The organism is Klebsiella grimontii (genome assembly GCF_042137965.1).
GTDB lineage: Bacteria > Pseudomonadota > Gammaproteobacteria > Enterobacterales > Enterobacteriaceae > Klebsiella > Klebsiella grimontii.
On record NZ_CP169721.1, the window covers coordinates 3,073,333 to 3,129,249 of the forward strand.

The 55,917-nt window shown below is 54.6% G+C and carries 57 protein-coding genes and 2 pseudogenes (2 of these 59 cut by a window edge); 26 read left to right on the top strand and 33 right to left on the bottom strand.

Translation table 11 applies throughout. The annotated features are described in order from the left end of the window. From ACE3MN_RS14490 to ACE3MN_RS14515, 6 genes are all read right to left on the bottom strand, one after another. On the bottom strand, positions 1 to 34 hold the start of the coding sequence (locus ACE3MN_RS14490) for a phytanoyl-CoA dioxygenase family protein (protein ID WP_102650183.1). 782 nt of this gene lie to the left of the window's left edge; 34 of the gene's 816 nt are visible here — the first part of the coding sequence; it begins with the start codon at positions 32 to 34; its stop codon lies off the left edge, out of view. A gap of 23 nt (positions 35 to 57) precedes the next feature. Next, positions 58 to 1,227, bottom strand: a complete 1,170-nt coding sequence (gene argE / locus ACE3MN_RS14495; RefSeq protein ID WP_049090309.1) for an acetylornithine deacetylase — start codon at positions 1,225 to 1,227, stop codon at positions 58 to 60. After that, positions 1,220 to 1,894, bottom strand: a complete 675-nt coding sequence (locus ACE3MN_RS14500) for a DUF1028 domain-containing protein (protein ID WP_049090308.1) — start codon at positions 1,892 to 1,894, stop codon at positions 1,220 to 1,222. The genes argE and ACE3MN_RS14500 overlap by 8 nt, the downstream gene beginning before the upstream one ends. Next, the gene (locus ACE3MN_RS14505; protein ID WP_004139129.1) at positions 1,891 to 2,325 is read right to left on the bottom strand and encodes a RidA family protein; all 435 of its coding nucleotides are present in this window, start codon (positions 2,323 to 2,325) and stop codon (positions 1,891 to 1,893) included. Before ACE3MN_RS14505 ends, ACE3MN_RS14500 begins: the two co-directional genes overlap by 4 nt. Before the next feature lie 23 nt (positions 2,326 to 2,348). After that, positions 2,349 to 3,608 (bottom strand): flavin-containing monooxygenase, encoded by a 1,260-nt coding sequence (locus ACE3MN_RS14510; RefSeq protein ID WP_064410621.1) that lies wholly within the window; start codon positions 3,606 to 3,608, stop codon positions 2,349 to 2,351. Positions 3,609 to 3,777: 169 nt separating this feature from the next. Continuing rightward, positions 3,778 to 4,695, bottom strand: coding sequence for a LysR family transcriptional regulator (locus tag ACE3MN_RS14515; protein WP_004139133.1), 918 nt, complete (start codon positions 4,693 to 4,695; stop codon positions 3,778 to 3,780). Between the two features lie 486 nt (positions 4,696 to 5,181). Between ACE3MN_RS14515 and ACE3MN_RS14520 the strand changes: the two genes are divergently transcribed. Genes ACE3MN_RS14520 through ACE3MN_RS14535 form a run of 4 tightly spaced genes read left to right on the top strand, consistent with a single transcriptional unit; the run spans position 5,182 to position 9,192 of the window. After that, a complete protein-coding gene (locus tag ACE3MN_RS14520) occupies positions 5,182 to 6,702 on the top strand; it encodes an amino acid ABC transporter permease/ATP-binding protein (RefSeq protein WP_024358339.1) in 1,521 nt (506 codons plus the stop codon). A gap of 27 nt (positions 6,703 to 6,729) precedes the next feature. After that, positions 6,730 to 7,602, top strand: coding sequence for a phytanoyl-CoA dioxygenase family protein (locus tag ACE3MN_RS14525; protein WP_049086819.1), 873 nt, complete (start codon positions 6,730 to 6,732; stop codon positions 7,600 to 7,602). A 23-nt stretch (positions 7,603 to 7,625) separates the two neighbouring features. Continuing rightward, a complete protein-coding gene (locus ACE3MN_RS14530; RefSeq protein ID WP_024358341.1) occupies positions 7,626 to 8,456 on the top strand; it encodes an ABC transporter substrate-binding protein in 831 nt (276 codons plus the stop codon). 4 nt (positions 8,457 to 8,460) lie between these two features. Continuing rightward, the gene (locus tag ACE3MN_RS14535; protein WP_024358342.1) at positions 8,461 to 9,192 is read left to right on the top strand and encodes a class II aldolase and adducin N-terminal domain-containing protein; all 732 of its coding nucleotides are present in this window, start codon (positions 8,461 to 8,463) and stop codon (positions 9,190 to 9,192) included. Between the two features lie 131 nt (positions 9,193 to 9,323). Here the strand turns inward: ACE3MN_RS14535 and ACE3MN_RS14540 are convergent, their stop codons facing one another. Continuing rightward, positions 9,324 to 10,823, bottom strand: a complete 1,500-nt coding sequence (locus ACE3MN_RS14540; RefSeq protein ID WP_102650182.1) for an aldehyde dehydrogenase family protein — start codon at positions 10,821 to 10,823, stop codon at positions 9,324 to 9,326. A gap of 235 nt (positions 10,824 to 11,058) precedes the next feature. Between ACE3MN_RS14540 and feaR the strand changes: the two genes are divergently transcribed. After that, entirely contained in the window at positions 11,059 to 11,967 is a 909-nt protein-coding gene (gene feaR, locus ACE3MN_RS14545; protein WP_024358350.1) for a transcriptional regulator FeaR, read from the top strand. On the opposite strand, the gene ACE3MN_RS14550 is transcribed toward feaR, so the two are convergent. From ACE3MN_RS14550 to ACE3MN_RS14560, 3 genes are read right to left on the bottom strand one after another with little or no spacing between them, the layout of a single operon-like run. Further along, a complete protein-coding gene (locus ACE3MN_RS14550) occupies positions 11,968 to 12,291 on the bottom strand; it encodes a YdbL family protein (RefSeq protein ID WP_004121062.1) in 324 nt (107 codons plus the stop codon). Positions 12,292 to 12,298: 7 nt separating this feature from the next. Continuing rightward, positions 12,299 to 12,484 carry a YnbE family lipoprotein gene (locus ACE3MN_RS14555; protein WP_004121063.1) on the bottom strand — a complete coding sequence of 62 codons (186 nt, stop codon included), beginning with the start codon at positions 12,482 to 12,484 and terminating at the stop codon, positions 12,299 to 12,301. Further along, a complete protein-coding gene (locus ACE3MN_RS14560; protein ID WP_102650181.1) occupies positions 12,484 to 15,123 on the bottom strand; it encodes a YdbH family protein in 2,640 nt (879 codons plus the stop codon). The genes ACE3MN_RS14555 and ACE3MN_RS14560 overlap by 1 nt, the downstream gene beginning before the upstream one ends. Before the next feature lie 195 nt (positions 15,124 to 15,318). Here ACE3MN_RS14560 and ACE3MN_RS14565 point away from each other — a divergent pair, with 195 nt between their 5' ends. From ACE3MN_RS14565 to hslJ, 3 genes are all read left to right on the top strand, one after another. Next, positions 15,319 to 15,816 carry a DedA family protein gene (locus ACE3MN_RS14565; RefSeq protein ID WP_024358352.1) on the top strand — a complete coding sequence of 166 codons (498 nt, stop codon included), beginning with the start codon at positions 15,319 to 15,321 and terminating at the stop codon, positions 15,814 to 15,816. Between the two features lie 149 nt (positions 15,817 to 15,965). Then, a complete protein-coding gene (locus ACE3MN_RS14570; protein WP_004139156.1) occupies positions 15,966 to 16,955 on the top strand; it encodes a 2-hydroxyacid dehydrogenase in 990 nt (329 codons plus the stop codon). Between the two features lie 125 nt (positions 16,956 to 17,080). Continuing rightward, positions 17,081 to 17,521: a heat shock protein HslJ gene (gene hslJ, locus ACE3MN_RS14575; protein ID WP_004139159.1), complete on the top strand. Its 441-nt coding sequence runs from the start codon at positions 17,081 to 17,083 to the stop codon at positions 17,519 to 17,521. Here the strand turns inward: hslJ and ACE3MN_RS14580 are convergent. From ACE3MN_RS14580 to ACE3MN_RS14620, 9 genes are all read right to left on the bottom strand, one after another. Further along, positions 17,518 to 17,790, bottom strand: coding sequence for a DUF333 domain-containing protein (locus ACE3MN_RS14580; RefSeq protein ID WP_024358353.1), 273 nt, complete (start codon positions 17,788 to 17,790; stop codon positions 17,518 to 17,520). The two genes, hslJ and ACE3MN_RS14580, sit on opposite strands and share 4 nt — an antisense overlap. Positions 17,791 to 18,603: 813 nt before the next feature. Then, complete coding sequence (locus ACE3MN_RS14585) at positions 18,604 to 18,903, bottom strand: hypothetical protein (protein WP_004139169.1); 300 nt, start codon at positions 18,901 to 18,903, stop codon at positions 18,604 to 18,606. Next, positions 18,900 to 20,759 (bottom strand): S-type pyocin domain-containing protein, encoded by a 1,860-nt coding sequence (locus ACE3MN_RS14590; RefSeq protein WP_053086483.1) that lies wholly within the window; start codon positions 20,757 to 20,759, stop codon positions 18,900 to 18,902. The genes ACE3MN_RS14585 and ACE3MN_RS14590 overlap by 4 nt, the downstream gene beginning before the upstream one ends. Then, positions 20,756 to 21,934, bottom strand: coding sequence for a tail fiber domain-containing protein (locus ACE3MN_RS14595; protein ID WP_004139172.1), 1,179 nt, complete (start codon positions 21,932 to 21,934; stop codon positions 20,756 to 20,758). Before ACE3MN_RS14595 ends, ACE3MN_RS14590 begins: the two co-directional genes overlap by 4 nt. A 229-nt stretch (positions 21,935 to 22,163) precedes the next feature. Further along, the gene (locus ACE3MN_RS14600) at positions 22,164 to 22,706 is read right to left on the bottom strand and encodes a glycoside hydrolase family 108 protein (RefSeq protein WP_004139174.1); all 543 of its coding nucleotides are present in this window, start codon (positions 22,704 to 22,706) and stop codon (positions 22,164 to 22,166) included. A gap of 7 nt (positions 22,707 to 22,713) precedes the next feature. Then, on the bottom strand, positions 22,714 to 22,986 hold the full coding sequence (locus tag ACE3MN_RS14605) for a phage holin family protein (RefSeq protein ID WP_004139176.1): 273 nt from the start codon (positions 22,984 to 22,986) through the stop codon (positions 22,714 to 22,716). Continuing rightward, entirely contained in the window at positions 22,976 to 23,368 is a 393-nt protein-coding gene (locus ACE3MN_RS14610) for a phage holin family protein (protein ID WP_004139178.1), read from the bottom strand. The genes ACE3MN_RS14605 and ACE3MN_RS14610 overlap by 11 nt, the downstream gene beginning before the upstream one ends. Before the next feature lie 76 nt (positions 23,369 to 23,444). Next, entirely contained in the window at positions 23,445 to 23,807 is a 363-nt protein-coding gene (locus ACE3MN_RS14615; RefSeq protein ID WP_004139179.1) for a hypothetical protein, read from the bottom strand. Between the two features lie 427 nt (positions 23,808 to 24,234). Then, on the bottom strand, positions 24,235 to 24,936 hold the full coding sequence (locus ACE3MN_RS14620) for a helix-turn-helix transcriptional regulator (protein WP_049090298.1): 702 nt from the start codon (positions 24,934 to 24,936) through the stop codon (positions 24,235 to 24,237). A 458-nt stretch (positions 24,937 to 25,394) separates the two neighbouring features. On the opposite strand from ACE3MN_RS14620, the gene nifJ reads away from it, so the two are divergent. From nifJ to ACE3MN_RS14645, 5 genes are all read left to right on the top strand, one after another. Next, a complete protein-coding gene (gene nifJ, locus ACE3MN_RS14625; protein WP_102650180.1) occupies positions 25,395 to 28,922 on the top strand; it encodes a pyruvate:ferredoxin (flavodoxin) oxidoreductase in 3,528 nt (1,175 codons plus the stop codon). A 355-nt stretch (positions 28,923 to 29,277) separates the two neighbouring features. After that, a complete protein-coding gene (gene ompC, locus ACE3MN_RS14630; RefSeq protein ID WP_004139187.1) occupies positions 29,278 to 30,426 on the top strand; it encodes a porin OmpC in 1,149 nt (382 codons plus the stop codon). A gap of 154 nt (positions 30,427 to 30,580) precedes the next feature. Next, entirely contained in the window at positions 30,581 to 30,793 is a 213-nt protein-coding gene (locus ACE3MN_RS14635) for a KTSC domain-containing protein (protein WP_004139189.1), read from the top strand. A gap of 82 nt (positions 30,794 to 30,875) precedes the next feature. After that, on the top strand, positions 30,876 to 31,310 hold the full coding sequence (uspF, locus tag ACE3MN_RS14640; RefSeq protein ID WP_004121089.1) for a universal stress protein UspF: 435 nt from the start codon (positions 30,876 to 30,878) through the stop codon (positions 31,308 to 31,310). Positions 31,311 to 31,487: 177 nt separating this feature from the next. Beyond that, positions 31,488 to 31,778, top strand: coding sequence for a Bor family protein (locus ACE3MN_RS14645; protein WP_024358363.1), 291 nt, complete (start codon positions 31,488 to 31,490; stop codon positions 31,776 to 31,778). A 333-nt stretch (positions 31,779 to 32,111) separates the two neighbouring features. Here the strand turns inward: ACE3MN_RS14645 and ACE3MN_RS14650 are convergent, their stop codons facing one another. Continuing rightward, positions 32,112 to 33,050, bottom strand: a complete 939-nt coding sequence (locus tag ACE3MN_RS14650) for an omptin family outer membrane protease (protein ID WP_024358364.1) — start codon at positions 33,048 to 33,050, stop codon at positions 32,112 to 32,114. A 484-nt stretch (positions 33,051 to 33,534) separates the two neighbouring features. Here ACE3MN_RS14650 and ACE3MN_RS14655 point away from each other — a divergent pair. Continuing rightward, positions 33,535 to 33,791, top strand: a pseudogene (locus tag ACE3MN_RS14655) (site-specific integrase); the annotation flags it as partial. Beyond that, complete coding sequence (ttcA, locus tag ACE3MN_RS14660) at positions 33,781 to 34,716, top strand: tRNA 2-thiocytidine(32) synthetase TtcA (RefSeq protein WP_024358365.1); 936 nt, start codon at positions 33,781 to 33,783, stop codon at positions 34,714 to 34,716. The pseudogene ACE3MN_RS14655 and the gene ttcA, both read left to right, overlap by 11 nt. Positions 34,717 to 34,759: 43 nt before the next feature. On the opposite strand, the gene dbpA is transcribed toward ttcA, so the two are convergent. The 4 genes and pseudogenes from dbpA to ACE3MN_RS14680 all read right to left on the bottom strand — a co-directional run bounded on the left by dbpA (position 34,760) and on the right by ACE3MN_RS14680 (position 38,551). Continuing rightward, entirely contained in the window at positions 34,760 to 36,133 is a 1,374-nt protein-coding gene (gene dbpA, locus ACE3MN_RS14665; RefSeq protein WP_004139192.1) for an ATP-dependent RNA helicase DbpA, read from the bottom strand. A gap of 40 nt (positions 36,134 to 36,173) precedes the next feature. Beyond that, positions 36,174 to 36,338: pseudogene (locus ACE3MN_RS14670) on the bottom strand (hypothetical protein); the annotation flags it as partial. 278 nt (positions 36,339 to 36,616) lie between these two features. Next, positions 36,617 to 37,600, bottom strand: coding sequence for a zinc transporter ZntB (gene zntB / locus ACE3MN_RS14675; RefSeq protein WP_004139195.1), 984 nt, complete (start codon positions 37,598 to 37,600; stop codon positions 36,617 to 36,619). Between the two features lie 342 nt (positions 37,601 to 37,942). Next, complete coding sequence (locus tag ACE3MN_RS14680; protein ID WP_064342565.1) at positions 37,943 to 38,551, bottom strand: LuxR C-terminal-related transcriptional regulator; 609 nt, start codon at positions 38,549 to 38,551, stop codon at positions 37,943 to 37,945. Between the two features lie 619 nt (positions 38,552 to 39,170). Between ACE3MN_RS14680 and ACE3MN_RS14685 the strand changes: the two genes are divergently transcribed. Together ACE3MN_RS14685 and ACE3MN_RS14690 are read left to right on the top strand one after the other, a co-directional pair. Then, positions 39,171 to 39,914 (top strand): DeoR/GlpR family DNA-binding transcription regulator, encoded by a 744-nt coding sequence (locus tag ACE3MN_RS14685; RefSeq protein WP_004139198.1) that lies wholly within the window; start codon positions 39,171 to 39,173, stop codon positions 39,912 to 39,914. Beyond that, positions 39,880 to 40,998: an oxidoreductase gene (locus ACE3MN_RS14690; RefSeq protein WP_162685324.1), complete on the top strand. Its 1,119-nt coding sequence runs from the start codon at positions 39,880 to 39,882 to the stop codon at positions 40,996 to 40,998. The genes ACE3MN_RS14685 and ACE3MN_RS14690 overlap by 35 nt, the downstream gene beginning before the upstream one ends. A gap of 47 nt (positions 40,999 to 41,045) precedes the next feature. Here the strand turns inward: ACE3MN_RS14690 and umuC are convergent, their stop codons facing one another. Continuing rightward, a complete protein-coding gene (gene umuC / locus ACE3MN_RS14695) occupies positions 41,046 to 42,311 on the bottom strand; it encodes a translesion error-prone DNA polymerase V subunit UmuC (protein WP_102650179.1) in 1,266 nt (421 codons plus the stop codon). Then, on the bottom strand, positions 42,311 to 42,733 hold the full coding sequence (umuD, locus tag ACE3MN_RS14700) for a translesion error-prone DNA polymerase V autoproteolytic subunit (RefSeq protein ID WP_004139203.1): 423 nt from the start codon (positions 42,731 to 42,733) through the stop codon (positions 42,311 to 42,313). Before umuD ends, umuC begins: the two co-directional genes overlap by 1 nt. 275 nt (positions 42,734 to 43,008) lie before the next feature. Between umuD and ACE3MN_RS14705 the strand changes: the two genes are divergently transcribed. The 3 genes from ACE3MN_RS14705 to ACE3MN_RS14715 all read left to right on the top strand — a co-directional run bounded on the left by ACE3MN_RS14705 (position 43,009) and on the right by ACE3MN_RS14715 (position 44,029). Continuing rightward, on the top strand, positions 43,009 to 43,203 hold the full coding sequence (locus tag ACE3MN_RS14705) for a hypothetical protein (RefSeq protein ID WP_014229113.1): 195 nt from the start codon (positions 43,009 to 43,011) through the stop codon (positions 43,201 to 43,203). 154 nt (positions 43,204 to 43,357) lie between these two features. Further along, positions 43,358 to 43,549: a hypothetical protein gene (locus ACE3MN_RS14710; protein ID WP_004139207.1), complete on the top strand. Its 192-nt coding sequence runs from the start codon at positions 43,358 to 43,360 to the stop codon at positions 43,547 to 43,549. A gap of 177 nt (positions 43,550 to 43,726) precedes the next feature. Then, complete coding sequence (locus ACE3MN_RS14715; RefSeq protein ID WP_049090295.1) at positions 43,727 to 44,029, top strand: PTS sugar transporter subunit IIB; 303 nt, start codon at positions 43,727 to 43,729, stop codon at positions 44,027 to 44,029. Positions 44,030 to 44,085: 56 nt separating this feature from the next. Here the strand turns inward: ACE3MN_RS14715 and ACE3MN_RS14720 are convergent, their stop codons facing one another. From ACE3MN_RS14720 to ACE3MN_RS14740, 5 genes are all read right to left on the bottom strand, one after another. Further along, positions 44,086 to 44,649, bottom strand: coding sequence for a DUF1440 domain-containing protein (locus ACE3MN_RS14720; RefSeq protein WP_024358370.1), 564 nt, complete (start codon positions 44,647 to 44,649; stop codon positions 44,086 to 44,088). 199 nt (positions 44,650 to 44,848) lie between these two features. After that, positions 44,849 to 45,430 carry an outer membrane beta-barrel protein gene (locus ACE3MN_RS14725; RefSeq protein ID WP_024358371.1) on the bottom strand — a complete coding sequence of 194 codons (582 nt, stop codon included), beginning with the start codon at positions 45,428 to 45,430 and terminating at the stop codon, positions 44,849 to 44,851. Between the two features lie 125 nt (positions 45,431 to 45,555). After that, the gene (locus ACE3MN_RS14730; RefSeq protein WP_004139219.1) at positions 45,556 to 46,185 is read right to left on the bottom strand and encodes a winged helix-turn-helix transcriptional regulator; all 630 of its coding nucleotides are present in this window, start codon (positions 46,183 to 46,185) and stop codon (positions 45,556 to 45,558) included. Between the two features lie 216 nt (positions 46,186 to 46,401). Next, positions 46,402 to 46,590 carry a cold-shock protein gene (locus tag ACE3MN_RS14735; protein ID WP_071830654.1) on the bottom strand — a complete coding sequence of 63 codons (189 nt, stop codon included), beginning with the start codon at positions 46,588 to 46,590 and terminating at the stop codon, positions 46,402 to 46,404. Between the two features lie 690 nt (positions 46,591 to 47,280). Beyond that, positions 47,281 to 48,186 (bottom strand): LysR family transcriptional regulator, encoded by a 906-nt coding sequence (locus ACE3MN_RS14740; protein ID WP_101867896.1) that lies wholly within the window; start codon positions 48,184 to 48,186, stop codon positions 47,281 to 47,283. Between the two features lie 140 nt (positions 48,187 to 48,326). Between ACE3MN_RS14740 and ACE3MN_RS14745 the strand changes: the two genes are divergently transcribed. Beyond that, positions 48,327 to 49,256 carry an aromatic alcohol reductase gene (locus tag ACE3MN_RS14745; protein WP_098363359.1) on the top strand — a complete coding sequence of 310 codons (930 nt, stop codon included), beginning with the start codon at positions 48,327 to 48,329 and terminating at the stop codon, positions 49,254 to 49,256. A gap of 103 nt (positions 49,257 to 49,359) precedes the next feature. On the opposite strand, the gene ACE3MN_RS14750 is transcribed toward ACE3MN_RS14745, so the two are convergent. Then, positions 49,360 to 50,340 carry an NAD(P)H-dependent flavin oxidoreductase gene (locus tag ACE3MN_RS14750; RefSeq protein ID WP_004139226.1) on the bottom strand — a complete coding sequence of 327 codons (981 nt, stop codon included), beginning with the start codon at positions 50,338 to 50,340 and terminating at the stop codon, positions 49,360 to 49,362. A 158-nt stretch (positions 50,341 to 50,498) separates the two neighbouring features. Here ACE3MN_RS14750 and ACE3MN_RS14755 point away from each other — a divergent pair, with 158 nt between their 5' ends. Continuing rightward, positions 50,499 to 51,410, top strand: coding sequence for a LysR family transcriptional regulator (locus ACE3MN_RS14755; RefSeq protein WP_004139229.1), 912 nt, complete (start codon positions 50,499 to 50,501; stop codon positions 51,408 to 51,410). A gap of 65 nt (positions 51,411 to 51,475) precedes the next feature. Here the strand turns inward: ACE3MN_RS14755 and ACE3MN_RS14760 are convergent, their stop codons facing one another. Further along, on the bottom strand, positions 51,476 to 52,360 hold the full coding sequence (locus ACE3MN_RS14760; protein ID WP_004139230.1) for a LysR family transcriptional regulator: 885 nt from the start codon (positions 52,358 to 52,360) through the stop codon (positions 51,476 to 51,478). Between the two features lie 162 nt (positions 52,361 to 52,522). Between ACE3MN_RS14760 and ACE3MN_RS14765 the strand changes: the two genes are divergently transcribed. From ACE3MN_RS14765 to ACE3MN_RS14780, 4 genes are all read left to right on the top strand, one after another. Beyond that, positions 52,523 to 53,659 (top strand): alpha/beta hydrolase, encoded by a 1,137-nt coding sequence (locus ACE3MN_RS14765; RefSeq protein WP_074192157.1) that lies wholly within the window; start codon positions 52,523 to 52,525, stop codon positions 53,657 to 53,659. 132 nt (positions 53,660 to 53,791) lie between these two features. Then, entirely contained in the window at positions 53,792 to 54,979 is a 1,188-nt protein-coding gene (locus ACE3MN_RS14770; protein WP_165775009.1) for an MFS transporter, read from the top strand. Positions 54,980 to 55,060: 81 nt separating this feature from the next. Continuing rightward, positions 55,061 to 55,405 (top strand): DUF1294 domain-containing protein, encoded by a 345-nt coding sequence (locus ACE3MN_RS14775; protein ID WP_004139238.1) that lies wholly within the window; start codon positions 55,061 to 55,063, stop codon positions 55,403 to 55,405. A 99-nt stretch (positions 55,406 to 55,504) separates the two neighbouring features. Next, positions 55,505 to 55,917, top strand: the 5' portion of a protein-coding gene (locus tag ACE3MN_RS14780; RefSeq protein ID WP_375364085.1) for a MerR family transcriptional regulator. Its footprint extends 316 nt past the window's final position; 413 of the gene's 729 nt are visible here — the first part of the coding sequence; it begins with the start codon at positions 55,505 to 55,507; the stop codon falls past the right edge of the window.

Genomic DNA, 55,917 nt, shown 5'->3' on the forward strand with positions numbered 1-55,917 from the left:
GTTGATCAATAAGCGGGGAGTACGGGTTTTGCATAGTCGCCATCCTGTGTTGATAAATCAGCGAAGTGAATCGGAGGGATCGGCGCGCATCCAGGCGCAAAGGTTATCCAGCATGGCCAGACAGCGTTCCGTCTGGGGGATGCTGATATATTCGTCCGCCCTATGGCCCTGCGCCATGCTGCCCGGCCCGCAGATAAGCGTCGCGACGCCCGCCTCGTCAAACAGGCCGCCTTCGGTGCCGTAGGCGACGGTGGTGAAATCATCGCTGCCGCACCACTGCGCCAGCCAGCGGGCGAACGCTGACTGCGGGTCGCTCAGCAGACCTGGATAGTGGCTCAGCGTCTGGAAATGAATGTCGCTGCACTGCGCCACCTTGCGCATCGCCGGAAGCAGCTGCTCGCGGGCATAATCGCCCAGGGCGTCGGTGACCACCTGCGGACGGGTACCGGGTAAATAGCGAATTTCAAAGTCGAACCAGCAGGATTGCGGAACGATATTCAGCGCCTCGCCGCCGCGGATCGTCCCCACCTGCAGCGTGCCTGACGGCGGCGAGAACCGGCGGTCCAGGTGCTGCGAAAAGCTTTCGCCCAGCGCATCCAGCCGGTAAATCAGCTTCGCCGCGTAGCTAATCGCGTTAACCCCTTGCGGGGCGTAGGCCGAATGGCAGGCGTGGCCTTCCACGCGACAGCGCACCGCGAGCTTGCCTTTATGCCCATAGACTGGGCGCATGTCGGTCGGCTCGCCGATAATACACAGCGCCGGTTTCTCGGCGGAGGCGCGGAGAAAATCCACCAGGCTGCGCACGCCCAGACAGCCAACTTCCTCATCATAAGAGAATGCCAGATGCAGCGGCATCCGCAGCGGCGCAGCCAGAAACGCCTCCAGCGACGCCAGCACGCAGGCGATAAATCCTTTCATATCCGCGCTGCCGCGACCGTAGTAGCGCCCGTCGCGTTCGGTAAGGGCGAACGGCGGCACCGTCCACGCCTGGCCATCCACCGGCACCACGTCAGTATGACCGGAGAGCATCACCCCGCCGGGGCCGGATGGCCCAAGGCGGGCATAGAGGTTCGCCTTGCGACCTTCGTCGTCATAAAACAGCTGCGACGTCACGCCGCGCGCGCGCAGAAAGTCGCCGATCCAGGCAATCAGCGCCAGATTCGACTCGCGGCTGGTGGTATCAAACGCCAGCAGCTGCCCGAGGATCTCACGCAGGCGGTTACTCATCGCCCGGCACTCCGTAGGTCGGCGCTTCGCGCGGGTCCAGCGCGCGGGTGATGTACGCTTCCATCTGCGGTTCATAGGCCAGCCACAGCGCTTCCAGCGCCGCTACCGGGCGATCCTCAGCCCAGTCGACGCGTAAATCCACCACCGGCCAGGCGTAATCCTCCACCACTTTCAGCGCCGCCGAGTGCTCCGGCCCGGCTTCGCCGCCCGCATCGATGCCCGCCTGCAGAGCCGCAATCAGGCGGCTGGCCAGTTCGCCGGTGGCGGCTTCGAACGCCGTCGTCATGGCGGTAATCACCTGCGGGCTGGCCAGCATATTCCCCGCCGCCACGCAGTTCTCACCCTGCGCCACTCGCCCGATGCCGAGCGTATGTTCGCCGCTGAACACGGCGCTCTCGCCGCTGGCGTCGATGACCGCCACCTGGCGATAATCGCTAAACCGGTCTTCGCCCAGCGCCTGCGTCAGGGCCTGCTGCGGCGTGAGCCCCGCCTCAAGCCCGGCAAGGATCTGCGGTCCGAGCGCGGGCAGCGTGATGTTCTGGCTGGACACCGCGCCAACGCCCGCCAGCAGCCACGGGCAGCGGGCGCCGACCGCAATGCTGGATGAGCTAATCGCAATGCCCAGTTGACCCGACTCCGGGCACAGGGCGGAAATTGAAAGGGTCATGGTGCCTCCTGCGCATGCCAGTCGTCAGGGATCACCGCCGTGACGTCAATTTCCATCAGCCACTGCGGCTGCGCGAGGGCCGACACCACCACGCCGGTCGAAATGGGAAACACGCCTTTGAGCCATTTCCCCACTTCCTGGTACACCGGTTCGCGGTAGCGCGGGTCGATCAGATAGGTCGTCGTTTTCACGATATGCGTCAGATCGCTGCCGGCCTCTTCCAGCAGCTGTTTAACGTTCTTCATCGCCTGTTCCGCCTGGGCGCGCGGGTCGCCCAGGCCGATCAAATTACCGTCAAAATCGGTACCCACCTGGCCGCGAACGTACACGGTATTTCCCGCGCGCACCGCCTGGCACAGATCGTTATTGAGCGTCTGATTGGGATAGGTTTCTTTGGTGTTAAACATCCGAATACGGGTATGGGTTGGCATAGGTCGCGTCCTCAAATCAGGCGTTAGCAGGAAGGTTGGTAGCGTTGATACTGGCGCTGAATGGCAATCTGATCGGCAATATATTTCGCATCGTGCCAGACGCCCCAGATAAAGGTTGAGCCACGGCGGGAGAGCCAAGGCAGGCCAAGGAAATAGACGCCCGGTTCGCTGGAAACGCCGCGATGATGCTGCGGGCGCTGCTGTTCATTAAAGGCGTTAACCTTCAGCCAGCGGTAATCGGTGGTGTAGCCGGTGGCCCAGATAATGTTGCGCACGCCCGCTTTTGCCAGGTCGAGTTCGGCGAGCGGCTGGGTCAGGCAATCGGGGTCAGGCAGGAAGAAGCGCGCTTCCGGCTCTTCCGGCAGGATCAGTCCGTTGCGGGCAATGTACTCATCCGCAGCGTCGAGCAGCGCCAGATAGGAAGCGTCGCCGAGACGAATGTTGTCCGCCAGATCGTCGCGAAACACCGCCTTACCCTCGGTAAAGCCGTGCGTTTGCCCGACCAGGGTAATCCCCTGGTGCGCCAGCTGGCGAAAGTCAACGGTATGACCGCCGCGCGCGCCGCTAACCGCAATCGTCACGTGCTCTTTACCGGGCTGGTTGGCCGCCGCGTCCCACAAGCCTAATACCCCCAGCCACCAGCAAAAATCGCGCTGGCGGTAGCGGCGCGGCGGGCGATCGTGGGCGCCGACGGAGAGCCACACCGCGCGCCCCGCCCGGCGGAGTTCTTCGGCGATTTGTACGCCGGACGATCCCGCACCAACCACCAGCACGCCGCCTTCCGCAAGCTGCTGCGGATTGAAATAGTGCGCGGAATGGATTTGCTCCACTGCGCTATCCTGCGGCGCGATGGCCGGTATCACCGGGCGCTGGAACGGCCCGGTGGCGGCGACAATACGCTGCGCCTCAATCACGCCCAGCGAGGTTTCCACGCGAAACCCCGGACGGCCGTTTAAGCGCTCTGCGCTAAAGACCTCAACGCCGGTTTTGATCGGTGCATTAAAGGTTTTGGCATACGCGGCGAAGTAGTCGGCAATCTGCTCTTTGGCGACAAAGCTGTCGGCGTCGCAGCCGGGAAAGGTCATGCCGGGAAACCGATCGTGCCAGGCCGGGCCGTTGGCCACCAGCGAATCCCAGCGGCCGCTGCGCCAGGCCTCAGCGATGCGCTTTTTTTCCAGCACCAGGTGGGGAATGCCGTGATGCGTCAGATGCTCGCTCATCGCGACGCCCGCCTGCCCCGCGCCCACCACCAGGGTATCGATCTCTGTAATCTGCTCTGTCATGTCTGTGTCCTTCAAGCACGGTTGTCCGGCTTATCCGCCGGGATTGACAGAACTCAGGTTAAGTAAGTGTGATGAAATGGTAAATTATTATAAAACGATCGTCTGAATAGAAATTTACGAGGCTGGATAACGCAGCGGGAAAATAACGCTTGCGGCCGCGTTAATTACATTACGCGTGCTGATGGGGCGTTAATTCTATGCTGCGGCAATAATCCATAAACAGCTGCGTCGGGCGCGTGGGTTCATTATTGGCAAGGTGCGCCATAATTAATGTCGACGCGGGCATCTCGTCGGCAATATCCAGCTGCACCAGCTTTTCACCGTCATAGGTCATATCGCATAGCGGACGAGTCACGAGGACCGAAAAGCCTAATCCCTGCCCGACCATACAGCGCACCATTTCAATAGAGGGTGAACTGTAGGCCACTTCCGGGTGATAACCTTTCTCTTTAAATATTGAGACAAAATAGTTTTTGCTGGGAACCGCATCGAGCAAAATCATCGGCTCACGACTTAACTCTTGCAGCGTGACGCTTTTTTTCTGCGCCAGCGGATGAGAGGCAGGCAGTAAAGCATAGGGCTTGTGCGGAGCGTTCAGCAGCTCTTTATGAATGGAATGACCCAGTTCCAGATCGTAGACCAGCGCCAGATCGAAACGCCCGCGATGCAGGCCGTGCATCAGCTCATGTTGTTCGCCGTCGTAGAGCTGGAGAGTGATTTCGGGATACATTTTTTTAAATCCCGCCACCAGTTTTGGCATATACAGCGGCGCCACGGATTCAAAGCAGCCGACGGAAATCGTCCCAGATACCAGCTCTTTATCCGCCCGCGAGTTCTGCTCAAACTCGTACGACAGCCGCAGCAGCTCTTTAGCTTTATCGTAGAAGCGCCGCCCGCTTGAGGTCAGGGATACGCCCTGCGCGTGGTGGCGAATAAACAGCTGCTGGTCGAAGGTGCTTTCCAGGTTTTTGATGGCAATGGAGATCGACGGCTGGGCAATATGCAGCTGGCGGGAAGCCTCGGCGATACTCTCCGTTTCCACCACCGTCACGAAATACTTAAGCTGTTTGAGGGTAAATCGGTTCATCGCGTCACCATTGATAAAATATTGTCTTATTGCGAACGGGCTTAGTTTTACAATAAGCAGCCTGCAAGCATCGTGCCATACCGTTTGCGCTGTATATCGTCGGCAAATAACCGCCGCCTCTATTTACTTACCCGCCCTCTTTTTTGCCTGATTTCGCGTTTTGCACCATAAAGCAACGCCCTGCACCTTATTTGCCCGCGGCACGCCCCAATATTGCACAAATTACCGTTTTGCCAAAAATCAGGTTTAAAAATAACGGCGATTGTTTTTAAGTTGTTTCAATGCTGTTTCTCATTAATTGCGTTAAATTCCTTGGGGTTAATATAGCTGTATAGTTTTTTTAAACTTAAAGGCCAAAAATTTACTAATTGCCACCGGTCGAACAGTGCCAGCATAGTGTCAGGGCAAGATGAACGCCGGCGGCTCCCCATTTTAGAACAGGGGAATCGCCTTAATTTCCGTTAATTATGGCGAGTGAAATAGCCCATGACGTTTAACTGGAACTATATGTTAAGCCTGCTCAGCGATGTCGATTTCTGGCAGGCCACCTGGACCGTCATCAAATTAAGTTTGCTGACCTGGGCTTTCAGCATTGTGCTGGGATTTATTCTGGCGCTGGCCAAACAGTCGCCGCGCAAGCTGTTTAACGCGCCTGCCCGCCTCTATATCTGGCTGTTTCGCAGCATGCCGCTGCTGGTGCTGCTGATTTTTGTCTACAACATGCCGCAGGCGCTGCCCTCCTTCGCGCCGGTGCTGAACGACCCGTTCTGGGCCGGGCTGCTGGCGATGGTGCTGAGCGAAGCCGCCTATATTGCTGAAATTCATCGCGGCGGGCTGCTGTCGATTCCGAAAGGACAGAGCGAAGCCGCCCGCGCGCTCGGGTTGCGCTATGCCGGTACCCAGTGGCGCGTGGTGATCCCGCAGGCGCTGCGCGTCGCCCTACCGGCGCTGGCCAATGAGTATATCGCCATCGTCAAGCTCAGCTCGCTGGTGTCGGTTATCTCCCTGACCGAGATCTTAATGGTCGGCCAGCGCCTCTATTCGCAGAATTTCCTCGTCATGGAGACCATGGCGGCGGTGGCGTTTTACTACATCCTGATCGTCACGGTGTTTGATTTCCTGCTTAAGCGCCTCGAGACCTGGCTCGACGTCACGCAACGTAAAACCACGCGTCCGGTGGATGAAGAAATGCAGCAAATGGCCACGGCGCGACGTCCGGCAATGGCCCGCAGCGTTAGCGTCGCGCAGGAGCCGGCGCTGCAGGCGTCTAAGCTGCATAAAGCCTATAACAATGTCGAAGTGCTGGGCGCGGTCAGCCTGCAAATTCAGCCCGGCGAAGTCGTCTCCGTCATTGGCCCATCCGGCTCCGGTAAGACCACGCTGATCCGCCTGCTGAACGGCCTTGAGCAGATCGATAACGGCGAGATCAAAATCAACGGCCAGCCATTTATTCACCTCGACCGCCAGGGGCAGCAGAAGCCGCGTTTTATGGAGAACAGCGAGCATCGCCAGAATATCGGCATGGTCTTCCAGAGCTTCAACCTGTTCCCCCACCTGACCGTGCTCGGCAACCTGCTGCTGGCGCCACGCTATCACCATCTGGCCAGCGAAGGCGAGCTCAAGCAGCACGCCTGCGAACTGCTGCATAAAGTCGGGATGCTGGAACACGCGTGGAAATATCCGCATCAGCTTTCCGGCGGCCAGCAGCAGCGGGTAGCGATTGCCCGCGCCCTGATGATGCGCCCACAAATTATGCTGTTCGATGAACCCACCTCGGCGCTGGATCCGGAAAAGGTTAACGAGGTTCTGCAGGTTATCGAATCGCTGGCCCATGAAGGTATCACCATGGTGATCGTCACCCATGAGATGAACTTCGCCTTTAAGGTTTCCGACCGAATTGTGTTTATGGAAAAAGGACGCGTGGTCTGCGACGACACGCCTCAGGCAATGCGCGACGGCCAGCATCCGCGCGTGGACGCCTTCCTGAAAGATGTCTCTTTGGCTTAACGCCTCCGTTCCCGAAAGGAGAAAAATATGATCGCGCAGTGGCAAATCGAACAGTTTCATCAGCAGGGTTTTCTGGTTGTTGAAGAGGTGCTCTCCGCCGAGGAGGTGGCTCTGCTGCAGACCGATTTCGACGCCTGGGTCGAAGAGAGCCGCCAGCATAGCGAGGCGTGGGGCGAAACCCTGGACGGCCGTCCGCGCTTCGACCTCGAAAGCGATCACACGCCGCATCACCCCTCGCTGCGCCGGGTGAGTTCGCCCACCGAGATTTCCGCCGCCTACCGCCGCGCCGCCCTTGATTCGCGGATGGCGGCGATTGCCGGCCAGCTCATCGGCGGCAGCGGGACCCGTTTTCATCACAGCAAAATCAACTCCAAGCTGCCGCACACCGCTACGCAGGTGAAATGGCATCAGGATTTTCTGTTCACCCCCCACAGCAACGACGACATTATCACCGCCCTGCTGATGGTTAGCGAAGTGACGCCGGAAAACGGTCCGCTCAACGTGGTCCCGGGAAGCCACCAGGGGCCGCTGTGGTCCCACTGGCAAAACGCGCGTTTTACCGGCGCCGTGGACCCGCAGGTCGAAGAAGCCCACTGCCAGCAGCCGCAGGCCTGTTTCGGCCCGGCGGGTTCAGTGTGCTTTATGCATACCCGCCTGCTTCACGCCTCCAGCCCTAATGAAACCGACCTCCCGCGCACGCTGTTTATCAGCGTCTACGCAGCGGAAGATGCCCTGCCGTTCGGCGAAAATCCGCTGCCCAGCCTTCACGCCGGGCAGATGGTTGCCGGCGAAGAGAGCGGCCTGGTGCGTAGTACCGTTAATCATTTACGTCTGCCGCAAAAACCGCGCGGCGCATCCTTTTTCGTCCAGCAGGCCGGTACCGATCGCGCCAGCATGTAATTTGCCCACTCTTTGGAGGTTCTATGAAACGTATTAATGCTTTGCGCCCTGCTGTCCTGCTCCTTTGCGCCGCCGGCGCCCTGTCGTCCTTTAGCGCCCTGGCCTTCCAGCAGCCGGGGAAAATCACCGCCGGTTCGGATATGACCTTTTTCCCGTATGAATATATGGAAAACAACAAGCCCGCCGGGTTCGATATCGAGTTTCTCGCCGGGCTGGCGAAAACCATGGGCCGCGAGGCGGTGAATATTGATACCCGGTTTCCGAATTTGATTCCGGGTCTGCAGGGCGGACGCTTCGATATCACCAACTCGTCGATGTACATCACCGCCGAGCGTTTGAAGGTTATCGATATGGTGCCCTATCTGAAAAGCGGCGAAGCGATCCTCGCGCTGAAAGGCAGCGACTATCAGCCAAAAACGCCGGAAGAGTTTTGCGGTCATAAAATTGGCTCTATGGGCGCGACCTCATGGCTGGCGCAGCTGCAAAAGCTCTCCGCCGACTACTGCGTGAAAAAGGGCCTGAAGCCGATAGCGCTTAGCGAATATACCACCGACCCGCAAACCACCCAGGCGCTGCTGTCGCGGGCGGTTGAGGCGCAAATCACCGATGCGGCGGTGGCGCGCGGCGTGATTGATAAGCTTGGCGATCGGGTGACGATCTCTTCCGAAACCTTGATTTATCCGGTGCTCAACGGCTTTGGGGTGAAAAAAGGCGATAGCGAAGTGAAAACCGCGCTGGAGGAAGGGCTGAAGAAATACAGCGCGACGCCGGAATACGCCGCGCTGCTGAAGAAATATAACTTCCAGGCGCCGACGCCGGAGGACCTGCAAACCCTGATGCCGAAGGCGGAGTAACGACATGGCCCGGTCTTATGAAGAACAGACCCGCATCGACCTGGCGGCGACCTTTCGTATCATCGCCCATCTCGGAATGCACGAGGCGGTGGCCAACCACTTTAGCGCGGCCCTCTCGGCGGACGGCAAAAAATTCCTGCTGAATCCGAAATGGAAACACTTTTCGCGCCTCCGCGCCAGCGACCTGCTGCTGCTGGACGCCGATGATGAAGCCTGCGCCCGGCGATCTGACGTCGACGCCACGGCGTGGGCGATTCACGGGCAAATCCACCAGCGCCTGCCGGAGGTGCGGGTGGTGCTGCACCTGCATCCGGTGTATACCACCAGCGTCGCTTGCCTCGAGAAGCCGCATATCCCGCCGATCGATCAGAATACGGCGCGCTATTTTAATCGGCTGGCCGTCGATACGTTATACGGCGGTATGGCGGATACCACGGCGGAAGGCGCGCGTCTGGCGGCACTGCTGGCCGATAAGCGCCGGCTGCTGATGGGCAATCACGGGGTGCTGGTGACCGCGCCGTCGATTGGCGAGGCTTTCGATGATATTTGGACCCTGGAGCGCGCCTGTCAGATTCTGGTGACCGCCTGGTCAACGGGGCAGCCGCTGAAGGTGCTCTCCGCTGCGGTAGCGGAGAAAACCGCGCAGGATTGGGAGGGGATCGCCGACTTTTCGCGCCAGCATTTTGAAGAGATGAAGCAGATGATGATCGACGCCGATCCGTCATTGCTGGACTGACGGCCTACTCCCGGAGAAAAACGCCCGGTGGCGGCTGGCGCCTTACCGGGCCTGCGGGGTCGTGCAGGATTCAAGGCGCCGAGCAGCTTGTAGCCCCGGTAAGGCATCAGCCGCCGCCGGGGAACAGGCGGCTAGTAACGCACGCAAACCGACTTCGTTTCGCACCAGTCGTCCAGCCAGTCGGGGCCGAAATCGCGGCCGGTACCGGACTGCTTCATGCCGCCGAACGGCAGATTGGCGTCGATCAGCGTATGGCTGTTGACCCACACCGTCCCCGCCTGCAGGCGGTCGGTGTAGCTCAGCGCCTGAGTCAAATCGCGGGTCCAGACGCTGGCGGTCAGGCCAAAATCGCTGTCGTTGGCCAGGCGCAGCGCCTCTTCGCCATCGGCCACGCGCACCAGATTCACCACCGGGCCGAAAACCTCTTCCCGGCTCAGGCGCAGCCCTGCGTCGGGGTTAATCACCAGCGTCGGTGCAATATAGTAGCCCTGCGCATCCGGCCCCGCGTGACCGCTAATTAGCTCAGCCTTCTGCTGACGGGCTTCATCAAGATAGGCGGCCACTTTGGCGCAGTGCGCCTGAGACACCACCGGGTTAATCTGGCTGCTCTCGAGCATTCCGGGTCCGATCTGTAGCGACTTCACCGCCTGCTCAAAGCCGCTCACTAGCGTATCGAACAGCGGCGCTTCGATATAAATTCGCGAACTGGCGGCGCACACCTGCCCCTGATTCAGGAAGCTGCCGGTCATTAAGCCCTCAATCACCCACTGCGGATCGGCATCTTTCAGCACAATAGCCGGGTTCTTGCCGCCCAGCTCCAGCGTGACCCGGGTCAGGCGATCGGCGGCCACGCGGGCAATCTGTTTACCGGTAGCAGTCGATCCGGTAAAGCTCACCTTGGCGACAAGCGGATGCGAGGTCAGCGCCGCGCCGCATCCGGCCCCGTTACCTGTCACTACGTTAAAGACGCCGTCCGGCACGCCCGCCTCGGTTGCCAGTTCCGCCACCCGCAGCAGGGTCAGCGGGGTGGTCTCCGACGGCTTAATGACGATTGAACAGCCAGCCGCCAGCGCGGGCATCACTTTCCACATGCCGATCATCAGCGGGAAGTTCCACGGCACGATCCCGGCCACAACGCCCACCGGCTCCTTTTTGGTCCACGCCTGATAGCGCGCGCCCGCCGGGAAGGGAATCGATACGTCCAGGGTGCGGCCGCTGATTTTGGTGGTCAGCCCGGCGGTATAGCGCATCCAGTTCAGGGTGCAGCCCACTTCAAAGGCGCGGGAAATGTTAATCGATTTCCCCTGTTCAAGGGTCTCCAGCTGCGCCAGCTCCTCGCCGTGCTGCTCCACCAGATCGGCGAAGCGCAGCAGGATCCGTTCGCGGTCGGCGGGGGTCCGCCCTGCCCAGCTGCGGGAAACGAAAGCGCGCCAGGCGGACATTACCGCCCGATCGACATCCGCGGCGTTAGCGTCCGCGGTGCTGGCGATAGCCTGACCGGTGGCCGGGTTCCAGACGGTTAAACGCTGTTCACTCTCTGCCGCCTGCTGCGTACCGTCGAGGTACAAACCATGCTGTCTGTCTAAAAACTGCTGCACGCTGGCGAGTAGCGCGACCTGTGATGTGGACATACCCCTTCCTTATTGTTCGCGGATAGTGGTATCAGTCTATGCCGGGGTCGCGATTCACGCTTTTTTCTCTGTGACATTCGTTTTTGCCGCTGTGACAGCCGCCGCAATTAAGTCGATGACGCGGACAGAAAATGTGCAGCAGGTAATAGTTCTTTCATATACTCCGTCTTCTGCCCTTGCCTCCAGCATCATAAATGCAACAATGCAAAAACATTATTATTACAAAGGATGCGCGATGAATACGGCAAATCGTGGGCAGAATTACCAGCATTGGTTAGCAAAAATCAATCAGGTCTGCGGGCAGTTCGCCGCCCGTCCGCTGGATGATCATTTCCACGGTGAGATCGACGCCAGCTATGCCGGCGACCTGAAAGTCAGCACGGTGACCGCCCGCGGCATCAACCTCTACCGTACCCGACAAGAGATCCAGCGCGATAATGACGCCTGGTTTTATACCGTCTTCCAGCTCGCGGGCCAGGCGACGATCGAGCAGGATGGCCGCCAGGCGATGCTGGAGAGCGGCGATATCACCCTGATTGATGCGTCTCGTCCATGCTCGATTATCTGGCAGCAAACCTCGCGCCAGGCCTCCCTGCTGCTGCCAAGATCGCTGCTGGAGCAGCAGCTGCGCGGCAGTGAAATCAGCATCGCTACGCGGCTGGCGAAAAGCCTGCCGATGGTCCAGCTCAGCCAGCGCCTGCTACATGAAAGCATGAACAGCCCTGAACTCTCGGCCAGCGAAAGCAAAGCGGCGCTGGAGGCCATCGTCTGCCTGCTGCGTCCGATGCTGCATCATCAGGAAGCCCAGCCGTCCCGGCGCGATAAGCAGTTTCAGAAAATCATGGCGTTAATCGATGAGTCGATTCAGGCGGAACATCTGCGCCCGGAGTGGCTGGCCAGCGAAACCGGCATGTCGGTGCGCAGTCTTTACCGGCTGTTTGCGGAAAAAGGGCTGGTGGTGGCGCAATATATTAAGAATCGTCGGCTCGATTTGTGCGCCCGCGCGCTGCAAAGCGCCCATGATGATGAAAAGCTCGCGGGGATTGGCTACAGCTGGGGGTTCAGCGATCATAGCCATTTCTCCACCGCCTTTAAGCAGCGTTTCGGCGTCTCGCCGGGAGAGTATCGCAAGCGCTGCCGATAGCTATTTTTTCAGCCATTTGCCGTTAAGGCCCTTCACGTACTCGCCCGGCTGCGCCCTGGCGACCAGCTTCTGCCCGGCCATTTTCGCCACCTGATCCACCGGTAGATTATTGTCATCCGCCAGTTGCTGATAGCTGTCGCTGCGGGCGGCGTTGATCTGCTTCACCAGTTCAAGGGTTTCTTTATCCTGACGCAGCGGTTCAAGATAGCCATTGAGGGTTTCGCCGACCCGCCCCTGCTGGCGAGCTTCATTGAGGGTCAGGGCCAGCGCCTGAGCGCTGAACAGCACCAGCGCCAGCGTCGTGGTTATCAGTCGTATTCTCATCATCGCCTCAGAACAGATCGCTACGCGATTTGAGCAGATTCTCAACGTCTTTATCCAGCTTGATATGAATTTCATGCTCAATTTTGACATTCATATTGATGGTGATCGGCTCTTTCGATGCCGCGATTTCAATACGCGGCGTACAGCCCGCCAGCAGCGCGGTGGCCAGAAAAGCGGCGAATAGTTTGATCATTATTGTTGTTCCTTACAGGTATGACTGTCCTGACAGCGCGGCGCGGGCAGCCTGGCGTTCTGCTCCAGCCACGCCTGCAGATTGTCACCGAAACGCAAGCTGCGCCACAGGTCAAAAATATTCTCTTCATGGGAGTAGTTTAAGTGCACCGTATTACTTTTGCCCTCTACCCGGCTGGTACCGCTAATCGTTGCCTTCAGCGTCAGTACGCCGAGGTTATCGAGGTTGATCCGCGTCCACGATCTGGCCACCTCCATATAGCGCAGCCAGTTAATGGCCGCCCCGGCGGAGACGTTGTCGGCCACCAGCGCGTCCGCGGTGTCTTTATCGAGGCGCATCGTCATCGGCCCCGGATTGCTGAACCAGCCGTCTTTGATAATCCATTTATCGTTATCCAGCCACAGCGGCAGCGCGCCGTTAAACGGGCCAGAGACGGCGAACTGCTTCACTTTAATCGCGCTCACTAATTCGCTGCTGGAGATGTTTTGCAGACGCAGCAGCGCCGGGTCATGCTGCGGCATCCTCAACTGCTGCATGGTCAGCTTGCCGCCGAGAATATCGACGCTGACGTTGCTCAACTGTAAAGGCGCGTCGTCACTCCAGGGCCAGGCGCCCTGGAGATCCGCCGTCAGATTGCGCGCGGTGAACTGGTTGACGACTTCCCCAATGCGCAACGATACCGGATGGCGAGTGCCAAGCTGCCAGGTGCCGTCGCTAAAGCGGAACGGCAGCACAAAATCGACGCCGTTGATCTGGTTATCCGGCATCCAGGCGCTGCCGCCCTTGAGCACACCGTGACCGCCCGCCTCGAAGCCCTGCCCGGCTGCGGCGGAGAATGCCACCTGCGCGTAAAGCGTTCCCTCACGCAGGTTCATCTTCCACTCCGGCGGCAACAGCGGCTGGAAAACGGTCAGCGACTGTTTTGGCCACCATGCCTCGCCGCGCAGACGTTCGCCGTCCCAGCGCCCGGTAACGCGCACGGGGCCAATTTTTTGCGCATGCAGGGAGCCGTTGAACTGGAACCAGGTCGGATCGCGGCCGTCGATATTAAATTTCAGCGTCGACGGCGGCAGTTCGCTGCCGCCGCTGAAGGTGGTTTTCCCGGCATCCAGCGATAGCGCGCCGGTCAGTTTGGGATGCTGCTCATCGCGCAGCCAGTGGATCGGTTTTTCCAGGGTCAGACGCGGCGCGCTCACCAGCATGGAACCGTACTGCAGCTTATCGAACCCGGTCGACAGGCTGTTGAGCACGATGGTGCTGTCGGCCCATTCGCCCGCGCCTTTCACATCCCAGCGCGCCTGCATTGGGGTGAAATGGCCCTCGCCCCAGTAGCGCCACTGCCAGCGGCCATGGTCGGGCATAAAGTTGTCGGCCTGGCCGTCAAGATGCAGGGTAAAATCGCCCATCTCCTGTTCATGGGCGCGTAAAATAGCCTGCAGGCGGCCATCAACGCCCTGCTGCGTCACTTTGACGCCCGCCAGCGGCCAGCGGATTTCATCGATATTCAACGAATCGATGACCCGCCCGCGCGAACGCAGCAGCGCGCCGGGGTGAAAGTTGAGCACCGGCGCGGTAAGCGGCCCGCTCAGCTGCGCGGGCAGTTTGGCGTAAAAAATCAGATCGCCGAGCTTAGCCTCGCCGGTCAGCTGTAGCGGCATGTCGCTGCTGTCCATGCTCAGCTTGCCGGGGCCGATATTCAGCACGGCGTTGCCCTTCCCGGCCTGGCCCTGAGTGAGCACGTTAAGTCGCCCGCTGACCTGCATCTGCTCGGTGCCCTGCTGCCAGTTGCCCAGCGAAAGCGCGACGCGGCCGCTCAACGCGTTGCCCGCGTATTCGGTGTGCCAGCGGCCATCGCTGATGGTGATACGATCCGGAGCGATTTCCCACGGCAGGTCAAGCATCGGCTCCACCTCACCGCGCGGCGTGACCAGCAGTTGCCCGCGGTTCTCTTGCCACTCCAGTTCGGCATCGACCAGGCCGGGAGTTTGTGGAAATTCAAAGGTGCTGAACAGGTGGCCATCGACCGGCAAGCCGTCCGGCACCAGCGGCATCTGAAACTCGCCCACCAGCTTCACCGGCGCCTGGTCTTCCACCAGACGCGCGGAGAAGTCGCTGACCGTCAGCGCCTGGCCGCGCAGTCGCGCCTGGAAGGTGACCTCTTTCCCGGCATAGCCGATATCCTGCTGCTGCGGCGTGAGCGACATCACCAGCCGCCCCTGCCATTTGTCCCACGGCGACAGGCGCAGGTTGTCAATCGTCAGCCAGCTATAAGGGAGCATTGATTGCCATTCGGCGAGGGTTTTCGGCGCCCCCGGCGCGGCTTCGCTCTCCGGCAGCTTGTTCAGACAGGCGCTGTTAATATCCAGCTCGCCGATATGTAAACGCCAGCGGCTGGGACGCGAGAGCGAGGCATTGGTGACGCGCGCGATTTCGCAGTCGCCGACCAGGTAGCGGAGATCCGGAATGCGCAGCGCAGAGCGCGTCAGGCGCGGGCTTTCATTGAGGGAGATTCGGGTTCCCGTAGGTAGCCAGATACCTGCCAGCGTGGGCACCCAGTGGGTGAGCGTCAATAGCAAAGCCAGCGGTAGCAGCACGAGGGCTAATAATAGCGCGATGGCGGCTTTATATTTACCCTTCATGGGCAGCTAATATCCTGATTCGAAATGAGTAAAAGCCGAGAGGCCGTTATTGTGGCACGTTCGACCTGTGAGTTAAAGTTTCCATCCCGTTTAAGCGTAGTCGTCGCCATGTGATTCTCCAGCGGGTCATTTAGCCGGGGTTTAGTTTTCTCCTGCGACACTGCTTTATACCTGTGAACGTAAACGGATGAGGCTGTGGACTTAATTATCTCGCTGATGGAATACGCTCAGGGCCGCTATTCATTGGTTTTGCTGATGGTTTTCCTGCTGACGTTCGCTAAATCCTGCGCCGTCATCTCGCTGCTGATCCCGGGCACCTCGGGGCTGCTGCTGTTCGGCGCGCTGGCATCGGCCAGCCCGGGGCATTTCCTGTTAATGTGGATGAGCGCCAGCCTCGGCGCTATCGGCGGATTCTGGCTCTCATGGCTGACGGGCCGCCGCTATCGGCGCCATCTGTATCGTATCCGCTGGCTCAATGCCGAGCGCCTCGCTCGCGGCCAGCTGTTTCTGCGCCGCCACGGCGCGTGGGCGCTCTTTTTTAGCCGCTTTCTTTCTCCGCTGCGCGCCACCGTGCCGCTGGTAACCGGCGCCAGCGGCACCTCTTTCTGGCATTTTCAGCTCGCCAACGTCAGCTCCGGTCTGCTCTGGCCGCTGATCCTGCTGGCGCCAGGGGCGTTAAGCCTCAGCTTTTGATGAAAGGTATTGTCTTTTAAAGAGATTTCTTAACACCGCGATATGCTCTAGAATTATTACTATAACCTGCTGATTAAACTAGTTTTTAACATTTGTAAGATTATTTTAATTATGCTACCGTGACGGTATTATCACTGGAGAAAAGTCTTATGAAAATCGCTGTGTATAGTACAAAACAGTACGACAAGAAGTATCTGCAGCATGTTAATGATGCATATGGCTTTGAACTGGAATTTTTTGATTTCCTGCTAACCGAAAAGACCGCCAAAACCGCCAACGGCTGCGAAGCGGTATGCATTTTCGTGAACGATGACGGTAGCCGCCCGGTACTTGAAGAACTGAAAGCCCACGGCGTGAAGTACATCGCGCTGCGCTGCGCCGGGTTCAACAACGTTGACCTCGATGCCGCCAAAGAGCTGGGCCTGCGCGTGGTGCGCGTCCCGGCCTACTCGCCGGAAGCGGTCGCTGAACACGCTATCGGCATGATGATGTCGCTGAACCGCCGCATTCACCGCGCCTATCAGCGTACCCGCGACGCTAACTTCTCTCTGGAAGGGCTGACCGGTTTCACCATGCACGGCAAAACCGCCGGCGTTATCGGCACCGGGAAAATCGGCGTCGCCGCGCTGCGCATTCTTAAAGGCTTCGGTATGCGCCTGCTGGCGTTTGATCCTTACCCAAGCGCCGCCGCGCTGGATATGGGCGTGGAGTATGTCGATCTTGAAACGCTGTACAGAGAGTCCGATGTTATCTCCCTGCACTGTCCGCTGACCGATGAAAACTACCATTTGCTGAACCATGCCGCGTTCGAGCGAATGAAAGACGGGGTGATGATCATCAATACCAGCCGTGGCGCGCTCATCGATTCGCAGGCGGCGATCGACGCCCTGAAGCACCAGAAAATTGGCGCGCTGGGGATGGACGTGTATGAGAACGAACGCGATCTTTTCTTTGAAGACAAGTCTAATGACGTGATTCAGGATGATGTGTTCCGTCGCCTCTCCGCCTGCCACAACGTCCTGTTTACCGGTCACCAGGCGTTTCTGACCGCGGAAGCGTTGATCAGCATTTCGCAAACCACCCTCGACAATCTGCGTCAGGTGGCTGCTGGCGACGCCTGCCCTAACGCGCTGGTCTGATATTCCTTTCCCTTTTGTGCTCCCCCATGGCGGGGGGCACATTCAGATAATCCTCACAGAAATCGCCTGCGATAAAGTTACAATCCCCTTCATTTATTAATACGATAAATATTTATGGAGATTAAATGAACAAGTATGCTGCGCTGCTGGCGGTGGGAATGTTGCTATCGGGCTGCGTTTATAACAGCAAGGTTTCGACCAGGGCGGAACAGCTTCAGCACCATCGGTTTGTGCTGACCAGCGTTAACGGGCAGCCGCTGAATGCCGCGGACAAGCCGCAGGAGCTGAGCTTCGGCGAAAAGATGCCTATTACGGGCAAGATGTATGTTTCAGGCAATATGTGCAACCGCTTCAGCGGCACGGGCAAAGTTTCCGACGGCGAGCTGAAGGTTGAAGAGCTGGCGATGACCCGCATGCTCTGCACGGACCCGCAGCTGAATACGCTGGACGCCACGCTGAGCAAAATGCTGCGCGAAGGCGCGCAGGTCGACCTGACGGAAACGCAGCTGACGCTGGCGACCGCCGACCAGACGCTGGTATATAAGCTCGCCGACCTGATGAATTAATAGTTACCGCAGCTTCCGCCTGCCAGCGCCTGCTCGCTGCAGCGCTTGCCGTTCGGCAAGGCGCACATGCCGATAGCGGAGCCATCAAGCTGGCGGGCTACCGATAACGAGCCGCCAACCATGGCGCAGTTTGCCTGGCCGGAGCTGCTCATCGCGGCGCGCATCCCGGGCGACACGTGCGCCGCCGTCGCCTGCTGAACAGGCTCATCATGACTACTACACGCCGACAGTAACAGCGCAGCACATCCCACTAAAAACGCAGCTCGCATCTTCTCTCCCCCTCAGATACATCTTAAAATGAACAAGCCTAAGGATAATAGGCAGCTCAGCGCGCCGCGTCGAGAGGCGAAGTACGTATTTATGCGCTGTATTAACATTTATTAGCAAATTTTTTTGGCGTCAGAAGCCTCTCAGCATAAGCACATTCATCTCTGTACGACTGAAAAGCATCATAATGAGGCAATAGTTGCCCGACAGTAAAAGATGTAGTGCTTTGTTGTGCAAGAAGATTTCCTCCGCGATAGCACTATTCATAAAGCAGGGGCCGATATTTTTATGAATTGCATATCTTCATCCTTAGTTAAAATTAACGACCTGCGTTATTTTGATGGATTAATCAACGATAATATTAATCACCTGTTTTATCAAAATGCTGAAATGTCTTATCAGAATATTTGATATGAATCAGTTGCTTATTAATACTATTTGGTAAATACTACCTCAGTGACCACTAGTTGTTATGGCAACGCTATATAATATGTTCTGCTAATAGATGTTTTATTTCGTATCAAGAAATCCATTCGGCCCAGCCACACAGGCAATCAGAAATAGCCATTGCGGATGTGTACGCTTTTTTCTCAAGGTTTAGAGACCGGTGCCCATCCTGTATGCCGGTAATAAATCCCCACCTGCTTTCAGCCCTGCCCCAATTCTAATGGTATGACATAAATGGAAGATGCTGCAGAGGTGCCAGCGAAGAGCGCCAGGTTGCTTTATTATCGAATTCAGTGACCGCCTGAACGGCCACTGCTAAGAAAAGGCAGTTACACAGAACGTATGTACAGCCCCGTATATAACCAAATCTAGCTTTTAACAGCAATATCAACGGCTTCCCTGATTGACTTCAGCAATCCTGCTTTATCACGAAGTCCTATAAATTTTCTGTATACAGGCGCCTCCCAATTGCTCCCACATATCACGTTGACACTTAAATTATTTGAACCTTCGTGGAATGACACATCTACTGAAAAATCATTTGGATACTCAACTAATAATATATCTTCATCAATATAGCCTACTGGACCATCGAAATCCGTGATAAATAATGTATCATCAGTCACCACTCCACCTTTGAAATCTATATCTATACGATTGATACTCATTTCATGTACTCCTTGGCTTTTTGCTCCGATATTGGATGAGAGTGAACAACCCCCTGAGACTCTTTAACAACAACCCACTGGGTTTCTTTTCCAGCATAAGCACCAATTACATGATCATATTTTTTCACCTTCCATGTTGGGTGTTTGGCTGTCATTTGCCCATTTTTCCATGCGTCGATATCGATTTCAGCAATATTAACATCTGGTTTGAATTTAGCACTCCCTCCATTAGCTGTTGCATTAACAATATCCTTCCAGGATACACCTTTAGGGGGATAATGCTTGTGCTTATGATTAACTGATTTTGGCAGGCTACTTAACATAACATAAATCGGCTCAACGCCGGTTCCTGTCGCATCAGGTTGCCAGTAGATGAAGTCCTGCAGCGGCGGAACATCGGCTACTGGCAGTGAGGTGGTGACAATACTGTCCGCCTGTTTTACTTCCGTGCCGGTGTGAACCGGCGTCACTGGCACTGGCGTGCTGTTGCCGGTATGGGATGGCGCAGCGGGACCAAATGGTACAGGGTTGATCAGAATGCTCAGTGACGGAGCCCCGTCCACCGCCGGTACCATGATTTTATCAAGTCCGGAGGCCTTGTCGCGTACGCCACTCAGTACCGGTACAGTGGCAGATATGCCGCCTGTGCCAGTTTTCACCAGTTTCAGAGACTGGCGCCCATCCATTTCCATGGTGATAAATCCACGCACCGGCAGGTCAACGCTTTTCATCCCCGGATCGATGATCAGTTTACCAGCTGTAAACAGGCGGGCCTGGGCGGCCATTATCTCAATATCACGCCCGGGAACCTTACTGTCGTTACCGCCACCGGCACGGGGCGAGAAGAATATCGTCGATGCAGCAGCTACCATGGCACCAGCCGTTGTGGCAGTGGCGGCTCCTGCCACGCCCACAACACCCCGCCAGAGGGCTGATGAAATCCAGCCGGAGAATTCAGCGGTAGCCGTTATAACGGCACTGGCTACACCGGGAAGGGCAGCCGGTGCCCGTACCGCCACGGCGGCCATCTGTATCATTCCCGGCGCCCGGTTTAGCAATATTACCCCCGGTTTTAACATCAGAACGGAGACAGCTTTTACCATCTCCTGGGTGTAAACCGGGGTGCCCTGAATACCCACCTTCGCAAAAAGAGCCTTTTGCGCCTCCTCAGCCTTCAGTCGTTCAGCTTCCTCTTTCTCCGCCGCAACCCTGTCAGCTTCAGCCTTTGCTTTTGCAGCGGCCTCATGCGCCCTGGCTTCCTTGAGTTCCCGCTCAACTTCTGCCTGCTGGCGCTGCGCTTCTTCCTGCGCCAGCAGTGCGGCCTGATAAGTTTCCTCAGCCTTTTTAGCTTCCCTCTCCGCCTTTTTTCTGGCTTCGTTCAGTGCTTTTTGACGGCCAATTTGCTCCCCAAGCGCCGCAAGTTCCTGGTTGTTCTGATGTGCAAGGTCGGTGACGCTCGGCCCGGACCTGGCTTTTTGAAGAGCTTTGTCCGTCACGTCTTTCAACTGCTGCATGAGTCTGTCAAGGGATGCCTTTGCTGACTGCTGAGCTGCCGTAGCGGCACGGATTCTTTCCGCCTGCGCCGCCATCGTTTTTTCCAGATTTTCGGTTGACCATTTTGCGGTGGCTTCAATGGCCGCCGAGCATTCAGCCTGAAGACGGGAAAGCGTCTTCTTGCGCTGGTCAGCCAGTATACTGCCGCTACCAGGAACAATATTTGCGTGCCCGCCAGAAAAGCCTGCGCCGCCATCCCCGCCAATCACGGTCATCACCTCTTCACCGTCGGCATTAACGCCGAGGGAAACCATTCCTGGAGGAGCTGGTGTTAGCGGTGCCGGTTGATTTTCAGCCATCATTCTGTCTCCTGTCCGTCGCGGAGCTCCAGATCGGCCAGACGCTGGTCAATATCTGTTCGCGATTCCTGTTCTTGCAGCATCAGAGCTTTGTCTTCCAGACGAGCCTGACGTTCTTCCTTCAGAGCCTCAATAAGAAGTGCTACTACCCCGTTAATATTTAGGCTGAGGGCATCCTTCAGCACACGGCCATCGTTTAAAATCACTTCAGTCCGAGAGACGGTTTGAGGTAGAACAGCCTCCACCTCTTGCGCGATAACGCCAGCTTCGCTAACCCCCTGCTTCAGGTAGGTGTAACCACTGATGCGATTCAGTTTTTCAAACGCATTATCGATTTTTTCAACCTGGGTTTTCATGCGTGCGTCAGAACTGCTGTGCCAGGCGCCATTAGTATAGGCATGACCATCATTACGGAACTCGTACCAGCCCTGCGCGCCACCGTTGGCCACATGTAGGCCGAGAAAATGATGCTGGCCAATACGTTCCGAGTGATAGAGGTCTGCGGATAAATCTCCTGCCCCCTGAATGCATAAACCGTTCGTTATTCTGGCTGCGTTGTTATCTATCTGGCGATAACCTTTCGCGACAAACCATCCGTCTGAATTGCGTTTAACATACTGACCCGCATCAAGTTCATTGTTAGGACGGACGCGAAGCTCATTCCACTTTCCATGCCAGTCACGGTATGAAAGTAATCCGTAATCATCATGACCGGCGTTAACCCGAGCCCCCATAAGCATTCTTGTAACGACGCTGCCAGTCTTGAAATCGGTATACATAGGGGCAGAGTCATAGGTTTGACCGTTAATAAGCGCATCTGGCCCGGTCAATGTGGTAAAAACTCCCGCATTGTGAGAAACCATAGCCCCACCTGAAATATCCACGCCATTACGAAGAGCAACGCGCCCGGTTTTGAGGTTAAAGGATAATGGGCGAAGGGTATTCCATTGCCCGTCTTGCGCCTGCCCTTCAGGGGTGACGAGGGTGTGAAAATCATTCCCGTCATTGCGCAAGACGACTCCCGTTTTGCTACCTGCCAGGCGGAACGCGTTCTGCGATTTAGAAACGACTTCACCATCTGTCACCACACGTTTACGCAATGTGGTCAATGATTTCATTTCTGAAATATCGTCGTTAACGCCATTTAAAACTTGCGCATTACTTTTTTGGTCAACCATTTCTATATTCCTTATCGATGATTTAATTACTTACGGTATGAATAGCTGAATATATTTATCCAGCACTTCCACTTGGATTACTCCATTAACACCTAATTGCAATTCATTTAACTTAATTACCCGTCACGCTCATTCCAGAAAGCATTGAGAGGGTTAAATCATTAGATGTATACATATTCAATTTCTCCAGATTTCGATTACTGAAATGATTAAATTAATAAAACAGAAACTACATAGATACTCGCGTTCGCAACCAGCCATAGATAAACGATTCATTGGCATCATTTCTTTCAGCCAGCTCCAGATAATACTGCCCTTGACTACAGTTTAATGCCCGTAACAGTACAAGCTCTCCTTCGTTTCCTCTGCGAATAAGATAATGGCTCAAGGCATTTAAAGTTCTCGGCCCCATTACACCATCGGTCATAAGATCCGGATAAAGTGCCCCACGATGATTAAACGCATTTAACCAGCGTTGAAGCCATTTACCGGGTAGAACAGGCCCCATATTAACCCCGGCATCACACAGTTTTTCAGCGATCGCGGTAGATATTTCAGCAACATGATCGAACCGGGGCGCAATCCAGTAGTCAGCGTTGAGAATATCCAGCGCCTGCTGGCGCGTCAGTTTTTGCATATCGCCATCATAACCATGAGCCCGCGCGGTGACTTGAGTAATCCCCCAGTTTGTCGGCCCACCTCTATCATCAGCATGATTTACATAACCGCCCTCCTTTTCCAGAATGGCATTAAAAATCTCATCTTTATTCATCTATTCCTCATTTATCGATTAAATGCGCGATATTCCCTCTCACCAGGAGCACGGCAATAAAGACAAAAAAATTCACGGTAACAACCAACCAGTGGGTCGAGGTATACAAGCCGAAGAGATAACGAAACGGTATGCTGGCATAAGTGATGACCAGCAAATATGCCGTATACGATATCCATGGTCGATATCTTCGGTGCCGGACGCGCCGATAAAACATCAAGCTTAGGGTAATAAAAGCGCAGAGCGTTGCGTTTACCAGCGCGGGAAGATCATTTTCCATTCGGGCGCCCACTGTTGTTGCGGGTGAGTATTTTATACAGGTCGCTGAGATCCTGATTATTCAGAAAGGTAAGTATCTTAATAATCAGCGCCGATATCAGTACGGCACCTAACGCATCTAACGGTCTATCACTATATCCTGTCCAGATAGCCAACTTTGTCCCAATTAGCCCGGCGCCCAGGACACCAACAATGAAGGACGTCATAAAATAGGCCACTAGTCTAAAACGCGTTATATTAACCGCCGTCGCCACATAAAATACCGCGCCAGCAAACGCGCCAAATACAACGCCATAATCAATACCTGTCACCAGGCCAAACATACCGGCGCCCATTAATCCACCCGCAACAATTATCGACGTACCGGAAACAGGATCGGACATATACCCTCCCTTCTTTCACTATGAATAATGATGGTAAATAACGAAGCGCAGGGTCATTTTTCCTGGCACTGAGGCGTTACCTCGCCGTTACTTTCTTTCTTCTTTGCAAACCAAGCGCATAAATTGCCCTCTGACAGAGATAGCTGCCTGGTTCTATATAATCGTGTGCAAACTCGTGCTGATAAATAACGGTCGCTCGCACAATCTGTCGTTTATATTCCTCGCGCTGCCAGAAAATATCCTGCGCAACAAATTTAATCGGCAAAGCATCCTCAATACGGCTGGGCGTGTGGTGTCCTCCCTTTGCCTGAATCTGAGCGCGGGAAGGCGTGGGCCGGTGGATGAGATCGGAACTGAGGGTTTGCGGATTTTGTAAGTGGGCTCGCTGCGCGCGGCGTCGGCCGGCGGCGGAGCCATTAAACGCGGTTTTACGGGACATTGCGGTCTCCTTTAATGAGCTTTGGCGGTATGTACCCTTAATGGCTATACCCCAAAGCACATTGCGTCATGGCGCTGGCCTTTCAGCCACGTAGATTCCGTACGGAATCGTTGTATTTCATCATCAAGATGGTGCTGTACATCAGGTTGATGAAAAAAGAATACCTTAAGGTAACTTAAAAATAAATACCCATGGGTATACTTTATGGCGAATAAATCGCAATCCATTGAAAAATGAGAGATATTTTTTAACCTGTTGCCCAGCGACACCATTAAGAGCCGGAAAGGCCGAGGGAGCGCGCTGAACAGGGTGTGGCAGGGTTATGCGGGAAAAGACGCAGGTATGCCCGGCTTACACGCGGCATACCGGGTTAAAACTTATCGGCTGAACTCAGTACGAATGGCGACCTGCGTGGCAATGCACGCCTTTAAACGAAGCGTTTAACGCTGTGGCTATAAATCACGCGACCAATGATCTTCAGATACTGTTCATGGCTTTCGCCAATCGTCCAGTCTGCATATTTACTGTTATCCGAGTGAACAAGCAGGCCATCCGCCGTGAACTGAAGGCGCTTCACCAGCACCGCGCCTTTAAAGGAAAAGACGTAAATGCCGTCGCCTTCAAAGTAGTCTTTCGAGACATCGACAAAAATGTAGTCACCGGTCTCAATGGTGCCGGACATGCTATCGCCGGATACGGTGATCACCTTGATATGCTCTGCGGGCCTGTTACCAAAAAGCCGCAGCGCGCCGGCAGAGTCATAGGTGATACTGCTGACCGTTTCATCAACCTCGCTGGAGACAATGCAGCCCGGCCCGGCGCTGGCCTGGGCATCCAGAACCTCAATGACATATGGCATCTGTGGCGAATCCTCTACCGGTTCTCGCTCAATATCAATATTCCCGGTGATACCGTCCATCCATCCGCGGGGAAGATTGAACGAAGATTCAATAAGTTCGACCATCTCGTCAGCTATCCTTTTCTTTTGCTTTTTGCCTTCGGGGTAGAGCATTCTTGAGACGTAAGAAGGCTCCCGGCCAAGGGTTCGGGCCACATCAACGGCTTTGCCGCCGCATAAATTATCGCGGATATAGAGCAAGCGCTGCCGTCTGATTTCGTATTTATCCATCGCAAAGATTCTAACGCCATTTACCATCAGGTATCTAAAATATAGCAAAACCCAATTAAATTACCTATAGGTAATAAAAAACGGTCTGCTGCGGCTCCTTCGTCGCAGCGGAACCGCAACACTGCTACTTATGGAAAAATGACGCCATTGATTTTGGTGTAGGGTGTCGTTCATACGTGGACACCTATGTAATACGTTGAATTAATTTATCTGAACTATGGATTTTGTCGCTACTGGAGATCAAAAAATCATGTTCCTCCGGGGTCTATACTTAGACAGTAATTCGCAAACCCGGTCCCCCTGCCGGTAACCATGCAGGGAGAAACGAACTTTTACGCTACCGGTGAAATCGCGCCGATAGCGGTTGCGCAGAATGCAGAATAGATAAGCGAGTGCTCAGAAGGTATCAATGGGCATAAAAACATTTTTATCAAACATTTAGCAATGTGAGTATTGATATGATCACTATCGACGGTAATGGCGCGGTTGCTTCAGTCGCGTTTCGCACCAGTGAAGTTATCGCCATCTACCCGATTACGCCCAGCTCCACCATGGCGGAGCAGGCGGACGCCTGGGCCGGCAACGGGCTGAAGAACGTCTGGGGCGATGTTCCCCGCGTCGTCGAAATGCAGTCGGAAGCCGGGGCCATTGGCGCCGTACACGGCGCGCTGCAAACCGGCGCTCTCTCGACCTCTTTTACTTCATCGCAGGGTTTACTGCTGATGATCCCGACGCTGTACAAACTCGCCGGTCAGCTGATGCCGTTTGTGCTGCACGTCGCCGCACGCACCGTGGCAACCCACGCGCTCTCTATCTTTGGCGATCACTCGGACGTCATGGCCGTGCGCCAGACCGGCTGCGCGATGCTCTGCGCCAGCAGCGTCCAGGAAGCCCAGGATTTTGCGCTGATTTCGCATATCGCTACGCTGCAAAGCCGGGTGCCATTTATACATTTCTTCGATGGTTTCCGCACCTCGCACGAAATCAACAAAATCGCCCCGCTGGCGGACGATACCCTTCTCAGCCTGCTGCCGCAGGATAAAATCGATGAACATCGCCAGCGCGCCCTGAATCCCGAACATCCGGTAATCCGCGGAACCTCAGCTAATCCGGACACCTACTTCCAGTCGCGTGAAGCGACTAACCCATGGTACGACGCGGTTTACGAACACGTTGAAACGGCGATGAACGATTTTGCCGCCGCCACCGGGCGTCAGTACAAACCGTTTGAGTTCTACGGACATCCGCAGGCCGAGCGCGTTATCGTGATTATGGGCTCCGCAATCGGCACCTGTGAGGAAGTGGTTGATGAACTGCTGAGCCGCGGAGAAAAAGTCGGCGTGCTGAAAGTTCGCCTTTACCGGCCCTTCTCCGCCGCGCACCTGCTGGACGTTCTGCCGGAAAGCGCCCGCGCCGTGGCGGTCCTCGATCGCACCAAAGAACCGGGCGCCCTGGCTGAACCGCTGTATCTCGACGTGATGACCGCGATGGCGGAAGCCTTTAACCGCGGCGAGCGGGAAACGCTGCCGCGTACCATTGGCGGCCGCTACGGTCTCTCATCAAAAGAGTTCGGACCGGAGTGCGTGCTGGCGATTTTCAACGAACTGAGCGCCGCCAAACCCAAGCCGCGCTTTACCGTTGGCATCTACGATGACGTCACCAACCTTTCCCTGCCGCTGGTAGAAAATACCCTACCGTCGGAGGCGAAGCTGGAAGCCCTGTTCTACGGCCTCGGCAGCGACGGCAGCGTCTCGGCCACCAAAAACAATATCAAGATTATCGGTAACTCGACGCCATGGTTCTCGCAGGGCTATTTCGTCTATGACTCGAAAAAAGCCGGCGGCCTGACGGTCTCTCACCTGCGCGTCAGCGAGAAGCCGATTCGTTCTTCCTATCTTATTTCGCAGGCCGATTTCGTCGGCTGCCACCAGCTACAGTTTATCGACAAGTATCAGATGGTTGAGCGCCTGAAGCCCGGCGGTATTTTCCTGCTCAATACCCCATACAGCGCCGAAGAAGTCTGGTCGCGCCTGCCGCAGGAAGTCCAGGCCACGCTGAATCAGAAAAAAGCGCGGTTTTATATCGTTAACGCGGCCAAAATCGCCCGCGAGTGCAGCCTTGGCGCGCGCATCAACACCGTTATGCAGATGGCGTTTTTCCATCTGACGCAGATCCTGCCGGGCGATAGCGCGCTGGCGGAACTGCAGGGCGCGATTGCGAAAAGCTACAGCAGTAAAGGCCAGGAACTGGTCGAACGCAACTGGCAGGCGCTGGCCCTGGCCCGCGAGTCGCTGGCGGAAGTGCCGTTACAGCAGGTCGATGCCAACAGCCCGAACCGCCCGCCGGTCGTCTCCGACGCCGCGCCGGATTTCGTCAAAACCGTGACCGCCGCCATGCTGGCCGGACTCGGCGATGCGCTGCCGGTTTCCGCCCTGCCGCCGGACGGTACCTGGCCAATGGGCACCACCCGCTGGGAAAAACGCAATATCGCTGAAGAGATCCCTATCTGGAAGGAAGAGCTTTGCACCCAGTGCAACCACTGCGTTGCCGCCTGCCCGCACTCGGCAATCCGCGCGAAAGTGGTCTCCCCGGACGCGATGGAAAGCGCCCCGTCCAGTCTGCACTCCCTGGACGTTAAATCCCGCGATATGCGCGGCCAGAAATACGTTCTGCAGGTCGCGCCGGAAGATTGCACCGGCTGTAATCTGTGCGTCGAGGTTTGTCCGGCAAAAGATCGGCAGAACCCGGAGATCAAGGCCATCAATATGATGTCGCGCCTTGAACATGTCGAAGAAGAGAAAGTGAACTATGACTACTTCCTCAATCTGCCGGAAATGGACCGCAGCAAGCTGGAACGTATCGATATCCGCACTTCGCAGCTGATCAGTCCGCTGTTCGAATACTCCGGCGCCTGCTCCGGCTGCGGCGAAACGCCGTATATCAAGCTGCTGACTCAGCTCTACGGCGACCGGATGCTGATCGCCAACGCCACCGGCTGTTCATCGATTTACGGCGGCAACCTCCCTTCCACACCGTACACCACCGATGCCAACGGCCGCGGGCCGGCGTGGGCCAACTCGCTGTTCGAGGATAATGCCGAATTTGGCCTTGGCTTCCGCCTTACCGTCGATCAGCATCGTCAGCGCGTCATGCGTCTGCTATCGCAGTTCGCCGATAAACTTCCGCCCGAACTTAACGATGCGCTGCACGCGGAGGCAACGCCTGAGGTACGCCGCCAACAGGTGGCCGAGCTGCGCAAGGTGCTGGCAAATGAAGAAGGTGCGAAGGAACTGTTAATCGACGCCGACGCGCTGGTCGAGAAATCTATCTGGCTGATCGGCGGCGACGGCTGGGCCTACGATATCGGCTTCGGCGGTCTCGACCACGTGCTGAGCCTGACCGAAAACGTCAATATTCTGGTGCTCGATACCCAGTGTTATTCCAACACCGGCGGCCAGGCATCGAAGGCTACCCCGCTGGGTGCGGTGACTAAATTTGGCGAGCACGGCAAGCGCAAGGCGCGCAAAGATCTTGGGGTCAGCATGATGATGTACGGTCATGTTTATGTGGCGCAGATTTCCCTTGGCGCGCAGCTCAACCAAACGGTAAAAGCGATTCAGGAAGCGGAAGCGTATCCGGGGCCGTCGCTGATTATTGCCTACAGTCCTTGCGAAGAACACGGTTACGATCTGGCGCTAAGCCACGATCAGATGCGCCAGCTGACCGCGACCGGGTTCTGGCCGCTGTATCGCTTTGACCCACGTCGTGCCGATGAAGGTAAACTTCCGCTGGCGCTGGACTCCCGTCCGCCGTCAGACGCGCTGGCGGAAACGCTCCTGAACGAACAGCGCTTCCGTCGCCTGAACGCGCAGCAGCCGGAAGTTGCGGAGCAGCTATGGAAAGATGCGGCCGCGGATCTACAAAAACGCTATGACTTCCTGGCGCAGCTGGCCGGTAAGGCGGAAAAACCCACCAGCGAAAGCTAATTCGCTGCCGTTTTTATCAGCGCATAAAAAAAGCCCGAATATTCATTCGGGCTTGTCGCTTTACCGCTCAATAAAAACCATTCTCAGGAACGGAGGGTAATATAAATTCTTGAATGACAATTAAAGGCATATAACGAGCGGATAATACGATACTAAAATCGATATGTATAATTTTTATTTTGTATATTTCCCACCAAATCATTCATTATAATTATCATCATTTCATCTGAATTATTTATTTTAGATTTTACTCATATCGTAACAATTGATACTTACCATATCTCTATTTGCTCCTTTAGCATGAGTTCACTTCCCAGGAGGAAGCTAAAACAAAAACCGTTAAAGGATTGTCCAAATGAAAAGAAAAGTACTGGCCCTCGTTATTCCAGCATTATTAGCTGCTGGCGCTGCTCATTCTGCTGAAATTTATAATAAAGACGGAAATAAACTGGATCTCTATGGCAAGGTAGACGGTCTGCATTATTTCTCCGATGATTCATCGAAAGATGGCGATCAATCCTACGTCCGTCTTGGCTTCAAAGGCGAAACCCAGATTAACGATCAGCTGACCGGCTACGGTCAGTGGGAATATAACGTTCAGGCGAACAATACCGAAGGCTCTGACAACCAGGCCTGGACCCGTCTGGCATTTGCTGGTCTGAAATTCGCTAACTACGGTTCATTCGACTATGGCCGTAATTACGGCGTACTGTACGACGTAGAAGGCTGGACCGATATGCTGCCAGAATTCGGCGGCGACTCCTACACCCAGGCCGATAACTTTATGACCGGCCGCGCTAACGGCGTTGCAACCTACCGTAACAATGACTTCTTCGGTCTGGTTAACGGCCTGAACTTCGCCCTGCAGTATCAGGGTAAAAATGAAAATCAGTCCGGTGATGAAAATCAAGAAGGCACCGCCAACAATAATGGTCGCAACGTCAAAAACTCTAACGGTGACGGATTTGGCCTCTCCTCCTCCTACGATCTGGGTATGGGCGTGAGCATCGCAGCGGCCTATAGTTCTTCTGACCGTACCAATGAGCAGACCCATTATTCTACAGCCGGCGGCGATAAAGCCGATGCCTGGACCGCAGGTTTGAAATATGATGCCAACAATATCTACCTGGCAACCATGTATTCAGAAACCCGTAATATGACCCCATATGGTAATAACAGCGATACTATTGCCAACAAAACGCAAAACTTTGAAGTGACGGCTCAATACCAGTTCGATTTCGGTCTGCGTCCGGCTATCTCCTACCTGCAGTCTAAGGGTAAGGATTTGGTTATGCAGGGCAATGCTGCTAACCCGGCAGGAAATACCGGTGACAAAGATCTGGTTAAATATGTCGACATTGGCGCGACTTATTACTTCAACCGTAATATGTCTACCTACGTTGATTACAAAATCAACCTGCTGGATGAAGACGATAGCTTCTATTCTAACAACGGCATCTCTACGGATGACGTCGTCGCGTTAGGTCTGGTTTACCAGTTCTAATGTCCGGGCCCGCTGGCAACGGCGGGCTTTGTCTTCCCCTCCCGGCGATCGACTGCATTCAAAGCAAAACAATATATCGATTACCTTAAAATAATCGTCCGTTAAATGATATATTGCTCCCTGGAATTGCCGTAGCCGTAAGAGGACGCCCGCCATGCACCATCACCCCGTAACATCATCCCGAATCACCTCCGTCGCCTATGATGAATCCGCCGGCATTCTTGAAATCCGCTTTCGCGATAACCAAACGCTGCAGTATATCGGTGTCCCGCCGCGCATTTTCCGCGACTTTCTGCTGGTGGTTTCTAAAGGCCGTTTTTACGATGGCGTCATTAAAGGAAAATTTACCGAACGCCGCTGCGCCTGATGACGAAAGTGTGATTGCGCGCAATGTACAATAATCGCCTGGATGACCTACACTTTAAGTGGTTACTTAAACAGGAGGTTTTATGAACAGAATGATTCTTGTGCCCATCGATATTTCTGATACAGAATTAACCGATCGCGTTATCAAGCATGTTGAAGCTGAAGCCAGAATCGATGATGCCGAGGTGCATTTCCTGACCGTCATTCCCTCCCTTCCCTATTACGCTTCGCTGGGAATGGCCTACACCGCAGAGCTGCCGGCGATGGATGACCTCAAAGCCGAATCGGAATCGCGGCTCAAAGAGATTGTGAAAAAGTTTAATATCCCCGAAGACCGTATCCATTTTCACGTTTCAGAGGGCTCGCCGAAAGATAAAATCCTTGCTATGGCGAAGTCTCTCCCCGCGGACCTGGTGATTATCTCTTCACACCGTCCCGATATCACCACCTACCTGCTGGGCTCTAACGCCGCCGCCGTTGTCCGTCATGCGGAATGTTCGGTGCTGGTTGTGCGTTAAACCGACTCTGCCCGCCGCCGTGCGGGCTTTTTGTTTCTTTGATCTGACCCGCAGCGCCGCAGATAGGGTCATTTTTTAGCTGCGACTATTAAAATTAGTACGTTGTGACTTTTTCATTTTGCTGTATAAAGCCCTTACCCGAACATGGGTATGTCTTACAACAATTATAGGGATGATATGAAAAAGTTAATTATGGTAGTTTTAGCCGCAGCCGCTATTTCTGGTTGCGCCCAGCAGAGCTTCTCGGTAAATCCTGGCGTGACCGTTCAACCTCAGCAGGTTACCACTCACCACTTCTTCGTCAGCGGTATTGGCCAGACTAAACAGATTGATGCTGCGGCCGTGTGCGGCGGCGCCGACAAAGTCGTCCGTACCGAAGTACAGCAGACTTTCGTCAACGGCCTGCTGGGTTTCGTCACCCTCGGCATTTATACTCCACGTGAAGCGCGCGTTTATTGCGCTAAATAATCGCTGGCGGCAGGCATCATAAGTGCCTGCCCGTTTTCAACCACCGTCCCTTTGCCCCAACATACTCATCTTTTCTCGCCCCCCACCTGGAGGCTACCTTCTGATCGACCATACGAAGAAATCACATAAACGCCCGGCGCACGATGATGAGTGACCACGCACCGGCAGCTGGTTTCTCAGTCCCTACGGCGCTCCTTTAGCGCATGCCCATAAGCCCCCGAATGATACGTCCTATGGAAAACTGGAGTGCCCAGGCCGGGAAACACTCCAGTGTAACGATCTCATGATCGGGACTTAGGGGTTTTGCTTACAATACCCGCGAGCGGCAATGATTTAGAATCGATATTGAAGACCAGCTGTAATGGTATAGTTTTTATTTGCAATACCGGCCGCATCTCCTCCAATTGAACCTGATTCGCCGCTATTGGTATCTATAATCTGCGTGCCTCCCTTGCCCTCTTCATATTTACTGTAGGTGAATTCAGCAAAAACTTTGGCATGCGACGTGATGTAATATCCGGCATCAACCGATGTACCGTAATAACGCGAATTAGTGGATTTCTCCCGGAAGGTCAGCTCACGCATATAGTGCTCGTCGTTATCATGAGCCCGGACCCAATCACTGAATTTAAACAGGGCATTAAACTCAAAGTCATTAACACGATACTGCCCCGCGAGGCCAATGTAGGGCATGGAGAATCGCTGGCTGTAGCCAATACCGCGCTCGCCGGTCGGGAAATTGCCCGTAGTCGCACCGTTATCATAATTATAAGAACCACCGGTGGCCGTCCAGCTAAAACGGGTTTCCTGATATCCCGCAATGACGCCCGCTTTATAATTTTCGTTCTGGAAAATCCAGCCTTGCACGCTGAGATCGTATTCATTGGCATAATTGACGCTGGTGCTGGGATGAGATGAGTGGTCTGTCCACCCGGACTGATTATCGTTCATCCAGTCATAGTCATCCATATGACCGGAACCTGAAGCTAACGACGTCCAGCCGCGGGCGGCCAAGGTCAGGAAGGAGTAAGCATCCCATGAGATATCGCCTTTCACAATGGCGACATTCTTTATTTTCCAGTCCAGTTGGCTGACTTTTCGCCCCGTATCCGCGTCATAAACCCTCTCCTGAGATTTCCCACTCAGCATCCCCGCGGACGTCGATACGGTAAAACTTTCCGCCGAAAAATTCGGGCTTAATTGCGCTGGCTCAGCATAAGCTGTTCCTGAAAGAGTCGCTATCATCATTACTGCAACGGTACTTTTTTTCATTTTTATTCCCATCATTAAAAGATAATCCATAAGTTGCAGTGGAAGTTTAAATCTCCGACAAATGCCAGGCAACTGTCAATTTTTGTCATTACTTTATTCATAACCCAGAGAGTGAAAATGTTGGCTGGTTAAGCGCTTCGTTTTACAAGAGAAAATCATATTAATGAGATAGACTTTCAGATTATTATTAGGCATAAATCGAATAGCTATAAGCTTGAAGAAAAACCGCTCCTGTGACGCTTTTCTCTCAAACTTCGCGTCTATTAGACAGCGCCATAAAATATCTTCGCTGTATAATTATCAGGGTGCAAATAATCATATTGCGATCCGAACGGAACATGGCAAGAACAGCAATAATAAGCGTCAAAGCAGCGGCGTAAAAAATGATTCATGCGTAGATTACGCGCTAGCATTCGTCCTATCGCGAGGAGAGCATGGCCTCGGCGTGGCCAAAATTCGCCGCAGTATCGCCGGCAGATGAAAAGCCGCAGTAAAACGCGCTGGCATTCGTCGTCGGAATCCGTACCATACGCGACATACTTTTGCCTGCTGGCGACTCTCAGCCGGCGCTAACCCCTTGCTAACCAGATGGGGCATGAAAACGCGTAAATGATGCAGGCAGCTGACAGGACATGGATAGCAGAAACGAACGGCGATTGGGTACTGATGCCCAACGCCAGGCTTGCACCGTGGCGTACCTTTGCCCCTTTTGTTTCAGAGAACGTTAATAATGCTAGATAATCAGCAAGTTACAAAGAAAGAAAAATACAACCTCGACAAATTGCAGAAGCGCCTGCGCCGCAACGTCGGCGAGGCGATCGCCGATTTTAATATGATTGAAGAAGGCGACCGCATCATGGTTTGCCTCTCCGGCGGTAAAGATAGCTACACCATGCTGGAGATTTTGCGCAATTTGCAAAAAAGCGCGCCAATCTCTTTCTCACTGGTGGCGGTCAACCTCGATCAAAAACAGCCGGGCTTCCCGGAGCATATTCTGCCGGAATATCTTGAGCAGCTGGGCGTGGAATATAAGATTGTTGAAGAAAATACCTACGGCATCGTTAAAGAAAAAATTCCGGAAGGTAAAACCACCTGCTCGCTCTGCTCCCGTCTGCGCCGCGGCATTCTTTACCGCACCGCTTCTGAACTGGGCGCAACCAAAATCGCCCTGGGCCACCACCGCGACGATATCCTGCAGACCCTGTTCCTGAACATGTTCTACGGCGGGAAGATGAAAGGTATGCCGCCGAAGCTGATGAGCGACGACGGTAAACATATCGTGATTCGTCCACTGGCCTACTGCCGGGAAAAAGATATTGAGCGCTTCTCCCAGGCGAAAGGTTTTCCGATCATTCCGTGCAACCTGTGCGGTTCGCAGCCCAACCTCCAGCGCCAGGTGATTGCCGATATGCTACGCGACTGGGATAAACGCTATCCTGGGCGCATCGAAACCATGTTTAGCGCGATGCAGAACGTGGTGCCTTCCCATCTTAGCGACGTTAACCTGTTCGATTTTAAGGGCATTCATCACGGTTCTGCGGTGATTGACGGCGGCGACCTGGCGTTCGATCGTGAAGAGATCCCGATGCAGCCGGCCGGCTGGCAGCCGGAAGAGGATGACGCGCAGCTGGATGAACTGCGCCTGAACGTGGTGGAAGTAAAATAACGTCTTGCGTCTCAGGCGCGCGCCTGAGACGCCTTTGTCGCGCTTATTTCAGCAAACGAACCCGGCAGGCCTTACCTTTAATCTTCCCGTTTTGCAGCTGCTTAAACGCTTTATGCGCTACGCCCTGGCGCACGGCTACGTAGACATGCGCCGGATGAACGGCAATCTTGCCGATGTCCGCGCCATCAAGGCCGATATCACCGGTCAACGCCCCCAGCACATCGCCCGCGCGCATCTTCGCTTTTTTACCGCCATCAATGCACAGCGTGGCCATCTCTGCCTGCAGCGGCACAACAGTGCTATTCGTCGGCCCGTTCATCCAGTTGAGCTTCATTTGCAGCATTTCGGCAAGAATATTCGCGCGCTGCGCCTCTTCCGGCGCGCAGAGGCTAATCGCCAGACCGCTTTCACCGGCGCGAGCGGTACGACCAATGCGGTGCACGTGAACCTCCGGGTCCCAGGCCAGCTCATAGTTCACCACCAGCTCGAGCGACTTGATATCTAACCCGCGGGCGGCAACGTCGGTCGCCACCAGCACGCGCGAACTCCCGTTAGCAAAGCGCACCAGCGTCTGGTCGCGGTCGCGCTGTTCAAGATCGCCGTGCAGCGACAGAGCGCTCTGTCCGGCGGCGTTTAGCGAATCGCAGACGGCCTGACAATCCTTTTTGGTATTGCAGAACACCACGCAGGAAGCGGGCTGATGCTGGCTCAGCAGCTTTTGCAACAGCGTGATTTTACCGTGTTGCGAAGTTTCAAAAAACTGCTGTTCGATAGCCGGCAGCGCATCAACAGCATCAATTTCAATGGTCTGCGGGTTGTTCTGCACGCGGCCGCTAATCGCCGCGATCGCTTCCGGCCAGGTGGCGGAAAACAGCAGCGTCTGGCGCGAAGCCGGCGCAAAGCGGATCACTTCATCAATGGCGTCGCTAAACCCCATATCCAGCATGCGGTCCGCTTCGTCCATCACCAGGGTTTGTAGCGCGTCCAACGACACGGTGCCCTTTTGCAGGTGATCGAGCAAGCGCCCCGGCGTGGCGACGATAATATGCGGCGCGTGCTGTAGCGAGTCGCGCTGGGCGCCAAAAGGCTGGCCGCCGCAGAGGGTTAAAATTTTAATATTTGCCAGAAAGCGCGCCAGGCGACGCAGCTCACCGGCGACCTGATCCGCCAGTTCGCGGGTCGGACACAGCACCAGCGACTGCGTCTGGAACAGCGAGGCGTCAACGTGCTGGAGCAACCCGAGGCCGAATGCCGCCGTTTTACCGCTGCCGGTTTTTGCCTGCACGCGGACATCTTTACCCGCAAGAATCGCCGGCAAAGCCGCCGCCTGAACTGGGGTCATCGAAAGATACCCTAGTTCATTCAGGTTAGTGAGCTGGGCGGCGGGCAAAACATTCAGAGTTGAAAAAGCGGTCACAATTATTTCTCGCATTACATTTAGGGGCGGACAATCTGCTGGCGCGTATCGTCGCAGATCTCCGCTCCCGATGCGACAATTTAATCGGCTCATCGTCAGGCGGTGGGTCGGGTAACGGACGCGGGCGGGGTTTGGGATCGTGGACCGGTACAGGATCGTTGGGTTCCGGCGGAATGGGGATTGAGTTCAGCGGATGAATAGGCATATTGACTCCCGGTTATGGGCGGGTACACCAGTTAAGCGTAGAAGCTGAGAAACAGAGCGCAAAAAAAAAGCCGACTCATTAAAGTCGGCGTCGTACGAATCAATTGTGCTATGCAGTAATTCAAAAAAGGAAGTAAGACAATATGGAGCGCAACGCCCATCGCTTGACGTTGCATTCACCTGCGAGAGAGATATTGCCCTGAATGGATAGACGGTTTATTGATTTCGCTCAAACATTGCCGGGTTTTCATCATCATCACCGCGCCAAAAGGCGATTCTTTACAACCATTTACTACGATGCAACCACCATGTAACACCCCCAATGAGAACGACTAACATTATGCAGAAAATAGAAAAACCCATATGCCAGCTATTGCCGGGAATGCCGCCGAGGTTGACGCCAAAGAGTCCGGTTAAAAAAGTGCTGGGTAGAAAAACCATGGCCATCAGCGACATCGTATAGGTTCTACGTGATAGCGACTCCTGCATAATTTGCGCGATTTCATCGCTCATAATCGCCGTGCGGGCGATGCAGCTATCAATCTCATCCAGACCTCGCCCCAGACGTTCGGCAATATCCTGCATCCGTCGCCGATGGTCGTCCGTCATCCACGGCAGACGCTCGCTGGCAAGCCTTGCATACACATCACGCTGCGGCGCCATATAGCGGCGCATGACGATAAGCTGTTTACGTAGCAGCGCGAGGAAACCGCGCGGTGGGACCTGCTGATCCAATAAATCATCTTCCAGATCGATAATCCGGTCGTGAAGCTGCTCGATAAACTCGCTGGCGTGATCGGTTAGCGCATCGCAAACATCCACCAGCCAGCCGCCGCCGTCAATCGGGCCGTTGCCCTCACGCAAATCGCCGAGCACATCATCCAGCGCCAGGACTTTGCGCTGCCGGGTGGAGACAATCAAACGCTCGTCCATATAAAGACGCATCGCGACCAGCTGGTCCGGGCGCTCATCGGTACTGCCGTTAATACAGCGCAGCGTGATTAATGCCCCATCGCCAATTCTCGTCACTCGCGGGCGAGTGCTCTCGCCGGCCAGCGCATCGCGCACGTTATTGGGCAGCAGCGGCGTTGATGCCAGCCATTCCGCGCTATCAACATGGGTATAGTTGAGATGCAGCCAGCAAGGATGCTCTTTATCAATGGTGTCACTATCGACCAACGGCTTTACGCCGCCCTGCCCGTCGAACACCCATGCAAAAACGGCATCCGGCACGTTCAGTTCCGATCCCTTAATGGCGTCCACTGGACCTCCGTTAACTCATGCACATTTCCGTAGTCTAGCCTTACGCGACGGTTACGCAAGAGCTAATCAGGGCATGCTGCTGAATTCACTGGCGAAAAGCGAGGAGCCTGAAAAAAAGAACCCGCCGGCGGCGGGTTGTGGATGTACTTTGCAATACTGTGTCTAACCTGCATTATTAGCCGCCGCCAGACGCTGGGCTGACGGGAAGGCAGGCTAGCAGGAGCCGTTCATTTTTTCTCTTCTGCGTATTGACGAGCGTTGTCATGCAAATGGGTACACATACTTTTTTCCTCCATTTTAGTAAGCAAAATAAGAATAGAGTGATATTGCCGCTTTGCAAGTTTAACCGTGACCTTTAGCGCTATTCAGATAGCGCAGCAATAGCAGCAGGTCTAAATCGTTGCGTAGATGAAATTTAGACATAATCTGGCGCTTGTGTGCAAAAACCGTTTTATTGCAAAGCGAAAGTTTTCGGGCAATCGCGTTCACCGTTAACCCCTGATAGATTGCCGCCGCGATAATTCGCTGCTGTGGGGATAGTTTCCTCTGCGGGCAACGCTCGCATCGCAACACCGATTTTTCTTCCGCTGACGGTGGGGGCAGAATCCATGAGAGTTTAATTTTCGCCATAACCTGAGAGATTTTCTCATCGCGCCCAACAAAGACGATCTCTTTCAGACAGAGCGGCAAAGCGGCTCTTCCCCGTCGATTTTGCCTGGCAACCAAACCAATCAGCAATCCCGGTTTCCGATTTAACAACTCGGGATGACATACGAATTCTGCTCCGCGACATAAATCCAGCACGACCACATCAGCATCCTGCACGATCCGTTGATTAAGCGATGCGGCACATTGCGTAGATAATGCGTACTCCGGGAAGAGGCCCTGTAATATAAAGTGCAATCCTAAATTAAAAAACTGATTATTATTTTTAATGACGATATTCAACATCGACTTAGCCTGCTGAAGAAAGTAAATCAAGTATTATCCAGACAGCTAACGATACGCAAAGTACCGCTATCGTCGATTTACAAAACACGATATAAATAAACATTATTTTTCGACCTGAGAACTGGCGCCCCACGAAATTTAAGCAGAAATAGCGTTCTGGCGCGGCGAATCAGCCCCGGCTAATTAAAATCGACCCGCCCCGTTGTGGATTACCCTCCCTCGCCTTGACTAAAAAAGAGATATTGCAAAAACGTTATATCATTCACATGGATATATTTATGCTCGCCGGAGCGTCGCCACTAAGGCTGGCTTACGATCAAGCATCGTAAAAACCCACGCTATTATGGCTGAAGTGAATTTTCATCTAAACACACTCATTAACTCAAGTTATTTTTCGGTGTCATTTTAGACTATTCATAGCTTGCCTTGTTGCTCCTCTCAACGGTTATTGGCTGGCAGAGGGGCGGACTCCCCGGCGGGGAAATGGGAGAGTGACAAACCATCCCGCGAAAGCATTCAACAAAACGTCACCTTCTGTGGGGCATCACGTTCGGCGCATTTCTTTTTGCGCAAAATGCTGTATTATGCGATTTATTGCAGCATTTTGCGGGTTTAGATTATGCACAAAACGGCCAGACAGAAATATCTAATTGATATTCTTAGCGAAAAAGGCCAGGTCACGATCAGTGAGCTGGTCGATAACCTGCAAGTTTCTGCAGATACGCTGCGCCGCGATCTCAGCGACCTCGAGAAACAGGGGCTGGCCCAGAAAAACCACGGCGGCGCTATCGCGCTCAATCTCTCCATCATGAATCGCCAGAACAGGAATACGCTGCTACCGGATATCAAGCAGCGCTTAGGTAAAATGGTGGCGGAGAAAATCCCCAGCGGATCCACGCTGTTCCTTGACGCGGGGAGTACCGTGTTGGCCGTCGCCGCTCAAATACAGGGCCCAATGACGGTTATCACCACCTCTTTGGATATCGCCCAGCACTTCAGCGCGCGTCCGGATATTCAGCTTATTTTGCTGGGGGGAAAATGGGATATGCAGCAGCGCCTGTTTGCCGGTAGCGCTACGGTTTCGCTGCTGGAACGCTATCGGGCGGATATCGCTATTCTCGGCGCCTGCGCGCTCCATGCCGATCTCGGCCTCAGCGCCAGCCAGGAAGCGGACGCCGAAGTTAAGCGCGCCATGCTGGCGGCCAGCGCGGAACATTGGCTGGTGGCCGATCATATGAAACTCAACCACTGCGAGCCCTGGCTGGTTGCCGGACTCGCCGACATCCATCAGCTCTTTCTTGACCGGCCATGGGAAGAACTGAAGGATAATGGCTCAATACAACTCACTATCGCTGATGCTTAAGAACGCGGAGATGCTTATGACTAACGGTAAGAACATTAATATTGCCCTGATTGGCTACGGCTTCGTCGGCAAAACTTTTCATGCTCCGCTGCTCCAGTCCGTCGACGGCCTGAATCTGGCGATTGTCGCCTCGCGCGATGAAGAGAAAGTGAAACGTGACCTGCCAAACGTCACCGTCATCGCATCGCCTGAAGAGGCCATCCAGCATCCGGATATCGATCTGGTGGTCATCGCCTCTCCTAACGCAACCCATGCTCCGCTTGCCCGTCTGGCCTTAAACGCCGGTAAGCACGTCGTCGTCGACAAACCCTTTACTCTTGATATGCAGGAAGCCCGCGAACTGATTGCGCTCGCGCAAGAGAAACAGCGGGTGCTGTCGGTGTTCCATAACCGCCGCTGGGACAGCGATTATCTGGCAGTGAAGCAGGTTATCGAACAGGGGCTCATCGGCAACGTGAAACATTTTGAATCCCATTTTGACCGCTTCCGCCCGGAAGTACGCGTCCGCTGGCGGGAGCAGAACGTACCGGGCAGCGGCCTGTGGTTTGATTTAGGCCCGCATCTGATCGACCAGGCGCTGCAGCTGTTCGGCCTGCCGCAGTCGGTGCAGGGAAACATCGCCACTCTGCGTGAAGGCGCGGAGATCAACGACTGGGCGCACGTGGTGCTGAACTATCCGCAGCACAAAGTGATTTTGCACTGCAGCATGCTGGTCGCGGGTGGCGTATCGCGCTTTACCGTCCATGGAGATAAAGGCAGCGCCGTCAAACAACGCGCTGACCAGCAGGAGAGCCAGCTGCTGGCGGGCGTGGTTCCGGGCAGCGAAAGCTGGGGCGCGGACGACGATAGCCTGGTGGTGTTTGACGCAGACCTGCGCGCCAGTGAAATCAGCGCGCCACGAGGCGATCAGCGCCAGTACTATATTCACGTCCGCGACGCGCTGACCGGCAAAATCAACAATCCGGTATCGCCATTAGAGGCGCTCGCCGTGATGGCGGTGCTGGAAGCGGCAGCGCAATCCGCCGAGAGCGGTACAACGCAAACGCTCGCGCTGACCGCAGATGAACTGGCGGGTCTGCAATAAGCGCCGCGCAATATGTCTGAGGGGTTGTCGCCCCCTTTAATGCCAGCCTACAGTTTCACCCGCAGCAAATCGCTGAGCCGGGTGGTGTAGGCTGGCGACAGCATCTGCCGCTTCATCTCCCAGCTGCGCTCTATCCCCTGCCCGGCAAACCAGAGCCGGCCTTTTTCACGTCGGTTAACAGAATCAAGAACCATCATCAGCCGTTCGCTATTCGCGCGCGGCCGATAGTCGTCAAACAGGCCTAACTGCGCCACCCCCTGGCTAAAGAAATCGCCCAGCATCACGCCGCACTTTTGATATCGGTATCCCTCTCGCCAGATGGCGTCCAGGCATTTTAGCGCCGCCGCGATGATATCCCGGCTATCCTGGGTCGGGATGTGGATTTCCGTGCCGGCATCATTGCCGTAATAGACTTCATGACCCGCAAACGGACTGGTCTTCACAAAAACGGAAACATAGCGGCAGAACTGATGCTCCGCGCGCAGCTTCTCGGCGGCACGGACCGCATGGCTGCATACGGCTTCGCGTATCGACTCGTATTCGCTCACCTTCTGACTGAATGAACGCGAGCAGATAATTTGCTGTTTAGTCGGCATATACTCTTCCTGCTCAAGGCAGGGCTCGCCTCTCAGCTCCCGCACGGTGCGCTCCATCACGACGCTGAAATGTTTTCTGATAAGCGAAGCGGGCGTCTCGGCCAGCTGAAGCGCCGTGTTGATCCCCATCTCATTGAGCTTTTTCGCGATGCGGCGCCCTACTCCCCAGACCTCGCCGACGACCACCTTCTCCAGCAGCTTTTTCTGCCTGACCGGTGAGGAGAGATCGACCACGCCCTCGAATTTTGGCCACCTTTTGGCCGCATAATTAGCCAGTTTAGCCAGCGTTTTCGTCGGCCCGATCCCCACCCCCACCGTCAGGCCGGTACACTGGAGTAATGTACTACGCACATGGCGACCAAATGACTCAAGCTCCTCAGAACGATGGATCCCGGTCAAATTCACGAACGCTTCATCAATAGAATATTGATAAACCGCGGGGGCCAGCTCTTCGAGAATTGTCATGACCCGACGGGACATATCGCCATATAGGGCATAGTTGCTGCTAAACACCGCCACCTGATGGCGCTCAAACTGTGATTTCACTTTGAAATAGGGTGCGCCCATTGGAATCTCCAGCCGTTTAGCCTCGTGATTCCTGGCGATGACGCAGCCATCGTTGTTGCTCAACACCACCACCGGACGCCCGCGTAAATCAGGGCGAAAGGCCGTTTCACAGCTGGCATAAAATGAATTCACATCGACCAGGGCAAACATCAGCGGAGCCTGTTGATACTGAAAGTAACGACACCAAAAATCTCCAGCGCCTCACCGTCGTTGTGCAGCACAATGGGTGGAAAATCCGGATTCATCGGCAAGAGTTGCATGATGGGGTGCGTACAGAGGCGTTTAACCGTGTACTCGCCGCCGACGGAGGCGATGATGATATCACCATGCTTCGCTTTCAGGCCGCGGTCCACCACCAGCAGCGTGCCTTCATAAATGCCGGCATCAACCATTGACGTGCCCGTCGCCATGACAAAATAGGTCGCCGCGGGATGGCTGATACAAAGCTCATTGAGATCGATCCCCTTCTCAATGTAATCCTGCGCGGGGCTGGGAAAGCCGCAGGGAACAAGGTCGCTAAACAGCGGAATCGACACGATCTTTCGCCATTCAACCGGTTGATAAAACATCATATTAGATTCACCCGTGATAATACTGTATTTATATACAGTATCAATAGTTCATCCGAGTTTTTCAAGTCGCCCGTCAGAGATTGATGCGAAGACGTTGAAGTTGCGCTGAATTTTGCATCCGGGTTTGCATAGGGCGCCTTCCCCGTACGTATTACAGATGGTTTTGTACTGCATGCTGGAAATTTCCGCTAATTGGGAGGAGGATAGAATCCGTTGATGCGTACTTTGCTTATAGCCTGTTGTGGTCCACCCGACATACTGAACCGGAGATTCATATGTATTACACGTTAGGAGACAAAACTCTCCACTTTTATCGCTATCAGTGCCGCTTTTATGTCGCTCATTGGGACGGAGGGCACGTGATGACGGAGAAGTTCAAGCCGTTTATTGCCTCAATCACCGAGAAAACCGGCATTGAGGCAAAGAACGTTGAGGCGGCGGCGCGGGACTACTTCAATAACGTCGACTGATATTGTACGCCATACCATCGCTATCAGCTTATTCGCATAGCGATGGTAACGATGGGCGATCGGCAGAAAGCGCAAAAAAGCCGTGTCACGCGATCGTAAAACAAAGCCTGTAGGATAAGCCCGGACGCCACCAGCGCTAAAACGAGGTGAAGAGATGGGAACAGTTAAAGCCAGCAATCTGGAACAGGCAAAGCAGCTTCTGCAGTCCGGCGACGCCATTAAACTCGAACTGGATTTCGAGCTCGACTCTGATGAATTTTTTAATTTTGCTATCGAGTACTGTACGAATGGAGCGAAGCTTACGCGAGCCGGCGATCGCTTCCTGATTTCACGTAAAAAAAAGTAGCCTGAGCGTTATCCCCGCCATTCACAGCATCACAGGGGCATTCGTTTTTAGCGCCTGTGATGCTCGCCAGCAGAATAAAAATATCCGTATAAATTAACCTGGAATATTGATACATCGCGCATTTTCGTTGCCGAGGGAGGAATAATGTAGCTGCGGTATCTTACCGAGGGTTAAACCGTGAAAAAACTATTAATATGCTGTTTGTTTGGCGAAACGGCAGGGATTATTGCTCGTAGAATGCAAAAAATTGCTGACGATCGGCAACTGGATTTATTAATCAGCGCCGTTGGGGTTGAAAACTTCTTTAGCGTCGCTCCGGCTTATGATGCCGTGCTGGTTGCCCCGCATATCCAGTATAAGGTCGAGCAATTCACTCGCGCAACGCATGCACCACAAAACATTGCCGTTATTGAAAGCTTGCCCTATGCCTCATTTGATGGTGAGAAGATCCTTAACTTCGCCCTGAATACGCTGCTGTAATCTCTTTGCTGCCCGGCCAAAAGAACCCGCGACAGCACGGGTTCTTTGGAGATGAATTATCTGAACGGCGCGTCAAGAGGTACTTCGGCGTCAGGTTCATGGGTAATGCGGTTACGAAGATCGCGACGAATCATCTCAATGGCCCAGAACCAAAAAATATGCCCCAGCAATTCCGAAATATACTCATCGGCAGGAATATTCAATAAAGAAGGCGTCAGCCCCAGTAGCGGAAATGAGATCCAGTGAACGGCGATAGTGGCGACAATCCCCGCCCATGCTCCCTGCCATAATTTCACTTTCGGAAAGACTTCCGCGACGACACAATAGCCAACGGCAAACACCAGCGAGAATATAATATGTGTGACCATCACCGGATTGATGATGTGTTCGGAGAAAGTATATACCGTATGCGTTGGGTCAATTCCCAGATAGTCGCGTAAGAAAAGATAAGGCGGGTTAAACTCATCTCTGCCGCCGGAGAAAGTACGCGGCGGTAATGGAACTTCAGCCCCCCATTTAACAAACGCCGACATAATTCCGGCAATCACCCCGACAAATAGCGCTACGCCATAACGACGTCGGGCGGGTGTTGTTTGTATAAAGAAATCCTTAATCGCCATAAAAATCACCATTAATTTATTACATTTATTTTCCCTGTGTCATATTTAAGGGCATTGGCGATTATCAACATTGATCGCGATCACATTTTTCTCAGGTGCCATGACGACCCATTATATACTGTCATTATGACCATAGGTCTACTACCAGCAGATAAAGAGCCACTTTTATTCAAAGGAGGCTCCTTCCGGGACGATGCTTTTATTGCCCAAAACGGTAACTGATGCCCGCCATCATGGAGCTAACGTCGCTGCTCACGCCAATTTGATTTTCGTTACCCACATTGTTGACCCACTGGTACTCCAGACGTCCCGACCATCTGTCATTAAAGGCATATTCGGTACCGAAAGCCAGTACCGGGCGCACGCCGGTATCAAATCGATTTTTTCCATTCACATCGGATTCCGCGCGATAGCCCATCAGCCCTGCCCGGCCGTAAAGATCCCAGTCGCTGGTCAGGCTATAGCTGGCCTTCAACGAAAGCTGTAGCCCCTGACTTTTCATTTGCGAACCGGATGCGCCATGGCGACCATTAATGCCCATATTGCCTAAATAGTCATAGCCACCTTCAACCGCCAGCCAGGGGTTAATCTGATAGCCGGTAAACACACCGCCGCCGACGTTATCGCGGTCGACATCGACTTGCCGATCGGTGCTGGAATCGCCGTAGTGCGACCAGCCAAATTTAGATCCCGCGTACCAGGTTCCTGTCTCCGCAGCAGCAAAAGCGGCCGTCGCCGTAAAAGCATGAGCAATAATTAACGTAATAAGCGTCTTTTTCATAATCATCTCGTTGTCGACCCGTTGTCGAATAAATGTCATCGTCAAAAATTAAGTGGGCCTACAATAAAATATTAACGCCGCGCTGATAATCGTTTTCTTATTTAATTTTGGACAACCCGCCAGACTTAAAACCGCTCGGGTAATTTATTCACGCCAATCAAATACCCCCCGCGTTTAAACGTAATATAGTTACCACTTTTTAACGCCGATAATACGTTTAATACACTGCTACGTGATAAGTGGGTACGCTCCTGAATATAATCCAGAATAGATATGCGCATCCGCGTCTCTTCGGGAAGCTGCCCCATCTCCTGCAAATGGTTGCGAATAACGGCGTAGGTCCGCTGCTGGACGACTAATGCATCACGATAGAAAAGATAAGCCGTGTGGTACGACAACAATGAGGCGACATCTTCCCAGACGCCATGCTGGCGAAAGGTTTCCATCGCCTTTTGCGCATCAACGCGCAGTATTGTCGACTCGGTTTCCGCCCGCAGCTGATGGCCGCGTACCGGCTGGATCATCTCGGCAATACCAAACAGATGCGGGTGGTAAACCGTGACAATCAGCAGACCGTCCGAGGCTCTGAGGATAGAAAGCTCTCCGTTGAGGAAAAGGTACAGCTGCGGTTGATTTTTATGCGTCCAGGTCATACGTTTTCGCGGCACGACGATCATTTTTTCGGCTATTGGCGTCAGGAGCGCCGTTAAACGCTGGATACTCTCTTCCGGGCGGACGGGCGGTAGGATATGCATAGAAATACCTGATTAGTTCTGGTTTAAAAATTATAGAACGCAACAAGATTTCCGTAAGAATTGCGTGACTACGCATTTACTCACATCTGCAAAGACAAGAAAAGTCCGGCCTGATTTAAATTTAAACAAACTAAAAAGCTGCCCGCAGGCAGCCCGATCGAAATGGTAATAACGCTTACGATTCAGATATCAAAGGCCCTTTTCGAGGGCCCGATCTTACTTCCGTAACTCAAGGGATGCTGAGTTTCTGGAAATATGCGCTGCGATATTATCGAATGTAATCATCGCGGATTTACAAAAAATGCATTTCGCGCCAAACGGATTTTTTTCAGAAACATCGTAGGTGGATGTTCTGTACTGCGACCCATGACAGCATGGGCATCTGAAATGAATGTGGTCAATCATGATGTTAGCCTCTTTTTGCTACAACATTCTCTACCGCAGGGACATTTAGCCATATTTCACAGAAAACGCCTTCCCGGCTTTTCTGTAACAGCGTGAAAACGCTGCTCTGAATGGTTGAGAATAACAATGACATCATTGTCATTACTGCTTATAGATACCTCTGAAGCGCACTTCAGACTGAATTCTATTACTGCACCAGCGATTTTTTAATGTTGTTCATTTCTTAGTTTGCCCTAGGGCACGTAATGTTCGGTAGATTTCAATAAAATAATCTTGTGCTATTGGGATAACGCTATCTCTTATGCACTTTTGCACGCTAAACGGAAGATTCCGGGCCTACCCCTTCTCTATCGCCGTTTGCCGGTTTGTGAACCTGTCTACTCGGGTTTAGACCGTCATCGTTGTCGCAGGTTCAAAAAACTTTAAAATTATTCGCTTCACAGAGCTTAATTAATCACGATAGGGAGAGTCTAAAGAAGGATTATCTATGGATAACGCTTGAGATGAGAACTGCTTCACTAAACCGTTTATTACTGGATCTGTGTAGTAAATCGACCTGCTATTAATCACATAGATGACGATCGATAGCAAGCTTTATTTTCAGCGCTACCGCGAACGGATGGTCATAGCATAAAGACGTTTCCGCGGCCCTCGCCGGCTGGGCGCAGATAAAAAAGCCATGCCGCGAAATTAGGCCTCCTCGGCCGCCTGCTGCAAAACCACTTTGCTCCAGGCATAAAACGCGCGAACCGCAGGAGGAAGGTACCTATTTTGCGGATAAACCAGCGAAAGCGGTAAAGCACAAGAGACGTTATCCAGACAGGCAACCAGCTCGCCGCTGCGCAGGTACGGCCTGGCCAGATAGCTGGCGACGCGGATTAACCCAAGTCCTTGTATTGCGGCCTGTATGTAGGCGTCCGTATCATCGACGACCAGGGTCTCTTTCATGCGGATCGCGTAATCCTCCTCAGCAAGCGTGAAAAACCACTCGATGGTTCTGCCGGTGCGGTGATCCAGATAGCCAACAGCGCGATGCCTTTCCAGATCATCGAGCGTTTCCGGCTGACCATAAGCGGCAATATAGGCCGGAGAGGCCAGAACCCGCCATGAAAAGTTGGCGAGCGGCCGGGCAACCAGGGTCGTTGAATCGTCGATCCTGCCCGCGCGGATCGCGCAGTCATACCCTTCCTGAATGATGTCCTCCACGCTATCGCTTGAGCAAAGTATCAGCTCCAGACCAGGATGCTGCTGCAGAAAGGCCGGGAGCCTGGGGATAATACTCTGCCGCGCAAGGGACTGCGGCATGCCGACTTTGAAACGGCCTCTGGGCTGCGCGGACCGCCCGGGGAAAGAGGACTCCAGCGTGGCGATCTCAGCCAGAAGCCTTTTGCACTCGGCATAATAGTGGCGGCCGTCAGGCGTAACGCTAAGCTTGCGGGTCGTACGCTGTAAAAGCTGAATCCCCAGGTATGCTTCAAGCGTCTTAATCACCCGCGACACCGTAGAGCGCGGCAGCCCAAGCGCCTCCGCCGCTCTGGCGAAACTATGCGTATCCACCACACACATATAGATCTGCATTGATTCCAGCTTATCCATCTTTCCCCGTAAGGCATCTCGTGATTATTCCATTTCTACGAACAGTCTAACTTATCCCCGCGTACTTATCGAATCAGGCTCGTCGGCCTAAGCTTCCTCCAAAGCTCGTAATACCGTGATTAAATGAATAAGGAGTCAAAATGGAAGAGCATAATGTCGCTACTGATGAAAAAGTATTGGTGCTGGGAGCGGGACAACTCGGGACCGCCGTGCTCGACTCGCTGGTGCCGGCGGTCATTCAACGGAATGGCGCTGTCAGCGTTATCGTGTCGCCCGGCTCGTGGGATGCGCGGGGAAAACTGCGCTCCGCGGCTCATCAAAAACTGGCCGACAGGGGGGCGGAATTTATCGCCGTCGACGTTGCATCCAGTACGCCAGCCTCGCTAAAAGACCTCTTTGCGAATTTTGCTACCATCATCAACTGTATGGGATTTGTCGCTGGAGCGGGTACGCAGATAAAAATTACCCAGGCGGCGCTGGAGGCCAGGGTGAAACGCTATTTTCCCTGGCAGTTTGGGGTGAATTACGATGCAGTCGGAAAAGGTAGCGGCCAACCCGTGTGGGACGAGCAGTATGACGTCAGAACGTTATTACGCGCTCAGACCGCCACGGAATGGGTGATTATTTCAACCGGCATGTTTACCAGTTTTCTTTTCGAGCCGGCGTTCGATGTGGTCAATTTATCCCAAAATACCCTCAATGCGCTCGGGGGATGGGATACGCAAATCACCGTGACGTCACCTGCGGATATTGGCCGCCTGACCACCGCCATTTATTTGTTTGAACCCCGATTAATCAATGAAGTGGTCTTTGTCGCCGGAGAAACGACCTCTTATGGAAAACTGGCGGACACCGTTGAGCGCGTAACAAAGCGAACCTTTACCCGGCAGGTATTTACCCTGCCCACGCTACTGGAACAGCTGCGTATGAAGCCGGACGATCGGATGCTTCGCTATCGCGTCGCCTTCGCACGCGGAGATGGGATGTGGTGGCCGATGAGTGAAACCTGGAATGTACAAAATAATATTCCAACCCAGGATATTGAATCCTGGCTTAGAAGCGTTATTTAACCCATTTTCTTTCACAGGACATCATTGCGATGAGAATGGCTATCATCAGCGCGAAAGCCATCCTCATAGTATTAAGTGCGAGCGAGGCTCTTTTGCCCCGCTCTCAGTCCACGGTTAAGGCATCGACCACTTCTGCTACGCTTTTGACGCTGTGGATGTTGCCGATCCCCGTGCCGAGCGAGATATAGCCTTCATCAGCGTTGCCTTCCAGCATGCCGATACGCAAACCGCGTAATCCCCCCATGGCTTCGCCGAGCGCCTCGCGGCTGGCGCCGGCTTTATCCATCGACACCAGTTTTTCGGCCAGCCTGCCCGGCAGCGAGCGATAGTAATGCGGCAGCGTGCGGAAAAGCCGCAAATCAAGGCCATTGGCGGCAATAATTCTATTTTTGACCGAGGCTGGCACTCTGCTTTCTTCCGTCGCGATAAAAACCGAACCGGCAAATATCCCTTCCGCGCCGAGCGCGTGCGCTGCTCTGGCGGTACGATGGTCGGTAATACCGCCCGCGGCCATCACCGGAATGCGCTTCACCGCATCGGCAATCAGCGGCACAATTGAAAAGGTTCCCAGCGCGGTGCCCGGCAATGTCCCTCCTTCATCAAAGCCGGTCGCGACGATGATATCGGCGCCAGCGGCTTCAGCAAGGCGGGTATTTTCAGGCGTCGGATTGATATCACGGTAAATAACAGCAATACCCGCCTCTTTTAATTCGTTGAACAGCGCCGGTATGAGCGCCCCTTCGCCGTAACCGGTATACACCACGGCCCTGACGCCCTCTTCTTTTATCACCTGCAGAATAGGCGGGGTCCAGATATCATTTTCAGGCGTTGGGATCAGGTTCACGCCGAAAGGCTTTTCGGTCAGCCGTTTGGTTTTGCGGATCTCTTCGCGCATTTTTTCAGCGGTTTCTTCCGGCGTGGAAACCGCGGTCTCAGCGGTTAAACCGGCATTGGGCCCCAGCACGCCAAGCCCGCCGGCATTGCTGACGGCGGCGACTAAACGGGCATCGGTCAGCCACGATAGCGGCCCCTGAATCACCGGTTTTTCTATATTCAGGATCTGACAGATACGGTTATTTTTCATGGTGCAATATCCTTCACAATAGCGCTATGGCGCAGTTCATTTTCTTCGTGGAAGGAGTGTAGGCCGTTACATTATTTAGAAAAATAGCCAAAAAAGTTCATCACTATTATAAAATCAGTAACAATAAAATCTCCCGATGTGGGCAAAAGAAGCCAGCTATGCAAATAAATCTCTTTGAATCGATTCGCATTTTTATTGAAATTGTCGAGGCGGGCAGTTTTACTCAGGCGGCGGAGCACCTGCAGATTCATCGTCCCGCCGTTACGAAAGCCTTGCAGCTGCTTGAGCAGCACTGCGGCACGCGTTTGCTGCAGCGAACAACGCGTCGTATTAACCTGACGCCTGACGGGGAAGCGTTTTACCGTCAGAGCAAACCTTTGCTCTCCCAGGCGGATGCGTTGCTGGAATCGTTTAGTACAGACCGGGTATTGCACGGCCAGCTGCGAGTCGACATGCCTGTCGCTTTTGCGACGTTATTGGTCGTTCCCCATCTGCCTGATTTTTATCGTCAGCATCCTGGCGTCGAAATCATCCTCAGTAGCTCAGACCGTCGTCAGGATATGCTGCGCGATGGGCTTGACTGCCTGCTGCGGGTGGGAGAACTGGACGACGGGGACTATATCGCCCGCAAGTTGGGCAGCATCAAAATGACGACCTGCGCCAGCCCGGCCTATATTGCAAGCCACGGCGCGCCGCAAACGCTGGAGGATTTGCAGGATCATCAGGCTATCAACTGGGTGAACAGCAGCAGCCGGCAAATTATGCCGTGGACCTTTGCGACGCCAGAAGGTATCGCCGAAATGACGCTTCCCGGTAAGCTGGTCATCGATAACTCTGAAACCTATTTATCGGCAGGCCTGGCGGGGCTGGGATTAGTCCAGGGGATGAACCTTTTTTTACAGCCTTATCTCGACCGCGGCCTTTTGGTGGAAGTCTTACCCGACAATCCCTCCCCCGATCGCAAACTGTCACTCTTGTACCCACACCGCCATCTCTCACGCAAAGTGCGGGCGTTTACCGAGTGGCTAGAGAGCTTATTACAAAAGGCGCGATGCGACGTTAAACAGTAACGGTAGCGCCTGTCATCAACCAGAAGGTGCCCCCGGAGAAGGTTAGGCCCCTCAGGATTGACGGCTTAAATTCTCAGGGTATCAATCACCGCCCGCAGCGCGGGCGACACGTTGCGATGGGGATAATAGAGAAAAGAGCCTTCCAGCCGCTGGCTGTAGCGTTGCAAAACTCTGATAAGCGCGCCTCGCTCTAAGTCGTCGGCGACCAGCTCCTGCGGGACATAAGCCAGACCCAGACCCAACCTGGCGGCTTTTGCCTCCATATAGCTATCAGCAAAGGCCCACTGCCCCTGCGGACGGTGGGTGATTTTTTTACCGTCCTGATCGAGCTCCCAGGCGTACAGGCTGCCGTCGCCAAACTGATAGGCAATGCAGGGATGAATCACTAAATCCGCGGGCGTTTGCGGAAAGCCGTAGCGGCGAAAATGCTCGGGCGTGCCGACAACAACCATCTCCATATCGGGCGAAATGCGCACCGCCACCATGCCGCCGCCGACTTCCGGCCCCAGACGCACCCCGGCATCAAACCGCTCCGCGATAATATCGACAAACCGGCTTTCGCTGATCAGTTCCAGGCGGATATCAGGATAGCGTTGTTTAAAGACCGCCAGCTTCGGCAGCAGCACTTTATCAATGGCGTGCTGGCTGGCATTGATACGGACGGTACCGGACGGGGTATGGCGATAATACGCCAGCGTGGATAGCCCCGAGTCTAACGCATCAAAGCCGGATTCGACGGTTCGATAGAGCTGCTCGCCCGCCTGGGTGAGCGAAAGTTTGCGGGTGGTACGCACCAGAAGCTGCACGCCCAGCCGCTCTTCCAGTTCACGAACGGAACGGCTGACGCCGGATTGCGCCAGTCCAAGCCGCTGCGCCGCGGCGGTAAAACTGCCCTCCCGCACCACCAGCATAAACAGGTACAGATCGTTATAGTTTTCCCGTTTCGCCATCGTTTCCTTCTCGCCATTCATAACAATATGATATCAATCTTAGCATTATTCACCCTCTAATCAGCACCATTACTGCTAACTATAATCGGCGCATGGCAACAAAACACCGCAGCGTTGCCCGTATGCAACCTGTACCTGGAACCTGTTTTAGGGGAAATATTGATGAAAGCATTCGCCAGAAAACTGACGGCCGCCATGCCTGCCATGCTGCTATGCGCATCATTCAGTGGAGTCACTACCATGAGCTATGCCGATACCATTCATCCAAACGCGCCCGTTTCGATGGTCGAAAAATGGGACAAAACCTTCGCGGAAAGCGCGAAAGTCGATCACCGTAAGGTGAGCTTCCCGAACCGCTACGGAATCACCCTGGTCGGCGATCTCTACATTCCAAAAGATCGCGGCGAGCGTAAGCTGGCGGCGATCGCAGTCAGCGGTCCCTTCGGCGCGGTGAAAGAGCAGTCCAGCGGTCTCTATGCGCAGACCCTGGCGGAACAGGGTTTTGTCACCCTGGCCTTCGATCCTTCTTATACGGGCGAAAGCGGCGGCTATCCGCGTAACGTTGCCTCTGCGGATATCAACACCGAAGATTTCAGCGCGGCGGTCGATTTCTTAGGTCTGCAAAGCGAGGTGGACCGCAACCGTATCGGGCTGCTCGGCATTTGCGGCTGGGGCGGCATGGCGCTAAACGACGCCGCGATGGATACCCGCGTGAAAGCGGTGGCCACCAGCGTCATGTACGACATGAGCCGCGCGATGGGCCATGGCGTTGGCGACGGTAAAGATCGCTATACCACCGCCGATCGCCGCGCCGTATTGCGCTACCTCAACGAACAGCGCTGGAAGGATGCGGAAAACGGCGCCTACGCGCCGGGCGGACATGATATTTACGTCGATGAGAAAGGCAACGCCAGCGCGGGCGATCGTATCTTGCCAGAAACCTTACCCGCCAACCCGAACACGGTTTTGAAAGAGTTTTTTGACTATTACCGGATGCCGCGCGGTTTCCACGCCCGCTCCGTCAACTCAACCGGCGCGTGGAATGCGACCATGCCGCTGTCGTTTATGAATATGCCGCTGCTGAGCTATGCCAATGAAGTCACCATCCCGACGCTGATCGTGACAGGCGAAAAAGCGCATTCCCGCTATTTTGCCGAAGACGCCTTTAAGGCCATCGGCAGCAAAGAGAAAGAGCTGATAATCGTCCCCGGCGCGAACCATGTCGATCTCTATGACAATGCGGCCGGTAAAATTCCGTTTGCCAAATTTGAACAGTTTTTCAAAACCAGCCTGAGATAACGACCGAAAGCCGTCCGATATTCGCGGGCGGCGTTCCATCGCCCGCGCTTTACCTTTATCCACGTTTTCATCAATAGCGTCTGATCCGGCCGCGCCTGAAGCGGGCCGGGAAAATATTCCGGGATGCAGATCATGTCCACACTGAGCCGTACTACCCCCCCCACGCCAGCGCACGCCCACTGGGGCGGCGTATTTGCCATGACGCTGTGCGTTTTTGTCCTCATCGCTTCCGAATTTATGCCGGTCAGCCTGCTGACGCCGATTGCCAGAGATTTAAACGTCACCGAGGGGCTGGCAGGCCAGGGCATTGCGATTTCCGGCGCCCTGGCGGTCATGACCAGCCTGACTATCGCCAACCTTGCCGGGAGCCTGAATCGTAAATATCTCCTGCTGGGGCTGACGGTTCTGATGGCGGCGTCGGGTTTGATTGTCGCGCTGGCGTCCAGCTATGCGGTTTATATGGCGGGAAGGGCCCTGATTGGTATCGTCATCGGTGGATTCTGGTCGATGTCGGCGGCCACCGCCATCAGGCTGGTGCCGCAGCGCCAGGTTCCCCGCGCGCTGGCGATTTTCAACGGCGGTAACGCGCTGGCGACCGTCGTGGCGGCGCCGCTGGGCAGCTACCTGGGGTCAACCGTCGGCTGGCGCGGTGCCTTTTTATGCCTGGCGCCGCTGGCGATAGCCGCCTTCATCTGGCAGTGCGTCAGCCTGCCCGCGATGGCAAGCGATAACGCGAGCCGGCCGCGCGGCTCCGCGCTTCGCCTGTTCAGAACGCCCATCATCGCTATCGGCCTGCTGGCCTGCGGACTCTTCTTTATGGGGCAGTTTACCCTCTTTACCTACGTGCGGCCGTTTCTGGAAACGGTAACCGGCGTCAGCGCCTCTGGCCTGTCCCTGATTTTGCTCGCGATAGGCATCGCGGGTTTTATCGGCACCCTGGGCGTTTCACCACTCCTCACTGCCCGATTTTATCAGACCTTAATCACCCTCCCCTTACTGATGGCCGCGATTGCCGGAACGTTGCTGCTGGCAGGACACCACGCCTGGGCCGTAGCCATTCTGTTAAGCCTGTGGGGAATGCTGGCGACGGCGGCGCCAACCGGCTGGTGGACGTGGATAGCGCGGACGCTGCCCGACGACGCGGAAGCGGGTGGCGGATTGATGGTCGCCGTGATTCAGCTGTCGATTGCGCTGGGTTCGACGGCAGGAGGCGTGGTATTTGACCGCATGGGGTGGCAAAGCGCTTTTGGATTAAGTGGAATATTGCTGCTTGCCGCGGTCGGAATAACGGCGCTCACCGGCCGCCAGGCGAGGAAGTAGGCTAAGGCCGCGGGTTTTTCTCGCCGCGGGTCGTGCGTATAATGCGGTTTCAATACGCGCTGAAAAACTGCGGCTAAAAATATGAATCTCAATCGGTGTTGTTATTTGCTCCTGATCGCTGCGGCGATCGGCAGCATTTTTACGTCCTGGCCCTTTGCTATTTGGCTCCTGCTGGTCAACGTCCTGACGCTAGCGATTTACGGCGTGGATAAAATGGCGGCGCGCAGGGCCTGGCACAGGGTACCGGAGTCCACGTTGCTGGTGTTTGGGTTCGTGGGCGGCTGGGCTGGCGCAATAGCGGGTCAGCAGCTGTTCCGCCACAAAACGCAAAAGCAGCCGTTCAGGACCTGGTTCATCATCAGCGCGATCGCCAGTCTCGCAGGGATGGCGGCGATTTATGTGTTCTCTCCTTTTTCTTTTCACTAAGTTTTGGCGAGGCTAACGGCTTGCAAAAGCGCGGGAATGCACTCAACCCGCCGCTATTCGTAGTATATTGAGAGTATTGTTGATTATCAGGTGTCCCTTATGACCTACTCCATCGGTGAATTTGCGCAGCTTTGCGGCATTAACGCGACGACGCTCCGCGCCTGGCAGCGTCGCTACGGCCTCCTTAAGCCACAGCGCACCGATGGCGGCCATCGCCTGTACAACGATGACGATATCCAGCAGGCGCTTAAAATTCTCGACTGGGTCAAAAAAGGGGTTCCCGTCAGCCAGGTGAAACCCCTGCTGGCGCGTCCCGGCGCGCGGCGGACGAATAACTGGCTCACCTTGCAGGAGAACATGCTCCAGCGCCTGAAAGAGGGGAAAATCGAATCCCTGCGCCAGCTGATTTACGACGCCGGGCGCGAATCCCCTCGCCCCGAGGTGGTCACCGAGGTGCTGCGCCCGCTGCGCAGCCAGGTCTCCGCCAATGTACCGGCAATTATGACGCTGCG

Bases quoted from the DNA above. Each gene is read 5' to 3' on its own strand.
- argE (WP_049090309.1), bottom strand. From the start codon at position 1,227: ATGAGTAACCGCCTGCGTGAGATCCTCGGGCAGCTGCTGGCGTTTGAT.
- ACE3MN_RS14500 (WP_049090308.1), bottom strand. From the start codon at position 1,894: ATGACCCTTTCAATTTCCGCCCTGTGCCCGGAGTCGGGTCAACTGGGC.
- ACE3MN_RS14505 (WP_004139129.1), bottom strand. From the start codon at position 2,325: ATGCCAACCCATACCCGTATTCGGATGTTTAACACCAAAGAAACCTAT.
- ACE3MN_RS14510 (WP_064410621.1), bottom strand. From the start codon at position 3,608: ATGACAGAGCAGATTACAGAGATCGATACCCTGGTGGTGGGCGCGGGG.
- ACE3MN_RS14515 (WP_004139133.1), bottom strand. From the start codon at position 4,695: ATGAACCGATTTACCCTCAAACAGCTTAAGTATTTCGTGACGGTGGTG.
- ACE3MN_RS14520 (WP_024358339.1), top strand. From the start codon at position 5,182: ATGACGTTTAACTGGAACTATATGTTAAGCCTGCTCAGCGATGTCGAT.
- ACE3MN_RS14525 (WP_049086819.1), top strand. From the start codon at position 6,730: ATGATCGCGCAGTGGCAAATCGAACAGTTTCATCAGCAGGGTTTTCTG.
- ACE3MN_RS14530 (WP_024358341.1), top strand. From the start codon at position 7,626: ATGAAACGTATTAATGCTTTGCGCCCTGCTGTCCTGCTCCTTTGCGCC.
- ACE3MN_RS14535 (WP_024358342.1), top strand. From the start codon at position 8,461: ATGGCCCGGTCTTATGAAGAACAGACCCGCATCGACCTGGCGGCGACC.
- ACE3MN_RS14540 (WP_102650182.1), bottom strand. From the start codon at position 10,823: ATGTCCACATCACAGGTCGCGCTACTCGCCAGCGTGCAGCAGTTTTTA.
- feaR (WP_024358350.1), top strand. From the start codon at position 11,059: ATGAATACGGCAAATCGTGGGCAGAATTACCAGCATTGGTTAGCAAAA.
- ACE3MN_RS14550 (WP_004121062.1), bottom strand. From the start codon at position 12,291: ATGAGAATACGACTGATAACCACGACGCTGGCGCTGGTGCTGTTCAGC.
- ACE3MN_RS14555 (WP_004121063.1), bottom strand. From the start codon at position 12,484: ATGATCAAACTATTCGCCGCTTTTCTGGCCACCGCGCTGCTGGCGGGC.
- ACE3MN_RS14560 (WP_102650181.1), bottom strand. From the start codon at position 15,123: ATGAAGGGTAAATATAAAGCCGCCATCGCGCTATTATTAGCCCTCGTG.
- ACE3MN_RS14570 (WP_004139156.1), top strand. From the start codon at position 15,966: ATGAAAATCGCTGTGTATAGTACAAAACAGTACGACAAGAAGTATCTG.
- hslJ (WP_004139159.1), top strand. From the start codon at position 17,081: ATGAACAAGTATGCTGCGCTGCTGGCGGTGGGAATGTTGCTATCGGGC.
- ACE3MN_RS14580 (WP_024358353.1), bottom strand. From the start codon at position 17,790: ATGCGAGCTGCGTTTTTAGTGGGATGTGCTGCGCTGTTACTGTCGGCG.
- ACE3MN_RS14585 (WP_004139169.1), bottom strand. From the start codon at position 18,903: ATGAGTATCAATCGTATAGATATAGATTTCAAAGGTGGAGTGGTGACT.
- ACE3MN_RS14590 (WP_053086483.1), bottom strand. From the start codon at position 20,759: ATGATGGCTGAAAATCAACCGGCACCGCTAACACCAGCTCCTCCAGGA.
- ACE3MN_RS14595 (WP_004139172.1), bottom strand. From the start codon at position 21,934: ATGGTTGACCAAAAAAGTAATGCGCAAGTTTTAAATGGCGTTAACGAC.
- ACE3MN_RS14600 (WP_004139174.1), bottom strand. From the start codon at position 22,706: ATGAATAAAGATGAGATTTTTAATGCCATTCTGGAAAAGGAGGGCGGT.
- ACE3MN_RS14605 (WP_004139176.1), bottom strand. From the start codon at position 22,986: ATGGAAAATGATCTTCCCGCGCTGGTAAACGCAACGCTCTGCGCTTTT.
- ACE3MN_RS14610 (WP_004139178.1), bottom strand. From the start codon at position 23,368: ATGTCCGATCCTGTTTCCGGTACGTCGATAATTGTTGCGGGTGGATTA.
- ACE3MN_RS14615 (WP_004139179.1), bottom strand. From the start codon at position 23,807: ATGTCCCGTAAAACCGCGTTTAATGGCTCCGCCGCCGGCCGACGCCGC.
- ACE3MN_RS14620 (WP_049090298.1), bottom strand. From the start codon at position 24,936: ATGGATAAATACGAAATCAGACGGCAGCGCTTGCTCTATATCCGCGAT.
- nifJ (WP_102650180.1), top strand. From the start codon at position 25,395: ATGATCACTATCGACGGTAATGGCGCGGTTGCTTCAGTCGCGTTTCGC.
- ompC (WP_004139187.1), top strand. From the start codon at position 29,278: ATGAAAAGAAAAGTACTGGCCCTCGTTATTCCAGCATTATTAGCTGCT.
- ACE3MN_RS14635 (WP_004139189.1), top strand. From the start codon at position 30,581: ATGCACCATCACCCCGTAACATCATCCCGAATCACCTCCGTCGCCTAT.
- uspF (WP_004121089.1), top strand. From the start codon at position 30,876: ATGAACAGAATGATTCTTGTGCCCATCGATATTTCTGATACAGAATTA.
- ACE3MN_RS14645 (WP_024358363.1), top strand. From the start codon at position 31,488: ATGAAAAAGTTAATTATGGTAGTTTTAGCCGCAGCCGCTATTTCTGGT.
- ACE3MN_RS14650 (WP_024358364.1), bottom strand. From the start codon at position 33,050: ATGAAAAAAAGTACCGTTGCAGTAATGATGATAGCGACTCTTTCAGGA.
- ttcA (WP_024358365.1), top strand. From the start codon at position 33,781: ATGCTAGATAATCAGCAAGTTACAAAGAAAGAAAAATACAACCTCGAC.
- ACE3MN_RS14680 (WP_064342565.1), bottom strand. From the start codon at position 38,551: ATGTTGAATATCGTCATTAAAAATAATAATCAGTTTTTTAATTTAGGA.
- ACE3MN_RS14685 (WP_004139198.1), top strand. From the start codon at position 39,171: ATGCACAAAACGGCCAGACAGAAATATCTAATTGATATTCTTAGCGAA.
- ACE3MN_RS14690 (WP_162685324.1), top strand. From the start codon at position 39,880: ATGGCTCAATACAACTCACTATCGCTGATGCTTAAGAACGCGGAGATG.
- umuC (WP_102650179.1), bottom strand. From the start codon at position 42,311: ATGTTTGCCCTGGTCGATGTGAATTCATTTTATGCCAGCTGTGAAACG.
- umuD (WP_004139203.1), bottom strand. From the start codon at position 42,733: ATGATGTTTTATCAACCGGTTGAATGGCGAAAGATCGTGTCGATTCCG.
- ACE3MN_RS14705 (WP_014229113.1), top strand. From the start codon at position 43,009: ATGTATTACACGTTAGGAGACAAAACTCTCCACTTTTATCGCTATCAG.
- ACE3MN_RS14710 (WP_004139207.1), top strand. From the start codon at position 43,358: ATGGGAACAGTTAAAGCCAGCAATCTGGAACAGGCAAAGCAGCTTCTG.
- ACE3MN_RS14720 (WP_024358370.1), bottom strand. From the start codon at position 44,649: ATGGCGATTAAGGATTTCTTTATACAAACAACACCCGCCCGACGTCGT.
- ACE3MN_RS14725 (WP_024358371.1), bottom strand. From the start codon at position 45,430: ATGAAAAAGACGCTTATTACGTTAATTATTGCTCATGCTTTTACGGCG.
- ACE3MN_RS14730 (WP_004139219.1), bottom strand. From the start codon at position 46,185: ATGCATATCCTACCGCCCGTCCGCCCGGAAGAGAGTATCCAGCGTTTA.
- ACE3MN_RS14735 (WP_071830654.1), bottom strand. From the start codon at position 46,590: ATGATTGACCACATTCATTTCAGATGCCCATGCTGTCATGGGTCGCAG.
- ACE3MN_RS14740 (WP_101867896.1), bottom strand. From the start codon at position 48,186: ATGGATAAGCTGGAATCAATGCAGATCTATATGTGTGTGGTGGATACG.
- ACE3MN_RS14745 (WP_098363359.1), top strand. From the start codon at position 48,327: ATGGAAGAGCATAATGTCGCTACTGATGAAAAAGTATTGGTGCTGGGA.
- ACE3MN_RS14750 (WP_004139226.1), bottom strand. From the start codon at position 50,340: ATGAAAAATAACCGTATCTGTCAGATCCTGAATATAGAAAAACCGGTG.
- ACE3MN_RS14755 (WP_004139229.1), top strand. From the start codon at position 50,499: ATGCAAATAAATCTCTTTGAATCGATTCGCATTTTTATTGAAATTGTC.
- ACE3MN_RS14760 (WP_004139230.1), bottom strand. From the start codon at position 52,360: ATGGCGAAACGGGAAAACTATAACGATCTGTACCTGTTTATGCTGGTG.
- ACE3MN_RS14765 (WP_074192157.1), top strand. From the start codon at position 52,523: ATGAAAGCATTCGCCAGAAAACTGACGGCCGCCATGCCTGCCATGCTG.
- ACE3MN_RS14770 (WP_165775009.1), top strand. From the start codon at position 53,792: ATGTCCACACTGAGCCGTACTACCCCCCCCACGCCAGCGCACGCCCAC.
- ACE3MN_RS14775 (WP_004139238.1), top strand. From the start codon at position 55,061: ATGAATCTCAATCGGTGTTGTTATTTGCTCCTGATCGCTGCGGCGATC.